The 57,671-nt window shown below is 67.5% G+C and carries 21 protein-coding genes and 2 pseudogenes (1 of these 23 running past the window's edge); 18 read left to right on the top strand and 5 right to left on the bottom strand.

Features of this window, described 5'->3' with window-relative positions:
- The 5 genes in view from eccCa to AB0I53_RS22295 are tightly spaced (at most 6 nt apart) and all read left to right on the top strand, a layout consistent with a single transcriptional unit that may run on beyond the window.
- Positions 1–2,496, top strand: partial view of a type VII secretion protein EccCa gene (eccCa, locus tag AB0I53_RS22315; RefSeq protein ID WP_358606009.1) — the 3' portion only. It extends 1,551 nt beyond the left edge of the window; 2,496 of the gene's 4,047 nt are visible here — the last part of the coding sequence; the start codon falls outside the window, past its left edge; the stop codon is at positions 2,494–2,496.
- Positions 2,493–3,896, top strand: a complete 1,404-nt coding sequence (gene eccD / locus AB0I53_RS22310; protein ID WP_358503320.1) for a type VII secretion integral membrane protein EccD — start codon at positions 2,493–2,495, stop codon at positions 3,894–3,896. Before eccCa ends, eccD begins: the two co-directional genes overlap by 4 nt.
- A 6-nt stretch (positions 3,897–3,902) precedes the next feature.
- Positions 3,903–5,276, top strand: coding sequence for a type VII secretion protein EccB (eccB, locus tag AB0I53_RS22305; RefSeq protein WP_358606007.1), 1,374 nt, complete (start codon positions 3,903–3,905; stop codon positions 5,274–5,276).
- Positions 5,277–7,967, top strand: a complete 2,691-nt coding sequence (locus AB0I53_RS22300; RefSeq protein ID WP_358606005.1) for a hypothetical protein — start codon at positions 5,277–5,279, stop codon at positions 7,965–7,967.
- A complete protein-coding gene (locus AB0I53_RS22295) occupies positions 7,964–11,332 on the top strand; it encodes a right-handed parallel beta-helix repeat-containing protein (protein ID WP_358606003.1) in 3,369 nt (1,122 codons plus the stop codon). Before AB0I53_RS22300 ends, AB0I53_RS22295 begins: the two co-directional genes overlap by 4 nt.
- 603 nt (positions 11,333–11,935) lie before the next feature.
- On the opposite strand, the gene AB0I53_RS22290 is transcribed toward AB0I53_RS22295, so the two are convergent.
- Entirely contained in the window at positions 11,936–12,742 is an 807-nt protein-coding gene (locus AB0I53_RS22290; RefSeq protein WP_358606000.1) for a class I SAM-dependent methyltransferase, read from the bottom strand.
- 252 nt (positions 12,743–12,994) lie between these two features.
- Positions 12,995–13,252, bottom strand: coding sequence for a hypothetical protein (locus tag AB0I53_RS22285; RefSeq protein ID WP_358503307.1), 258 nt, complete (start codon positions 13,250–13,252; stop codon positions 12,995–12,997).
- Positions 13,253–13,679: 427 nt separating this feature from the next.
- Here AB0I53_RS22285 and AB0I53_RS22280 point away from each other — a divergent pair, with 427 nt between their 5' ends.
- From AB0I53_RS22280 to AB0I53_RS22255, 6 genes are all read left to right on the top strand, one after another.
- Complete coding sequence (locus AB0I53_RS22280) at positions 13,680–15,299, top strand: phenylalanine aminomutase (D-beta-phenylalanine forming) (protein ID WP_358605997.1); 1,620 nt, start codon at positions 13,680–13,682, stop codon at positions 15,297–15,299.
- On the top strand, positions 15,296–15,727 hold the full coding sequence (locus tag AB0I53_RS22275) for a lipocalin-like domain-containing protein (RefSeq protein WP_358605995.1): 432 nt from the start codon (positions 15,296–15,298) through the stop codon (positions 15,725–15,727). Before AB0I53_RS22280 ends, AB0I53_RS22275 begins: the two co-directional genes overlap by 4 nt.
- 23 nt (positions 15,728–15,750) lie before the next feature.
- The gene (locus AB0I53_RS22270) at positions 15,751–17,109 is read left to right on the top strand and encodes an aminotransferase class III-fold pyridoxal phosphate-dependent enzyme (RefSeq protein ID WP_358605992.1); all 1,359 of its coding nucleotides are present in this window, start codon (positions 15,751–15,753) and stop codon (positions 17,107–17,109) included.
- Positions 17,110–17,330: 221 nt separating this feature from the next.
- A complete protein-coding gene (locus AB0I53_RS22265) occupies positions 17,331–17,645 on the top strand; it encodes a chorismate mutase (RefSeq protein ID WP_358605989.1) in 315 nt (104 codons plus the stop codon).
- On the top strand, positions 17,642–18,811 hold the full coding sequence (locus tag AB0I53_RS22260; RefSeq protein WP_358605986.1) for a 3-deoxy-7-phosphoheptulonate synthase class II: 1,170 nt from the start codon (positions 17,642–17,644) through the stop codon (positions 18,809–18,811). The genes AB0I53_RS22265 and AB0I53_RS22260 overlap by 4 nt, the downstream gene beginning before the upstream one ends.
- Positions 18,812–18,846: 35 nt before the next feature.
- Complete coding sequence (locus tag AB0I53_RS22255; RefSeq protein WP_358606071.1) at positions 18,847–18,990, top strand: hypothetical protein; 144 nt, start codon at positions 18,847–18,849, stop codon at positions 18,988–18,990.
- A 162-nt stretch (positions 18,991–19,152) separates the two neighbouring features.
- On the opposite strand, the pseudogene AB0I53_RS22250 reads toward AB0I53_RS22255, so the two are convergent.
- A pseudogene (locus tag AB0I53_RS22250) lies at positions 19,153–19,309 on the bottom strand (transposase); the annotation flags it as partial.
- Positions 19,310–20,483: 1,174 nt separating this feature from the next.
- Between AB0I53_RS22250 and AB0I53_RS22245 the strand changes: the two are divergent.
- The 7 genes from AB0I53_RS22245 to AB0I53_RS22215 all read left to right on the top strand — a co-directional run bounded on the left by AB0I53_RS22245 (position 20,484) and on the right by AB0I53_RS22215 (position 56,977).
- Positions 20,484–20,897 carry a YbaB/EbfC family nucleoid-associated protein gene (locus tag AB0I53_RS22245; protein WP_358605983.1) on the top strand — a complete coding sequence of 138 codons (414 nt, stop codon included), beginning with the start codon at positions 20,484–20,486 and terminating at the stop codon, positions 20,895–20,897.
- Positions 20,898–20,902: 5 nt separating this feature from the next.
- Positions 20,903–21,469, top strand: coding sequence for a hypothetical protein (locus tag AB0I53_RS22240; protein ID WP_358605980.1), 567 nt, complete (start codon positions 20,903–20,905; stop codon positions 21,467–21,469).
- Positions 21,470–23,914: 2,445 nt separating this feature from the next.
- Positions 23,915–54,847 carry a protein-glutamine glutaminase family protein gene (locus AB0I53_RS22235; protein ID WP_358605977.1) on the top strand — a complete coding sequence of 10,311 codons (30,933 nt, stop codon included), beginning with the start codon at positions 23,915–23,917 and terminating at the stop codon, positions 54,845–54,847.
- Positions 54,848–54,925: 78 nt separating this feature from the next.
- Positions 54,926–55,618: a type VII secretion system-associated protein gene (locus AB0I53_RS22230; RefSeq protein WP_358605975.1), complete on the top strand. Its 693-nt coding sequence runs from the start codon at positions 54,926–54,928 to the stop codon at positions 55,616–55,618.
- Positions 55,619–55,906: 288 nt separating this feature from the next.
- Positions 55,907–56,404: a DUF2975 domain-containing protein gene (locus AB0I53_RS22225; RefSeq protein ID WP_358502804.1), complete on the top strand. Its 498-nt coding sequence runs from the start codon at positions 55,907–55,909 to the stop codon at positions 56,402–56,404.
- Positions 56,404–56,622: a helix-turn-helix transcriptional regulator gene (locus AB0I53_RS22220; protein WP_358502806.1), complete on the top strand. Its 219-nt coding sequence runs from the start codon at positions 56,404–56,406 to the stop codon at positions 56,620–56,622. The genes AB0I53_RS22225 and AB0I53_RS22220 overlap by 1 nt, the downstream gene beginning before the upstream one ends.
- A 64-nt stretch (positions 56,623–56,686) precedes the next feature.
- The gene (locus AB0I53_RS22215) at positions 56,687–56,977 is read left to right on the top strand and encodes a PLD nuclease N-terminal domain-containing protein (protein WP_358605972.1); all 291 of its coding nucleotides are present in this window, start codon (positions 56,687–56,689) and stop codon (positions 56,975–56,977) included.
- Positions 56,978–56,995: 18 nt separating this feature from the next.
- On the opposite strand, the pseudogene AB0I53_RS22210 reads toward AB0I53_RS22215, so the two are convergent.
- Positions 56,996–57,124: pseudogene (locus AB0I53_RS22210) on the bottom strand (IS110 family transposase); the annotation flags it as partial.
- 275 nt (positions 57,125–57,399) lie between these two features.
- The coding region (locus AB0I53_RS22205) for a hypothetical protein (protein WP_358605969.1) at positions 57,400–57,671 on the bottom strand (272 nt) is incomplete at its 5' end.

Genomic DNA, 57,671 nt, shown 5'->3' with positions numbered 1-57,671 from the left:
CTGGGCATGGACAAGCTGCCGCACACCTCGGCGGTGATCACGAACTTGGCCGATGAGCTGCCGCTGGTCGACCGCATGCAGGACGCGCTCAACGGTGAGATGACGCGACGCCAGGAGATCCTGCGCGAGAGCGGCTACTCCTCGCTGTTCGAGTACGAGAAGGCCCGCACCACCGCCGGCCAGCTCCGGCCGCTGCCGACGCTACTCGTCATCGTCGACGAGTTCTCCGAGCTGCTCAGCGCCAAGCCGCAGTTCATGGAGCTGTTCGTCAGCATCGGCCGCCTCGGCCGAAGCCTGGGCGTGCACCTGCTGCTCGCGTCGCAGCGTCTCGACGAGGGCCGGATTCACCGGGTCGAGGGCCACCTGTCCTACCGCATCGCGCTGCGGACGTTCTCCTCGATGGAGTCCCGCAGCGTCATCGGTGTCGCAGATGCCTACGAGCTGCCTTCCGGGCCTGGAAACGGTTATCTCAAGATCGACACCTCGACGCTGGTCCGCTTCAAGGGCGCCTATGTCTCCGGCCCATGCCTGACGACCGCCCCCGTGGACGGGCCGATCAGCGAGGAAGACATCGCGGCGGGCGAGGTCGTCCCCTTCTACACCCAGCCGAACCCCCGGATGCATGAGATGCGCCAGATCGAGGCCATGGAAGCGGAGGAAAAACCGCAAGAAGAAGAGGAGAAGTCCAAGGGATCCGCCAACGACGACGCGCCGAGCCTCGCCGAGGTCCTCATTGGACGGCTTGAGGGAGCCGGCCCCGCCGCCCGCCAGGTGTGGCTGCCGCCGCTCGCGGCGTCGCCGAGCCTCGACTCGCTCCTGCCGAGCGTCCTGCCGAACCCTCAGCTCGGAATGATCGTCGATGACCCGGTCGCGCGTGGCCGCATGCGCGTCCCCGTCGGCCTCGTCGACCTGCCGTACGAGCAGATGCGGGAGCTGCTGATCGCCGACCTGTCTGGCGCGGACGGCCACGTAGGCGTCGTCGGCGCCCCGATGACTGGGAAGTCGACGCTGCTGCGCACTCTGATGCTCGGCCTCGCGCTGACCCACACCCCGGAAGAGGTTCAGTTCTACGGCCTGGATTTCGGCGGCGGTGGCATCATGTCCGTCAGCGGTCTGCCGCACGTGGGCTCTGTCGCGACCCGCATGGAGCGCGACCGCGTTGTCCGTACGCTGGAAGAAGTCGTGCAGGTCCTGGAGATGCGCGAGGCGGCATTCGCCGAGCACAGCTTCGAGTCCATGGCCGATTACCGCGCCGCGCGACGTGAGGGCCGGATCGAGGATCCGCACGGTGAGGTGTTCCTGATCATCGACGGCTGGTTCACCCTCCGCCAGGACTTCGGCGACCTCGAGACGAAGTTGACCGAAATCGCCGCTCGTGGCCTCTCCTTCGGCATCCACCTCGTGGTGTCGTCGACGCGCTGGTCGGAGATCCGGCCGTGGCTTCGGGACGTTCTCGGCACCCGGTTCGAGCTGCGGCTCGGCGACACAATGGAGTCTGAGGTGCAGAGCCGCAAGGCGGCCACTGTGCCGAATCAGCCGGGCCGCGGTCTCACCAGCTCCGGCTTCCACTTCCTGGCCGCGCTGCCCCGGCTCGACGGCTCGTCGGCGACCGAGGACCTGGCCGTCGCGACCAAGTCGATCGTCGAGGAGATCCGCACGTTCTGGCCGGGCCGTAGCGCTCCTGGCGTCCGGTTGCTGCCGACCAAGCTCCCGGTGGTCGACTTGCCGCGCCCCGAGGGCGACCTGCGGATCTGCCTCGGCCAGGACGAGCAGCGCCTCAAGCCGGTGTGGCACGACTTCAACGTGGTGCCGCACCTGTTCATGATGGGTGACGCGCAGACCGGCAAGACCAACGCGCTGCGGCTGGTGCTGCGGTCGATCGTCGCTGCGTACCGGCCGGGCGAGGCGAAGATACTGGTCGCCGACTCCCGCCGCGACCTCGACGGCATGGTGCCGGATGAGTACCGCATCGGCCAGGTGGTCGGGGCGGACGCGCTGACCGACCTCGCCACCAAGGCGGCGGTCTCACTGCACAAGCGGGTCCCCGGCGTGGACATCTCTTCGGAGCGCCTGCGCCGCCGCGACTGGTGGGAAGGTCCGCAGCTGTTCGTCGTCGTCGACGATTACGAACTGTTCTCCAGTGGCATGGCGATGGGCACGCCACTGGACACGCTGCTGCCGTTGCTGGCGCAGGGCGTCCACATCGGATTCCACCTGATCCTCGCGCGCAGCAGTGCAAACGCGTTGCGGGGCATGATGGACCCGGTCATGCGGCGGCTGTGGGAGCTCGGCTCCCCGGCACTGCTGTTCTCCTACCCCAAGGAGGAGGGCAAGTTCCTCGGTGAGGCCGCACCCCGCACCCTGCCTCCCGGCCGCGCCCAGCTGGTGACCCGGCGCGGCGTGAAATTGATCCAGACCGGCTTCGTACCGGTGGAAAGCTCGCAGAACGAGGACGCGATGATCCGCGGAGCGTTCTCGAGGAACGAGGACATGTGACCGCGACCCCCGAACTGTGCCGCATCACGGTGCTCGGCCCCAGCGGGCGGGCCGACCTCGCCGTGCCCGTCTCGACCACTGTGGCGGTGCTCCTGCCGACACTCGTGCGCCACGTCGTGCGCGACCAGGACCGGCCGCGCGACCAGGAGGAGTACGGCTCCTGGGTGTTGCAGCGCCTCGGCGACGCGCCGTTCGACCTGGGTGGCACGCCGGAGACGCTCGATTGGCTCGACGGCGAGCAGTTTCACCTGTCTCGCGCCGAGAGCCCTTTGCCCGAGCTGGATTTCGACGATGTCGCCGAGGGCATGGCGACTGCGGTCAACCGCCAGGGCAACCGGTGGAACGAGGCGGTCAACCGCCAGCTGTTCCTCAGTCTGACCGGTGTCGCGTTCGCCGCGATCGCAGTGTCGCTGTTCGGCAACTCGAGCGCGCTCGTCGCCTTGGTCACCGCTAGTGTGCTGGCCCTGGTCCTCTGCGTCGCCTCAGTGCTGGTCGCGCGGACGCTCGCGGACCGCGGTCTCGCCGCGGTCGTCGGTGTCGCCGGCTGCGTGTTCGCCGGGCTCGCCGGCGCGATCGGCGCGGCGGGTGTGGCGGGCGCGCTGGAATCGGCGCCGGTCGCCGTCCTGATCGGTGGCCTGTCGATGGGGGTCACGTCGGGCGCGCTGCTCGTGGTGCAGCGCCTGCTCGCAGGGGATCTGCCGATCGTGCCTTTCGGGTGCACAGCCGTCACCGGCTTCGGCGCCGTGATCGCGATGTGGCTGCACCTCGGCTTGGAGCTGACCGCACTGCAGACCTCCACTGTCGTGATGGTCGTTTTCTTCCTGCTGTTGTTGTTCGGGCCCAAGCTCGCGACGCGCGCAGCCCGGCTGCGCGGCCCGCAGCTACCACGCACCGCCGACGAAATGAAGATCGACATCGAGCCGATGCCCGCAGCGCAGGTGGTCGAGCAGACCGGCAACGCCGACCGTTACCTCAGCGTGCTCACCATCGGCTCCTCGGTCGTCTTCGTGCCCGCCTTCTGGTATTTGGTCCAGCGGCCCGAATGGCTCAACTACACGCTCACCGGCCTGTTGGCGGCAGTGATACTGCTGCGGTCACGGGAGTTTCTGAACATCGGCCAGCGGACGTCGCTCGCGCTGGTCGGCGCCTGGGGCGTGCTGCTCTTGGTGATCAGCCTGCTCGCCGGGTTGAGCGACGTTTGGCGCGCGGTCGGCACGCTGGTGCTGTTGCTCGGCGCGTTGCTGCTGGTGGCGGCGGCGCTGCGGCCCGCTCACCGCCGGGTGCTGCCGATCTGGCCACACATGGCCGATGTGCTGGAGAACCTCGGCTGTCTCGCGCTGGTGCCGTTCGTGTTGCACGCGCTCGGTGTCTTCGCCTGGGCTCGTGGCCTGGCCGGGTGATGCCAGATGCAGACCAAGAAAGACCATGTCCACGCGTACCAGACGCTTGTCGGCAGGATGAGCGCCGCATTGCTGCTGGGTGACACCAACTACAGCGAGACCCCGGCGCGCCGCGCGCTGATGGGCCTGGTGTTCGGGTTGGTGCTCGGCCTGCTGGTGGGAGTGGGGTTCTGGGTTTACGGGTTGATCAACCCCGGCGGCAACATGGCGTGGCAGAAGCCGAACGTCATCCTGGTGGAAAAGGAGAGCGGCGCACGATTCGTCTACCAGCGCGGCCTGCTGGTTCCGGTCATCAATCACGCTTCGGCGCTGCTGCTGCAGGGCGCGGGCGCGAAGGTCGAGACCATTTCGCGCGCGTCGCTGAGCGAGCTGGAGCGCGGCGCCCCGATCGGTATCCAGAACGCGCCCGACCCAGTTCCTGCGGCGGGTGCGCTGGTCAACACCCCGTGGCTGCTCTGCCTGCCGCGCACCGCCGGCGTCGACGTGCAGGGCGCGGGTCTGATGAGCATGAACCTCAACCCCGACGCCAAGAGCGTCCCGATCGGTGCACACGAGTACATGTGGGTCGGCTCGACCTCCGGCGAACAGTACTTGGTTTGGTCGCATCGCAAGCTGAAGCTCGCGGGCCCCACGGTCGCCGTTGCGCTTGGTCTCGGCACCGCGGCGCCGCCGACGGCGCTTCCCGCGTGGCTGGCCGCGCTGCCGGACGGGCCCGAGCTGGCGCCGGCCGTGATTCCTGACGCGGGCAGGAAGAGCATCGAGATCGCCGGGTCGCAGCAGCCGGTTGGGACGGTGTTTCGCCAGTCGGCGGGCAACGGCACGCATAACTACACCGTGCTGCGCACCGACGGACTGGCCCCGATCTCGCGCACCGAGGCAGCGCTGCTCGAGACCTCCAGCGGGCGGCCCGCGGTCGACATCGGCGCTTCGGCGGTCGCCGGTGCGCCACGCTCCGCGGACACCTCGCTCATGCAGCGGATCCCCGACCTGCTGACCGCGACGTCCGTGCCGACGGGCGAGAAAGCGTTCTGCCTCCGGCAGGAGACCAACAACACGAACATCATCAGTGTGCCGGTCCTGGCGGAGCGCGATGACGCCTGGATCGGGATGAACGCCCAAGTCGGCGCGTACCTGAAACCAGGAACGGGGATGCTCGCCGCCTCCGTTCCAGCGCCCCCTGGTGCGGGAGCCAAGCCGGACCGGTTCCTGATCACCGACCGCGGATTCAAGTACCAGCTCACTGATGACCAGACCATCTCGGCACTCGGTTTCGGCGGCGTGCAACCCCGTCCGGTGTCGGCCGAGGTGCTGGCGCAGATCCCGAGTGGCCCGACGCTGAGCCGGGCTGCGGTGGGCGTTTTCGAGAAAGGACGTGGCTGAATGAGCCCGCTGACCAAGCGCCGTGACGACGCCGGTGATCGGAGCATGATCGGCCACACGATCGGCAACGCGCTCGTCGTGCGCCCGCGCCACGTGCTGAGCGACGAGATCCGCGATCTGGCGCTGGGCCTCGCGGCGGATCCCGACCACGAGCTCGTGGTGGTCGACCTGCCGGCGGACAGCTCGTTCGCGGTGTGGGAGTCGGCGGCGAAGCTGCTGCCCCGCAAGCGGCGCGGTGTACGGCTGGTCATCGGCGGTCGGTCCCGAGAGACCACCGCGCTCGCCGGGCAGTGGCTGTCCGAGCGCCTGAACAGTCCCGTCATCGCCCCGGACGGCTCCGTTATGCGCAGCGTCGGCGGCTCGCTGTTCGTCGACGCGGGCTGGGGCACCGGCTGGGTACGCTTCCAGCCGGGCAAGCCGCCGAAACCGGACGGCAAGCGGTTTCCCCGCCCTGCCTGGGAGACGGCGGCCTGTCTGGTCGAGATGATGCCGACCAGCGCGGGCTGCGTCGCCGAACCACTGCCTGGAGGTGTGTGGCTGCGCCCGCGAGGCCCGGAGAGCGCGCTGCGCCCCCACCGCAAGCGGCTGATCGAGACTTTGCCGTGCCAACCCGACGTGTGCGCCGTCGTGCTCGGATGCCCCGGAGCGCCGCCGATCACCATCCACGACATCACCCGCTTCTGGAGCTGGTTGCCCGACGAGCTGCGACCGCAGTTGCGCCTGGTGAGGTTCGGCCCGCTCACAGTGCCCGGCAACATGTCCTACTACCAGAGCATCGCCGACGCGCTGGGCGCGCAGATCACCTGTTACACCGGCATTCCGGTCGGCTCGCGCACCGAACCGGAGGTCTACACGCTGCGAATGGACGGCACGCTCGGCTGGCGGGCGTGCGCGGAGGAGATGACCTACACCCCGGCTGTGGCGGGCGGGCCCGCGATGCCGCCGGTGTTGAGGAGCTACCGCGCCCCCGTGTTCGGCGTGCAGGAGATCGCACCGGCCGTCTACCAGTACGCGCCCGATGTCGTGCTGGAGGTCGTGCAGTCCGGTCTGTGGCTGCGCCCGCCCTACGAGCTGCCACATGCACCGGCGATCCGTTCGGTCGAACCGGACACCGAGCGACATCTGGTGCTGTTCGAGGACGACCACGGCGGTGCCTCCGCCCGGCTGCGCGAGCTTGCCGAGGACGTGCTCGGGTGCCTCGCTCCCGCGACCCGCCACCTGAGCGGTCTCGTCCGGGCCGAGTCGGTGGTGCAGCAGCGGATTGAGATCGTCGGCCAGGCGCTGGGCGCGATCGAGGCGTCGCCTACCGCCGTGGCCGTCATCTCTGGCCCCGCACAGCAGGGCACCGCCGCCCCGGGGGAGCCGCCGGCACGCGACACCGGCCAGGAGACCGATGCGCGGCCGGGTAAGGCTCCGCTCGCGCTCGACACGCCGCTGCGGGTGGACGCGGTGACGACGCGGCTGGAGAGCGTCGCGCCGGAGGCGCTGTCCCCGATGGGGCCTTTGGAGGTGACGTCGACGTGGACCGAGGCGGCCACCCACGTCGCGCCGTCCGTCGTCCCAGTGACGTCGGCCGACCCGCCCGCAGCGTCGTCCGCCGTGCAGTCCCCGGTCGCCAACCTGCCCGTGGTCGACGTCCCCGGCGCGGAGCGGCCGCCGGTCCAGATCACCGAAGCGACCGCGCTGCCTGCACCACACACCGGGCCGCCGCTGTCCGAGGAGGCGAGTGCGTCAATGCCGCCGGATGGCATCGCGGCCGCCGACGCCCCGGCAGTGGCCGAGCCGGTGACCGAGACACCGGCCGTGCAGCCCCCGGCCCAATCCGACGCGCGGCAGCAAACCTCTGCCTTCGTCACGATCGTGCAGCCCACGCCGTCGACCGCGGCCGCCGCCCTGGTGCCCAAGCGCGGCCTGGACGAGGAACGCGCCTGGCTGCGCCGCACCCTCAGCCGCGAGTACGCCGCGGAGTCCAACTCGGTCAGTCGCGTGCTGTCCGAGCACCCCGGTTTCCAGGGCGCGCTCGAGCGGTCCTCCGGCGGTGTGCTGAGCGACGCCGTGGCGATCCGGCTCTACCTGTCCGGTGAAGGTGACGGTCTCGACCTGCCGCTGCGGATGGGCGCGGTCGGTCCCCATGTGCCATTCGCGCGCTGCGTCGTCTCCGGTCTGAGCAGGCTGCCCTCTCACCGCGGTGCCACGGTGTTCGCCACGTCGCCGACCCCGCAGGAGTGGGAGCTCTATCGCAGCCGCAAGTTCTTCACCGAGTGGGGTTTCATCAACGCGCTGAGCGCGCCCTGCGCGAAGCAGCGGCAGACCAACGATGTGGACGTGCTGGTGTGGTCCATGACGGCGCGCCGCACGAAGCTGCTCGAACCCGAGCTGAACCCGACCGCGGACCGAGTGCTCTTCGTGCCCGGCACCAGCTTCAAGGTCCTCGACCTCACTGAGCCGGAGGAGGGCGTGCGCGGCCAGGTGCTGTTGCGCGAGCTGGCCGCCAATGAGATCGATTCGGCCGGCCGGGTGGACGACAACCGGGCGTCGCTCGACGAGCTGGCGCTCAACTCGCTACGCCGCTGCCTCGACAAGTGGGCCGAGGCCAAGGGCGAGGTGCGCGTCGCTGACGCCGCGGCGCCGCGGTTCAGCCTGCTGCCGGGCCTCGTCCGCACGACATCCGCGCCGGAGGAGGAACGATGAACCGCCAGTTGCTCGTGGTCGCCGCTGACCGGCCCGGCTCATACCCGACGATCAGCGCTGCGCTCAGGGAAGCCAGGGACGGTGCGACGATCAGCGTGCTGCCCGGACGCTACGAGGAGAACCTCGTGGTCAACCGGATGGTCACCGTCACCGCCGAGGAGGGGCCGGGCACGGTCGAGTTGGTCGCCCGCACGGGCAGCGTCGCCATGATCGCTGCAGGCGCCGCACAGTTCTCCGGCCTCGTGCTGACGGGTGCGGACACGAGCGCCGTGGCGCTGGACATCCGCAAGGGCGAGGTCGCACTGGATGACTGCCAAGTGTCGGGCGCCTCCTGGGCGGCCGTGCTCGCCCACGGCCAGGGCTGCGCGGTGCTGCGCGGCTGCGCCGTCACCAGCAGTGGCGGCGTCGGCATCGTCGTGACGTCCTCGATGCCGAGCATGGCGGAGAACACCGAGATCGTCGACGCGATGTCCTCGGGCATCGTGGTGACCGAGCAGGGTTCCCTCGAGCTGCGCCGGGTAGCCGTGCGCAAGCCCGGGGGCAACGGCATCTGCGTTAACGGCCGCGGCCGCGTGGTGATCGAGGACTGCCAGATCGTCGAGGCGGCGAAGCCCGCGCTCGTGGTCGAGGGGGAGGCGAGCGCGGAGGTCCGTGACGTCACAGTCAGCCAGAGCGCGAGCCTCGACCTGTACGTGCGCAGCACGAGCGAGGTCGTGGTCGCCGATTCTGAATTCACCGGAGCGCGCATGCAGTCGGCGCATATCGCTGGCGGGGCCTCACCTCGGCTGCGGGGCTGCCGGTTCGACTCGGCGGGCAGCAACGCCGTCTACGTCACCGGCGGCTCGTCGCCGCGGTTCGACGACTGCAGGGTCACCGGCAGTCCGATCGGCGTCCTGGTGGACGCGGCGTCCCATCCGGTGTTCGGGACGTTGCTGGTCGAAGGCACGTCGCGCGGCGCGGTGCTGGTCGACGCCGAGTCCTCGGTGGGAGTGAAGGGGCTGCGGGCGGTACCCGAGTCCGGCCCCGCTGTCCTGGTGAAGGGCAGGTCGCGGCTGACGCTCGGCGACGCGGTGATCGAGGTCTCCGACGCTGCCGGCCTGTCGCTCTCGGAGAACTCCCGGGGCGAGCTGACCGATTTGCGCGTCACCGGCCCGGCGGCACACCTGGTGAGGCTGGAGAGCGGGGCACGCGGTGAGTTCGCGTCCACCCTGCTGCGGGGCGGCGGCTTGCGCGCCGAGGAGGCCAGTCTCTCCATTCGGGACAGCGAGGTTGTCGATGCGCGGGAGGACGGCATCAGCGCGGGCACAGGCAGCGACGTGCACGTGATCCGCTGCCGGCTGCGTTCGGCGAAGCGGCACGGCGTGCACCTGCTCAGTGGGTCGCGCGGCGACGTCCGCGGCTGCGAGGTGACCGGGAGCGCGGGCGACGGCGTCCTTCTTGACACCGAGGAGGCCGTCACCGTCGCGGAGTGCACGGTCACCGGCAGCGGCGGCAGCCCGGTGCGCAAGGCGATCGAGCACGAACGGCTGTCGGTGGCAAGCATCGTCACCGACGAGCCGCAGCCGCAGCAGCGGTCCTCGCAGCCGGCGGACGCCACTTCCCAGCCCGGGCCCGTCTCGGGCGAGGAGCACTGGGAAGGCGGTTTCGTCCTCGCAGGCGAGGACCAGCATCCGACGCTCGGTGGCGCGATGGGCGCCGAGCTGGAGGGACCACTCGCCGAGCTGGACTCGCTGATCGGTCTCGACGGTGTGAAGCACGAGGTGCTCGGCCTGATCAACCTGATCAAGATGACCCAGCGCCGCCAGCAGATGGGTCTGCCGATGCCACCGATGAGCAGGCACTTGGTGTTCGCGGGTCCTCCTGGCACCGGTAAGACAACGGTCGCCCGGCTCTACGGCTCGGTGCTGGCGGAGCTCGGCATTCTCGCCCGTGGTCACATGGTCGAGGTCGCGCGGGCAGACCTGGTCGCCCAGTACATCGGTGCCACGGCCATCAAGACCGCCGAGGTCGTGAACAAGGCCATGGGCGGCGTGCTGTTCATCGACGAGGCGTACACCCTGTCGAGCCAGTCCGGTGGCAACGGTCCCGACTTCGGCCAGGAGGCCATCGACACGCTCATGAAGATGATGGAGGACCACCGTGACGAGATCGTGGTGATCGTCGCGGGCTACTCCGAGCTGATGGAGCAGTTCCTGGCCTCCAATCCCGGTCTGGCATCCCGGTTCTCGAAGACCGTCGAGTTCCCCAACTACAGCGTCGAGGAGCTGGTCACGATCACGACCAACCTCTGCCGCAAGCACTACTACGAGCTGACCGACGATGCGGTCGACGCGCTGACCGACTATTTCGAGCGCGTCCCGAAGAACGACACCTTCGGAAACGGCCGCGTGGCCCGCAAGTTGTTCGAGGCGATGGTCAGCAACCAGGCATCACGTCTCGCGATGCAGCCGCCGTCCAAAGACACCGAGCTGAGCAGGCTGACTGCCCAGGACCTGGCGAGCGAGCTCGTGGCGCTCGGCGAGGTCGCGCCCCGCGCGGCCCTCCCCGACGTAAGCACCGACCCGTCCGCCGCGGTGCAGGCGACGCTGGGCTGGCAGCGGTTCGCGGGGCTGTGCGGACTGGAGAGCGTGCGCGAGGCCGCCGGGCGCATCCTCGTGCGGCTGTGTGGGCTCAAGGCACGCAACAAAGGGCTGGGCAGACAGGCGAACGTCGTGCTGTCCGGCCGGCCGGGCATGGGGCGGCGCGCGGTCGCGTCGCTCTACGCGCAGAGTCTCACCGAGCTCAGGCTGATCAGCAGCGGACATGTGACGCGGCTGTCGATCGGCCGCGATCTGTGTCCGCGCTGGCCGGGGCAGGCGGTGAGCCTGGTGTCGACGGCGTTCGACGAGGCGAGCGGCGGCGTGCTGCTGCTCGATGCGGACGGCGACTGGGCGACCGACTCGGCCGAGCGGCGGACCGAGACGATCGACGCGCTCGGCGAGGCGGTGCGGCGCAACCCGGCAGGCCCGGTCGTGCTGCTGTCCGGCGAGGCTATGTCGTTAACCCGGCTCTTCGAGTCCTCCACCGCCTTTGGCGAGTGCTTCGCCGAGCGGTGGGACTTCGCAGAGTACGACGTGGACCAGTTGACTGCGCTCGCGGTGCGGCAGCTCACGCGCTGCGGCCACAAGGTGCCGGAGAACGTGGCGGACGCGTTGCGCGGCCTGCTCTCCGACGGCGGGCACACGGCATGGGACACCCACCGGCTCGCGCAGCGGCTCGCCACCACCGCGGCCTCACGCACGCTGGCGGAGGCCGACTTGCACGCCATCACCATGTCCGCGCTGCCGTCGTTGGCGCTGGACGAAGGACTCGCGTCGGTCGGCTGACCGGCGGCCGCTCGCGGCCTTGTGGGTGCGATGCCGCGGGTACCTGACCTCAGGGCCCGTCGCGGCTCCATTGCACCTGGTCGGCGTTCGGGAGTTGGCGCAACCGCGGCATTCCCATCATTCTCGGCGGCGCGCGTGCCGTCGAGAACACCTGGTTCGTTCAGCAGCGCGAACTGGGCTGGGGCAACCACTTGATCACACATCCCGGCTCAGACATGGTCGCTGATAGACGGCGGGTGCATGGCGGCCAAGAAAAAGCTGCGCCAACATCGGCGGCTGGCTCGGGCCGCGAGACGACGCCTTGGCCGGGCGGGCTCGCAACCTCGTCACCGAAGGCATGCACGCCCACGGCGCCATGCACATAGGCAGCCCGATCAGCCACTCGGTGCGCATTGGGGGAGCTGGTGGTGCGCAACTGCCGCAGCGGCTGGGCATCACGGCGACGGTGAAGACGTTCGGGTGCCGTCCGCCGGCGGCCGCGTCGACCAGGTATCACCGCTTTACGCGGCGGCACGACACACGGTCCGGGCGGGCCGGGTACACACCGGCCCGCCCGGACCGTCGCCACTTGCCGATTTCGGTGCCCGGCGGCCGGTCCAGCGGTCACACCGCCGTGCGAACCGCTTTCAGCTGCCAGATCGGTAGCAGCACGCGGCCCTCGCCGTCGGTCGGGAACGCGGTGAGCCCGTCGATGTTGGCCGCATCGCCCAGGACCGCACGCGCGCTCACTTGAAGCTCCTCCAAGGTGCAAGCGGTCGTGTAGTTAGCGGCTTCGAGCTGCTCGATCGTCCAGTGCGCTCCGAGCGTCTCCCGCAGGCTGGCCTCGCTGACCAGGTGCCGGTCGGGGTAGATGCCCCGCAGCGCGGTCGAGAAGGCGAGTAGGTGCAGCGGTGCGTCCGGCCGGGTCGCCTTCGTGAGCGCGGCGGCGTACTGATGACGCTCGTGCTCTGTCAAGACGTGGTAGAGAGCGCAGTCCAGCACCGTGTCGAAGCATGCCTCGTACCCTTCGAGTTCGAGCGCGTCGGCAAGGTCGAACGTGACATCGACGCCTTTCGCGGCTGCTCTGGCCCGTGCCTGCTCGACCGCTGACGGCGCGCAATCGAGCCCGGTGACGCGCAGCCCGCGCGATGCGAGGAACACGGAGTTGTCGCCGAGCCCGCAACCGATGTCGAGTACGTCGCCGGTGAACTCGTCTGCCTCGGCCAGCTCGACGACCAGGGGTTGCGGTGCGCCGAGGTCCCACGGCATCTTCGGGGCTTTCGGGGTATCGCCGCTGTACAGCTTCTCGAATGAGGCACTGTCGACGCCTGCGGCCGGATTTGACATTTTCGCTCCTCGATGAGGATGTGGCTTGACCAGCACACAAGCCCACCGGGCGATACGACGCCCGTCAACAGGGTTGGTGAACATAGGTGCAGAGGGGAAACCGATTCTGCCCTGGAGCGGCTGCTCTCGGTGGATTCGGCACCGAACGTGCCTGATACCGGTCGCGCCCCTGTCTGATGAGGACTTTTCGGCGAGTTGGCGCTCTGGCGCGAGTGTCGTGTCCGGACGCTCCGTGCGAAACGCCGGGAACCACCCGCCGGGCTTGGGCTTTCGCACGCGGTTCAGCGTGAAAGCCATGTGCGCGATCGACCACAAGGGCGAGCTGTACTTCACCGCCTACACCGGCGCCGTCGACTTGTTCATCCCCAGGTAACCCGGCGCCAGCAACGCGCCGATCTCCTCCCGTACGGACTCGAGCAACGATCCGCCACCACCCATCGGCGTCGGCGTGCGGAGTGACACGACCTCGCGCCCCAGCACGGCCGCTGCGGCGCCGAGGATGAACGACAGCTGGCCGGCCGCTTGGGGCGGACGTTGATGGGAGGCGTGGGCAGCACCGGCGAGCGTGTCCTTCGAGGGCAGTCCACTCTGCACGAAGGTCCATCCCGCTATCCATTGTGTGCTGAGCGTCATAGCCTTACCGGTGTCGGTTAACGGACTGCCGGACTTGCTATTCCGCAGCCGCGCGAAACTGTTCGGTAAACGAGAGGTTGCGGTTCTTGTCCCGGCTGATGATCTCCCAGAATATCTGGGTGATCTATGGTTTGTATTTGGAGGCCGGTATGGTCGAGAAAGAGGTAGCTGGTCTGCGCACGCGGGCCTGCTTGCCCGCCGGCTTCGAAGACCTCGACACCTCACGCTCATCGCACAGCGCGACACGAATCAAGCATAACGACACGCCCTATGGCCGGAAGATCATTAATGTCCGATATTCCCCCATTGTCGATCGTCAAAGGTGTGCGGATCGTCCGCCGTAATGATGCGAGCAAGACCGAAGTTCCGTTGCTCTTGTGTGCAGGTAATGCCGCTGACGCGCCGTTTGAACGATCGGCTGAAAGGTCTCAACGAAATGCATGTCATGTTTGCCGGCGACGATCGAGTTTCCCTGGGGAGTATCGTCGAAGCTGCCGGAGATGGTGTTGAGGTATCCGTCGACAGCACCATCCGCGACCGCGTCGAGGTCGCACGCTCCACGCTGGTGCGGTTCGTTGACGAGGAGCGGGTCATCTACGGAGTGAACACCAGCATGGGAGGGTTCGTCGACTGGCTGGTCCCCACCACGTTGGCCTCCACGTTGCAAGAGAACCTGATCAATGCGGTGGCGACCAATGTCGGGTCCTATGTGGATGACCACACCACCCGCTCGATCATGCTGTCGCGGATCGTGTCGCTGTCCAGGGGACACTCGGCGATCTCGATCGAGAACTTCGACAAACTCGTCGCGATCTACAACGCGGGCGTCATTCCCTGCATCCCTGAGAAAGGCTCGTTGGGCACCAGCGGTGACCTCGGACCGCTGGCGGCGATAGCGCTGGTGTGCATCGGCCAGGGCAAGGCACGGTTGCACGGCAAGGTCATGGCGGGCGCGGATGTCCTCGCCCAAGTGAGCATCGAGCCTATGCACTTGTCCTACAAGGAAGGCTTGGCGCTGATCAACGGGACTTCGGGCATGGTCGGCATGGGTGCCATAGCGGTCGAACGTGCCAGGTACCTGCTGGACACCTACCTGACAGTGTCCGCGCTGTCCATCGAGGGTCTCGCGGGAATGACCAAACCATTCGACCCGCGCGTGCATCGACTCAAGCCCCATATTGGGCAACAGGAGATCGCCGAGCGTATTTGGTCGTTGCTTGGGGACTCCACGCTGGCCGTCGTCGAGGAGCAGACCGCGCGGACCCTGGCGGGCGAGATGGGCGATGCGGCGAAAGCGGGTTCCCAACCGATCGAGGACGCCTACTCCATCCGGTGCACACCGCAGATCTTGGGTCCAGTGCTGGAAACTCTGCGCTCCGTGACGAGCACCGTGGAGAACGAGCTCAACTCGTCCAACGACAACCCGTTGATCATTCCCAACGAGGACGACGTGTTCCACAACGGACACTTTCACGGGCAGTACGTCGCGATGGCGATGGACCACCTGACGATCGCGATGACGACCTTGACCAACCTGGCTAACCGCCGGGTCGACCGGTTCCTCGACAAGGGCAACAGCAACGGGCTGCCTTCGTTCCTGTGCAGCGTGGATCCCGGGCTGCGGCTGGGGCTCATGGGCGGTCAGTTCATGACCGCGTCGCTCACCGCGGAGAACCGGTCACTCGCGATGCCGGTCTCGATCCAGTCGCTCACCAGCACCGGCGACTTCCAGGACATCGTGTCATTCGGCTTCGTCGCGGCGCGGCGGGCTACTGAGGTGCTCCGCAACGCAATGTACGTCGTCGCGTTCGAGCTGATCTGTGCTTGTCAGGCGATCGACATCCGAGGTGCTGAGGGTCTCTCGTCCTCAACCCGTCCGCTCTACGAACAGGTTCGCAAGATCGTGCCGTTCCTCGACCAGGACATATCGATCACCGACTACGTCGAATCCGTCGTCGAAGAAGTCCTGTCGCCTGACTGGGCTCGATCAGGCCAGGTCGACCGGTGACCGCGGTCAGTGAGCTGGTGGGGACGTGGCGGTTGGAGTCCTATCAGGAGTTGGACTCGGCTGGGGAGATCGTCGACGAGCCTTTTGGGCACGCTCCCGTCGGCAAGCTCGTCTACACCGGCGACGGGCACATGTCAGTGATCCTGATGCGCGCTGAGCAGGCCGCGCTGCGAGTTCCCTTTCCCCGGTATGCCACGATTAAACAGAAAACGTCGACTGTAGACGGTTGCCTCGGGTACAGCGGCACGTACCGCATCAAGGATAAAGTAATCGTACATCACGTCGAAGTCAGCTCGTTTCCCGATTGGGTGGGGCTGGAGCAGCGCCGAGTGATGGAACTCGACCACGGCAAACTGGTTCTGAGGTCGACGCCGTACGTGTGGTGTGGGGAAGTCAGGACACCGGTGCTGACGTGGTTTCGTTACTAATGACGTGAGGAGCGGACGCCGCCATGGCGAGCACCGTTGGATCAACTATTGATTACAAGGCCTCATACGCAAGCCTGCTGGATGACTACCGTGCCCGGACATCGTTGTCCGCGGCTGCGTGGCAGCGTGGAAGGCTGGTACTACCGGGCGGTGAGACCAGGACCGTCACCACGTACTCCCCGTATCCGACCTTGATCAGAAAGGGGCAAGGGGCGCACTTGACCGATCTCGACGGCAACCGCTACGTCGATCTCGTCAACAACTACACCTCTCTCGTCCACGGGAGTGCGTACGGCCCCGCGACTGAGGCCGCCGTAGCGGTTCTGAGGGGAGGCGCGATTTTCGCCAGTCCGCACGAGTCGCAGTTGCGCCTCGCGGAAATGCTGACCAACCGAATCGACACGGTGGAGCTGGTTCGGTTCACGAACTCGGGAACTGAGGCAGCACTGCTAGCCGAGAGGCTGGCGGCAAGAGCGACCGGTCGACACAAGGTACTCGTCTTCGACGGGAGCTACCACGGCAGCGCTCCTGAGCTGATGCAAGGCCATCCCCAGGTGGTGACGGCGCCGTACAACGACCTCGACGCGGTCGACCGGGCAATGACGAACGAGATCGCTGCGGTGTTCGCCGAGCCGTTCCTCGGAGCAGGTGGTGTGATCCCGTCCGCGCCGGGCTTCCTTCGCGGAGTCCAAGACCTGGCGCACGCGCGCGGAGCGTTGTTCGTCCTGGACGAGGTGCAGTCACTCCGCAACGACGTGGGAGGGGAACAGGCGAAGCTTGGCCTGACACCAGATCTCACGCTCCTCGGCAAGATCATCGGCGGCGGCTTGCCCATCGGCGCTGTCGGAGGAGAGCGGGATCTGCTGCTGTTGACCGCTCCCGGCACCCCCGACCGTCTCACGCACTCGGGGACCTTCAACGGCCACCCGGCTGCGGCAGCGGCAGGCGCGATCACGTTGGCACACCTGAATGCAGGGGCGATCGATCGACTGGAGCGGGCGGCGACGACCTTGGCCGCAAGCATCACCAGCAGTGCCGCGCAAGCCGGCATGCCGATCGTGGTAACCCGCGCGGGTTCCATCCTCAACGTGCACTTCACCGACACGCCTCCGACGTCGGCCGCCCATGTGCGGGAAACGAACACCGACCTGCTGTCCGCCCTGCACCTGGCATTGCTCAACCAGGGCGTCTACACCACCCCGCGCGGCCTCATTAATCTCTCGACAGCTCTCCGTGCCGAAGACTTGGCCAAGGTCGAGGAGGCATACGCGAAGGCGTTCGAGCGGATTGCCCGCATCAGCGTGAAGCCCGGCCATCCGTCAGGCCAGTGGCCGGTGCCGGCGCCACGTGTCGCGGCCGAACGCGTCAGTGTGACTAAGTAGTGGCTTTGTTAATAGCTCGTGGTCGAGGCGGAGCAGGGCGCAGAAGGCTTGGGTGAGGCAGGGGAGGGTGATGCGGCGGTGCTAGCCGGACTCCATCAGCCGAGGACGAATCCGCTCGATCTCATTCGGAGTCGCGACCAAAGTTAGTCACAATCCACACTGGACTATCCAATAGACACATCAAGGCATAACAAAGCACTGCTATGAGCCATGGAGGAAATGTGAAAACGTCCCCAGCCATCGTGATCGAGGAACCTGTCAATGACAAAGCTGACGTGTCGGTGGTTCGCCAGCGCATTGACGAAATCGACCAGAGAATCATCGGTTTGATCCACACTCGCAAGGTGATGTCCCAACAAGTGCAGCGCACTCGCATCGACGCGGGCGGGCAGCGGGTCGAACCCATCAGGGAAGCCGCGATCACGAAAACCTACTGCGCGCCGTTCGGCGAGGCCGGTAGCGCGCTCGCGGCCGCACTGCTGCGGATCTGCCGGGGACAACACGCAACTCAATTGCCGGACGAGGGAGGAAGATGATGAGATCGCACGCCGTGCTCGATTCGCCGGCAGCGCAACAACCAGAATGGCCGGACCCGTGTGCACTACGGGACGTGGTGGATGAGCTCGCTGGGCAGCCGCCACTCGTCTCGCCTCGTGAGTGCGATCGGTTGCTGGCCAAGCTCGCCTCGGTGGCCGCTGGCGAGGCATTCCTCATCCAAGGCGGGGACTGCGCGGAAACCTTCGCTGAGGCGGTCCCAGCAACCTACGGAGGGAAGGTACGCGTGCTCCGCCAGATGGCGGGGGTGCTCGGCGCCAGCATGAGACTGCCGGTGGTGACCGTCGGCCGCATCGCGGGTCAGTACGGGAAGCCGCGCTCCTCTGCAACGGAAACCAGGGGCGGGACGGTCCTGCCGAGCTACCGAGGCGACGCCGTGAACGGGATGGACTTCTCGGCCCAGGAACGTACACCGGACCCCCGTAGACTCCTTCAGGCGTACCGGGCCGCGTCTGACACCCTGATGTGGCTTCGGGATTTCGCGGGCGAGGAGTTCTTCACCAGCCACGAGGCGCTGCTGCTTCCGTACGAAATGGGACTCAGCCGCACTGACTTCCTGACTGGTCGACGGTTCGGCTCGTCGGGCCACATGCTTTGGATAGGGGAGCGGACGAGGAGCCTCGACGGTGCGCATGTCGAGTTCGCCGCTGGGGTTTGCAATCCGATCGGTGTGAAACTCGGCCCGACTGCCTCCCCAGCCGACGTGTTGGCGCTGATCGAAAGGCTGGACCCGGACCGTCAACCGGGACGAATCACGCTGATCACTCGAATGAGCGCTGGTAAGATCCGCGATGTTCTCCCGCCGCTTGTGGAAGAGGTCACAGCGAACGCGCCCGCGGTGACCTGGGTGTGCGATCCCATGCACGGAAACACGTTCTCTTCGCCGAGCGGGTACAAAACCCGTCGTTTCGATGACGTGCTTGACGAGGTCGTGGGCTTTTTCGAAGTCCACCGGGCCCTTGGGACTCATCCAGGAGGCCTGCACCTGGAGCTCTCCGGTGAGGCCGTCACCGAATGCGTCGGCGGGAGTCTCCCGGTGACCATGGAAAGTCTGGGCCAGCGGTACGAGACGGCTTGTGACCCGCGTCTGAACCGCGATCAAGCCCTCGAGCTCGCGGTAGCGGTGGGCAAGCTGACGCGGTCGTGAGCCGCTTGGAGCAAGTCGCGGCCACAGCCCGGGCCGTGGCCGAATTCGCGCGGCTGTTGCGCCAACACCGCGACAACGAACTCGAAGTCTGGGCCGATCAAGCAGAAAACAGTGGCGTTCGCAAGAACTGCTCCTTCGCCACCACCCTGTACTGCGACTGGGACGTCGTCGTCGCTTGACTGTCCCTGCTGCACAGCAATGGTCCTACCGAGGGCAACGTGAACAGGTTGAAGCTGATCAAGCACGCCATGTTCGGTGAACGTGCCCGGCCCCAGCGTCATCGAATGTGTGCCAGAACCAGAACGGAGTAGCGCCGACATAGGTGGTCTTGGCGACCTCGGCAGCCACAACAGCTTGATCACCGCATTGTCGGACGGGAAGTGCCCGGGTGTTCTTGGTGATCTCGCGGAGCTGGTAGTTCAACGACTCGATCGCATTCGTGAAACAGATGATCTCGCGGACCTCCGGTGGGAACTCCAGAACCGGAATGAACCGCTCCGGGTGACAGGAGGTCGCACCAGGTAAGCGAACGGCCAAGGGAGGTCGGTGGTTGCCGATGGTGTAGTCCCAGGTCAGCGCTCGATGACCTTTCTGCCCTCCGCGGATCGAGCTACCTGCCACAGAGATCACGGCCTCTTTTGCGCGAGCTTGCTCGGCCCTACGCCGCCAGCCGCCCCGAGAAACCGGACAACCCTGAGGCTCTGACTCACGACTTTTGACCAGCTTCTGTTGGAGTCGGCCGGCGTGGTTGGCCTCGGCGAGGCGGCGAACCAACCGGCGGCGGTGGCGAAGGAGACGCGGTGTCCTGCCAGGAAGGCGCGGATGCCCAGTCCGATGGACAGGTCGGTCTCGCCGGCACCGGAGGGCCGAGGAGGACCGCATCTTCCTTGGCTGCGACGAAATCCAGTGTTCCAGGATACGTGTCTCGTCTCAGGGAGCGTTGCCGAAATCGAACTCTTCCAAGGACTTCCTACTCGGTGATCGGGCGGCGAGGATGCGTCCCTCGCCGCCGTGAGCGGACTGGCAAGCGCCCAGAATAGACGCGCTGAGAGCCATGTCGGAGAGTTGCTCGATGGCGGTTCGATGTTGTCGTGGCGCCGGGGGTGGAGCCACCAGGCGCCCCATTGCACATGCCGAGCACTTCCAGCGCGTCGCCGCGCGAGTCGACCGTCCGGATTTGGCCGGCGCACACGCTTGCCTCGTTGATGTCGGCGATCGTCTTGAGGGCGACTTGGCGGCTGTTGTCGTAGGTGGCGGCGAGTTCCACGGGCGGCCCGGTCTCGGAGTGCATCAGCAGCCGGGGACCCGGGCAGGCTAGGTCGCGCGCGGCGTCACGGTGATTTCGATGACGCCGCGTAATTTCGCGGCAGGGTCGAGCTTCGTCTGCGTCGTCTGCTCATTCGTGTCGGATCGCGCCAGCGGTGATCCCGCCGCGCGTGTCCAGGTCGGTGCAAGGTGGTGGTGGCGTCTTGGTGGTCGGTAGACCTCGACGTCATAGGCGTCTCAGTGGGTCGCGTGCAAACCTTGGGTGTGGCCGGGCAGTTTTGGTTGTACGTGGGGACTGTATTGGGCCGATCGTGTTGAGCGACGCAACCGCACCTGGTTTTACTGCTGTCGATGTGTCCGGCCGGGAGCTGTCGGCCGAATTTCACTCGGTGAGGAAGGGTGCGGGGTGTCGGGTTCGCATGCTGAGGAGCTTGAGCAGTTGTTGGCGCAGTATCGTAGGCAATTCGCCGAGGTGAAGGAAACTCAGCGGCGTTTGCGGGAGATTTCTTGCACGGTGACGGCGCCGAGGCGGACTGTGGCGGTGACGGTGGGGCATGGCGGTGTGGTGAAGAACGTCGAGTTCCCGACCGGTGCTTATAAGCGTATGGCGCCTGCCGATCTGGCAGGCGTGGTGCTGAAGGCTATCGCTGATGCCCAGCAGCAGGCTAGGGGCGAAGCGGCTGAGGTGATGGCGCCGTCGTTGCCGCCTGGGGTGGACGCTCTGAAACTGTTCTCCGGTGACGTTGATATCCAGTCGTTGCTGAAGCCGGAGCCGGAGTTGCACGAGGTAACCCGTGACGTGATGAACATCAGGGACTGATGCAGATGACCACGAAGCCTGAGCCCGGTGACGACAGCGACCGCGACAGCGGCTACGGCAGCGGTGACGACAGCTCTCCGCCCAGGAGCCACCGCCCGGAGAACTTCGAGCCGGGCTCCCGGCACATCAGCGTGGACACAGACAGCATGTTGCGCAGTGCCGGGCAATTCCGCGGTGCTGGTGACAACTTCCGCGTCTTCGCCGGAAACCAGCAGCGGTTGATCAGCTACCGGCCGCTGGTCAATGGTGAGTCGGACGACAGTTGGGACCAGTTCTCGCCGTCCTACACCGAGGCCACTCAGGTTTTCGTGGATGGTGTGTCTGGTCTGGCGGGGGCTGTGCAGCAGATGTGTGAGAGTCTTCGTCAGTTCGCGGCTTTTTGTGTCGCGACTGAGGACAATGCCGAGTATCTCGGTAAGAACGCGTTGGGCCTGAACGAATCACCGGACCCGGCCGGCGTTCCCGGTCCCACACGCGAGGGTTATCAGCCGCTGACACCTATGCGTAGTGTCACGGGTGAGGAGTTGCCGCCGGGTCCGTCCGGGCGCCACGTCCCGGGTAAAAGGCCGTAGGGTCGGGGTTTTGGTCGGTGTGTGCCACTGGAATGTTCTCGGTCTGTGTCCTGCGTCTGTGTCTGTGATCGCGCCGGCGTGTGGTTGCGGGCGGGTCGAGTGTGGGATGGGGGTTGAGTGGTGGATATCGAGTTTGATCCGGCGTTTGACTGGTTGTGGGTTTTGGTGGCGGGGCAGAAGGCTCCGCGGGTTGATGTGGCGGCGGCGCGTGCGTTGGCGGAGAGCTGGCGTGATAGTGGTGTGACGCTGGAGGAGTTGGGGCGGTCTCTGGGGTCGTTGGCGGTGGTGGCGGAGCGGAGTATCGGTGGTGGTGCCGGTCGTGCGTTCCGTAATCGTGTTGATGAGTTGGTCGCTGCGGTGCCGCAGCTGGTGGGTCTGGCGAGGCAGCAGTCGGCGGGTTTGCTTGATCTTGCGTTGAACGTGGAGTTGGGCGTTTATTCGATGATGATCGAGATCGCGTTTTTCGCGGCGTCGATCGTCTGGGCGTTGGTCAGCCCGTTCACGGCGCCGTTGGTTCCCGCGTTTTTTACCGCTGCCCGCATCGCTGTCACTCGCATCCTGGAGAAGCTGCATTGGGTGGTGCGGCTGCTGGTGGAAGCCCTCCAGGAGGGTGTCGAGGAAGTCGCGCAGGGCGCGTTGGCTCAGATCATCCAGTTCGTTGAGGGAAACCGTCACGGGTGGGACGGGCAGAATTCGCTGATCGAGTTCACCGCGGGTGCCGCGGCGGGCGGCCTGATGGGTGCCATGTTCATGGGCATGAAGAAGTTGGGGCCGCAGGTTGCGGGCTCGATGTTGTTCCATGGGTTCACCGAGGCGGCGGCGGAGACGGTGGTCGGAGCGGGTGCGGCGGGGATCCTGGGCGGCAGTATGGATGATCTGTGGACCGGTGCGGTGGGTGGCGCGTTCACCGGCATGGTTGATAAGGGTGCTGCTGATGCCGGTGAGAAGATCGGTGAGCTGGTCAATGGTGTGGGCATTGTGGATGGTCCGGGCATCCCCACGATCGACATGCCGGATGCTGTCGGTGTTCCGGTTGTGCAGACGGGAGTCGAGCCCGGGCACAGTCTCACCACCGGGAGCGGGTTCAACGACGCGGATTCCGGCTACGGCAGAGAATCCGGTGACGCCAGCACCGAATCCGGTGACACCAGAAGCGAATCCGGTGATGCAGACGCGGGTTATGGCAGCGACACCGACTCCGGGCCTGCCGGCAGCGGCGTTTCCGCCCACGGCCCCACCAGAATCGGCCCGTTGACCACCACACCCGCGGCCGCGGGTGTGGGGGTTGGTGGCGTGCCCGGTCAGGGTGGTGGGCCGAGCACCACTCCTGGTACGGCAGCGGACATCCCGTCGCCGGGAACGCATCTGCCCACACCGGGTGCGATGGATCCAGCCACCGGTGCTCCCGTGTCGGATGTGCCGAATCGGGGTTCGGGTGTTCCTGCGGCAGGTGCCGCCAATCCGGTCGCCGGGGCTCCTGCGCCTGGCGCGTGGTCGCCTGGTGTCGGCGTGCCTCCCGCGGTCGACGGGCTGCCTGCCGCGGATGCTCCGGCTCCGGCCGAGGGACGAGCGCTCGTCGAGGAAACGCCCACGCCGACCGCGAATCCTTCCGTGCCAACCGCCGGCGTGCAGGACCCCGCTGTGAACACCCCCGCGCCGGGGACCGCGGTGCGTTCGGATTTGGGGGCGCCGGTGGCGGGTACCGGGACGCCCAGTTCGAGCGTTGGGGCGTCGGTGCCGATTACGGGGGCGCCTGGATCGGACTTGGGGAAGTCGGTTCTCGGTGCGGTTGTGCCCGGTTCGGACGTGGGTGAGCCTGCTCCCGGTACTGCGGCACCTGGGCTGGCCGCAGCAGGGAAGCCCGTGCCGGGTACTGCGACGCCTGGTTCGGGTGTGGGGACGTCGGTGCCCGGTACCGCGAGGCCCGGCCCAGACGGGCGGACGCCTGCGGACACCGCGGTCACCCCGCCGTTGCGCGACGGTTCGTCCGTGCCGAAGGCTCCGCCCCCGGTTGCGGCCTCTCATGGTGTTGTGGGCTGGGACGCCGGGTATGACTCGGCGCCCGCGTTGCCGTCGATTGATGCGCAGCCTCCAGCGCAGATCGGTCCAGCGGGAGGCACGGCTCAACAGTCCGCATCGGAGACTGGCGCCGCGCAGCGGCAGGTTCCGGCGACGAACCAGCAGCGAGGCACTCAGGCGGGCTCGTCTTCGAAGGGGGCAATTCGCCCCGGTGACCTCCTCTTCATTCTGAACCCAGACGGTCAGTCCGATATGGACGAACTTGCGGACAACAAGGTTGACGCAACTGAAGTTGCCACACCGCGGGTCGATGTGTCCTGGACGTTCGGTGGTCCTGGGTCGGGCCGGGCTGTCGACTTCATTAAAGATGTGTTGGCGCAGTCCGTGGTGGATGCGGAGGTCTTGTTTGGGCAGTTGCACCGGGCGATGGGTGTGGCTGGTGCGGACCGGTTGGCGACGGAGATCGCTGCCCCGTTGGTTGCGGCGTTGGAGGAGGGGCGGCTGCGGCAGGCTGACTTTGAGCATGCGCTGCAGATCACGGGGCGGATGTCCACGTTCATGGCTGACCCGTCCGCGGAGGTCACCGTGGGCTCGACGGCGGTGCGGCCGCCGGTCCGGCCCGCGGACCTGCCGTCGGTGCGGCAGCTGGCGCAGGCGATCGGGGACCGGGTTCGCGGTGGTGACTTCGACGGGGCGATGACGCTGGTCGGGGGGATGAACCGCGAGCCGCAGGTGGTGTGGGCGACGTCGACGGCGTACCAGGAGATGTTCGGTGGGGAGCTCGCGGCTGATCTGCGGGCGATGCGGGCGGACGAGTCGCCTTATGTCGACTATCTGTTGAGCTACTCGATCGCGCGGCCGGTGTCGTCGGACCAGGCGCGTGAGTGGTACCTGCGGATGACGGAGCTGACCTTCGACCATCCTGAGGCGGGGCGGTTGCGGGTGCCGTTCGATCATCCTGAGGATGGTTGTTACATGCGGGCGCATCTGATGGCGGTCGCGTTGCAGCGGCTCGGGGCGCAGCCGCACAAGATCTTCGTGGCCCGGCGAGACCCTCTGCTCGAGATTGTCTCCGAGACCGCGCACGGTGCCACCGCCGACAGCCCGGTGGTCGTCCGTTGGCAGTTCCACGTTGCGCCGGCCATCCGGGTCGAGGGCGGGGATGGGCCGTGGTGGGCGGTGTTCGACCCGTCGCTGTCGCCTGACAGCATCATGAGTGTCGATGACTGGCTCTCACGCATCAACCTCGACCTGTCCACCACGCGTAACTTCGAGGGCACGGCCTCGTACATCAGCCGGATGCTCACGGAATTGCGGACTGAGGAGCCGGACGCGTGGAGAGACGACTTCCCGTCGCACTACGCGGTGGTGGCGATCACCGAGCCCTGGGTCTACGGCTACCTTGACCTCGTCTCCGGCTATTCGGGAACGTTCGCACGCACGGACACGCGATCGCGCCGGTACATCGACAAGTTCGAAGAGCAGACGTTGATCGTCGCCGACCGGCGGGCGGACCGGGCGCTGGCGGATGTCGTCGCGCACGCGAGGCTCAATGGCGGGGTCGACGCCGACGCCGTGCTCGCGTCGCTTGCCGACATCGTGAAGCGCGAGCCACTCGGTGCGCGAGGCGTGCTCGAGCGCAACCCATCCGCCGCGAAGCTACTGGCGGAACTGCTTCCCGGTCGCAGCGCCGACATCTGGGAAGCGGTCAACGAGGCGCCCCCCGTCGATCCCGACGAGGACTACGCCCCGACAGAACCTGCGACGGACATCGACTGGAAGGAGATCTCCCGCGACCTCAATAATTGGGACGCGGATGCTGAGCCTTCCGATTCCGGCCGTGCGAGCCTGTATCGGGAGATTGAGGCCGCCGGCCCGGACCAGTTCGTCCGCACCTTCCCCTCGGTCGACCGGTCCGTGACCGGTCCGGCGTCGGCCGGGCAGCCGCAGGCCTCGCGCCTGCAGGACGACCGGGCAGTCGAGTCCGCCGAGCTGCCGCCGACGGCGCTGAATTCGCCTGTGCCGGGCTCGCCGACGTGGTCGGACACGCCGCTGCTGGAGCGCGACTCGCCGCTGCTCGGTCCAGCGGTGACACCGCCTGTCTCTCAGTCGCCGGAACAGACCGGTTCGACGGCGAGCGGTGGGCATTCGGAGCCGTCCACATCGGACATTCGAACTGCGTCGCGGCAGAACCGGGTGCCGACGACGACTCACGCAGGCTTGCCCGACGAGGATCTGCGGATTCCCGACGATGCGGACGCGACGATCCGGCAGGAAGCCACCCGAGTCAAGGCCAACATCAAGAGCAACTTCGGCATAGGCCTGGACTCCGCCTTCGCGAACAAACAGCCCAACGATATCGACAACGACGGGTTCGCCGACGATACCGGCCTGACGTCGGACGACGCTCCACTCGATGTGGACGCGAAGCCGGGGCCGGAGTCCGCTGAGCCTGTCTTCCCGGCGCCGCACGGCTATCGGAGGGAAAATCTCGCGCACGCCGTGCCACACCAGCGTGGTCGCATCCGAGCGGTACCGGGCCGATCGGAGGTCGTGCGGTCTGCGTTCGAGGTGCGCCGGGCCAAGGAGGTCACCGAGGACGGCGTTGAGTCCATCACCGAGATCACGGTGTACGTCGATCTCGATCCCGGCCGTCGTCACGGTGACGGGGTCCGGCAGCGGATGATGACGGACGCGCAGCTGGCCGTGGACGAGTTCTTCAACAAGCCGAACTTGCGTGCGTTCAACGGTGACCTGTTCCGCTTCCGGATCATGCCGAAGACACCGGAGACGGTGCTGCACCACAGCGTGGAGCTTGATGTCGACCCGGCACGGGTGATCGATCAGAACCACTGGCGGCCAGGCCAGTTCGCGGTGCAGACCGCGCACGAGTACGGCCACATGATCGGGCTCGTCGAGGAGTATTCCGACGTGCCCGGTCAGCTGAACCTCCGCGGCACCGTGATGGGACGCCATCTGGAGACGGGGCCGGACGGCGAGCTGCGTCAGATGGCCGACATCCAGACGTTTGCCCGCTATGGCTGGGTGCTGGAGCAGTTCGTCGGCGACGTGCCCATCTACGGCGAGCCTGGTGACCACGCGGGCGAGGGGCCGATCACCCAGGCTGCCGTGCAGGGTGCGATCCTGCCAAAGGCCCCCGAATCCGTGGGGGAGCGGTGGCAGGAGAGGGCCACGCCGCGGCCGCAGGTGCCGGCGGAGGTGCGGGAGCGCATCACCCAGTGGCACCCAGCACTGGAAGGGCCGCAGACACCGCGAGATTTGCCGAGTGACCTCCAGCGGGACGGCCAGAACCTGCCCGTTATGGGTGGTGCGCCGGACGCCGGACCGATTACCGAGCGGACGCACCAGGTCCGGGTGTTGCTGCCACACAACGTCGTCCGGGCGGAGAACATCGACGGCCAGGGGATTCGGCAGACCGCGCAGGAGGCGCTGGAACGGGCCGGGGTCTCCGAGCAACGGATCGAGCAGGTGCTGCACGGCCTGTCCGACGCCGCGTTGAAGGACAATTTCACCGTCCTCAACGGCGAGGGGCTGACCGTGAGCGTCGGCGTCGGCGCGGACGCAGTGGAGATCTCTGTGCACGCGCGGCTCACCGACGACACGGTTTCCGGAGGGGCTCCGGATACGGCGGCTCAAAAGCCCGGCAAGCCTGGGAAGCCGGGGAAGGGCGGCAAGAAGTCCAAAGAGAACAAGATCGAGAACGCTTCGGGCGGCTACGGCGAGGTCAAGCACGAGGTGTCCTCCCCAGGCCGCTGGGACGACGGGTACGGCTACCGCGCCAGCATCCCCGTGCCCGGGGTCTCTGTGCAGATCGCGACCAGCCTCAAGGGGCTCACCCCGCAATCGTCTTGGAAGGCCACCGACAGCTCGGAACTCCGGCACGGCTCGTCGTTCAAGCCGCTGGGCTCCCGCACCACGAGTTCGCACGACCTGACGCACGCCGTCACCGTGCGCCGCAACAGCCAGGAACCCGTTCAACTCAGCGGGCAACGCGCCGGTGCGGCGACCGTGAGCACGCCGAACGTCCTGCACGGCCTGCGGCGCGTGGACACTGCGGAGCTCGGCAGCGAGTCCGCCACCGGGTTTGAAGCCTGGCTGAACTCCGAGCGTGCATCCACGCGGCCCGGCGAGTCGGTCTACCTGTGCGGCAGCCAGGCGCTGTTCGACAGCGCCAGGTCTCTCGTGCACCGGCACGATGACTGGGCTGGCAAGGCCGACGAGATCGGTTCGTCGCTGCGCAACACCCTGCGGGGAATGGTCGGCAGCGCCAATCTCAGCCAACGCGGGCCGGAACTGCTGTCCGGCGGCACCATTACCGAGAAGCTGGAGATCCGGGACGCGACCGGGAAGACCCGCACCGCGACCTTCGAGCTCAAGGTCCGCCAGGGTCAGTCGCACGCCTTGCTCACCGATGAGGAAGTCCCGGCGGGTGACACGAAGTTCAGCACCAAGTTCGGCCGCAAGGACGGCCGCGAGATGCAGGCCACAGTGGAACAGCCGGTTGGTCTCGGCGGCCGGTTGCGTCTCGCCAAGAGCATCTACGACGACGGCGCCAATAGCCTCGACGTGCGTGTCTCGGCGCAGGGCAAGCTGACCTCGCAGGAAGAGCACAGCGAGACCCTCGTCGACGACCTGCGCACCGAACTCGAGTGGGAGCACCAGGGTGAATTGCGCGGTGTCAGCGCGGACCTGACCTACGACCTGCGGGTAAAGTTCGACGACGGCCGGGTGTGGGACACCTCGCACGACATGGCGGACGGCGTCACCAAGTGGCGCGCGCTCGCCCCGGAACCCACGGACTCGGACGCGACCTCGCCGACGCGGCTCGATGGGGAGCCGTTCCCAGCGCAGAAGGTCCTCGGCGCGGCCGAAACCCGATTCCCCAACGTTGCCGCGGTCAACGCGGCACTGCGTCAGATGCTGCCCCAAGAGGTGCTGCCGACTGCGGGTACGACTGCCGAATCGCACATGGCGGACAACGAGGAGATGCTGAACGACTTCGTGTCGGACCGGGGGTTCAGCAGCCATTCCCCGGATCTCAACGGGCCGGGTCTGCCGCTGGTGTTCACCAAGGCCACCTACGCCGACACGTCCCGCCCAGACGAGCTCGTCGGCGTGGTCATCCAAGCCGTTCCGCGTGGCTCCCAACCGCGCGGAGGGTACGGCACCGTCGACTCCGGGACGGCCGTGGCCGAGGCTGCTGCCGGGCGTGTGCCTGGCGCCGGGCTGAAGGGCGCGCTGACCGGCAGCACGAAGGTGGAGCACAGCAGCTCGGTCAAGACTGGCACGACCCTCGGCGGTGGTGCCGGCCTGCGCGGGCGCGCCGAAGCATGGGGGCAGTTGGACCTCAACGTCCAACGCGCGGACAAGTACAACACCGTGGAGTCCACACTGGACTTCTCCGGTGGAGTCGGGCGCGGCCAGGGCTGGAAGTCCTCCGACGTCGGCGTGCACCTGAAGCAGGTCGACTACCTGATCACCGTGCTGGACAACGATGGCGTGCTCGGGCAGCGGACCATCCGAGGCGGCCCGGCGACCACCTTCGTCGGTGGGGCACTCCCCGTCGGCGACCGGCCCGCGGACGCGAACAGCGCGGGTGCCAACGCCGCCGGCGGGGTCGACGCTTCCGCCTTCCACGAGGTCGAGCACGACACACCGCGTCGGCCGGAGGGCTGGACGCCAGCCGCGCTGCCCGACTACTACGTGGTGCACGGCCTGGACCTGCCCGTCGTCAGCGGCCGCGAGCTCACCAGCCGGCTGCTCGGTGACTTCGGCGACAACAACGTCATCGCCGCGCACCAGGTGCATTCCTTCGCTGGTCCGGAAGAGGTCGCCACCCACTTCGACAGCGTCACCACCGGCACCTACGAGGGCGTGGTGCACCGCTACGCCAAGGGCAAGTTCCTGTCCGTTGAGGAGCGGCTCGGCGACATCAAGCAGCACACGGTGCTGAGCAACGCGCGCCTGAACGGGCCACCGCAGAACGTCGAGCTGAACTTCATCAGCACGGTCAGCGGCGCCACCGGACACGGCACCACCAAGTTCAGCGGCGGCGGCTGGACCCAGCGCGTCCGGGTGGGCGGACAGAGCAACGGCGACGGCGCCAAGGGCATGTTGATGGGCAGCCACTCGTCCACGCCATCGGCATCGAAGGGGCGGTCGTTCAGCCAGGAGTTCGAGCACACCACGACCACGACTTACAAGGGCCTCGCCTACCTGGTCACCTACGACAGCAGCACGCTGTACAGCGGCAGCGAGGCCGAACACGGCGCGAACCCGTTGAGCGACGTCGCCGGGAACACGCGGCACCTCGAAGCCCATAAGAAGGGCTCGGTCCAGCTCTGGGTGCCGGCTGGCGAGATCGGCCGGCTCGGGCTGGGACCGGACGCGAAGATCACCCCGGCCACGGGCGACGGTTCGGGCTGGGAGCCGACCGCGTTCGTCGACGACGGGCACGCCTCGGCGACTGTCCGGCCCGAAGTCACGGGGGACCTGGTCAGCGACATCAAGAAGCTCCTTGGCGGCGTCCCGCAGCAGGTCGTTCCGCGCACCGCCGGCCAGCAGTTCACCGGCTACCTGACCAAGTTCGCGCTCGGAACGGCCGAGCTGCGCGCCAGCCGGGATCTGTGGAGGCAGAGCGTCCGTGACGTCGCCCCGCGCGGCTTGCAGGCGCTGTTGAAGGACTTGCGCGGACCAGGCAAGCGGTGGTCCACCACGATGTTGGGGCCGCTCGGCACGATCGACGTCACGCTGACCTTGAAGGGCCGGCAAGGCCCCGGCCGGTTCGCCGGGGTCGAATCCGGGTGGAGTGAGAAGCACGAGATCAAGACGATCTCCGAGGACGCCGTCACCACGAAGAGCGGTCAACAGCGCCGGATCCAGTCGATGCTCGGCGCACGGCAGTCGGGGGATGGTTCGCGGCAACCGGTGGCGTTCATCGGGCAGGGGGCCGCCGCCCAGAAGTCGTCCGCCAAGCTCGTCGAGACCGCCAGTGAGGAAAGCACCCGGACGTACTCGTTCGAGAGCGACTTCGTGATTTTCGAGCACGACCTGGACCTCGTACTTACGGTGGCCAAGACCGCGCACGCCAACCGCGCGCCGCAGGCCCTGACCCTGGGCTTCGCCGACCTGGCGGCCCCGGCGAGCACCAGCAGGACGCTCCCGCTGCCGTCGTTGCCCGGCGTGGTGCGGTCCCGCGTACCCATCGGCGAGCTCGCGCCCACCGAGTACCAGCCGCAGTGGATCGACACGCTGCCCGAGATGAGCCACGCGGAGGCGAACTCGGACGAGGTGCAGAAGGCCCTCCAGCATTTCCTTGCACCCCCGGCCGAGCAGACAGAGCAGACCGCAGACACCGCGCCGCCGGTGCCGCTGGGCGCGACATGGACCCGGCACGCCATCATGACCGGCACCACCACGAGCGCGCTATCGGCGCACCTGCAGGAGGCTATGAGTGAAGGCGGGTACCCCCTCGACGGCCTCGACCACGACAGCCACGCCGCCGACGTCACGCGGAACCCGTTGGAGTCCCTGGTCTTTCATGCCTACCTGGACGATGCGCACGTCACATCGACCGCGGACTCGGCAGGTCTGACGACCAAGGGGTCCACGACATCCAGCATCAAGGAGGAGCACAAGGACGGGCCGGTCTTCAAACCCAGCGCCCGCTTCCGCCAGGTCCCGCAGGCCACTATCGGCGCACCGGAATACTCCTGGCAGCAGACTTCGGCCGCGAAGCAAAAGTTCAAGGACGCCAAACCGGAGCAGAAGTCCAGCGGCGAGACCTACCTGGTGAGCGCCATGGCGAACTGGACGATCGAGCCCCGCCACCGGGAGGGGGCGCCTGCGGGCTGGAACAAACCGCTACACGTCAGGGACAAGGTCTTCGTGCACACCGACGAGGCCGGTCTGCGCAAGATGGGACTGCGGCCGCCGCGTCCTGAGAATCTCGCCTGGCGGCGTACCCCGGTACGGGAGGCGTCGTGGTTCACCCCGCTGCCGAACCCGCTGAAGCCCACCGACTGGGAGCACCTGCGGAACGCGCTCCCGGATGGCTCGGCGGACTTCGAGATCAGCGGTGCCAAGATGTCCAGCCGCCCCAGGAATGTCGTGGACCGCGCCGTCTTGGGCAACTACGACTGGCGTCGTTTCGAGGTCAACGGGCGCGGGGTTCAGGAGTTCACGTTCAAGGCGCACCTGAAGAAAGATGAATTCCTGGCGCCGTGGCGGGAGAGCGCGGAGCGTGAGCTGCGGCTCGCCGAGGAGGCCGACGCCGATGCCGCCGTCGCCGATGCCACCGTCGCGGTCCGGCGTCTCCAACTGCAACTGGATTCGTCGCCTGATAACGCCGACGCGCTGGCCCGCGCACATGCCGACGTCGATGCTGCTCGGCGCCGGGCCGATGAGCAGCGGGAGAAGGCCAATGCGGCTAGCGTGGAGCTGGATCAGCGGCGGCAGCTGGTCGACGATGTCAAGCGGCGTGCCGCCGGTGCGGTGGACGAGGTGTTCAACCAGGGCTACCGGATGCCGCGTTCCGGCGACCAGTTCCACTTCCGGCTCGAGTTCGTCGATGACCCGGCGCAGGCCCACCGATCCATCCGTCTCCACACCGATCCCGGTGCGCGTTCAGACCAGCTCAACTGGAACCCGTACACCGCCGACGACTCTGTGTTTGTTCACGAGCCCGGACACTGGCTCGGCCTTCCCGATGAGTACCGCCAGTTGGGGGCCTACCAGCTGGGCCGGCGGCAGGCCGCGGACGGTGTGTGGCTGCCGGAGTACACGGTCAGGATGCACCTGAACACCGATTCGCGCCTGGCCCCACTGCGAGAAGAAGCGCGCACCCACGAGCGGTGGGCCGTCGAAGCGGAGGCGGAAGCTGGGCGCGAACCGCATGATGCGAGGCTGCAGGAGGAGGCGCAGGCGTTGCGGACGAAGGCGGTCGAGTCGCAACAGCGGCTCGCGGAAGCCGAGCGGGAGATTGATGAGCTGAAGGAACGCGCGACCAGCGCGGCCTCGGAGTTGTTCGATCCCGAGCGGATGCACCCGAGTTCGGGGTTCTTCGTCAACCTGCAATTCACCGACATCTCGTCGGACTCGCATTTCCGCGTCGATCTCATGGAGAAGGCGCCCGGCGGGCCGAGGGCCTGGGATACCCGGATCGGCGCGTTCAACCTCGCCGACGCGGTTGGTCGCCACCTCGGGTTGGAACCCGACTTCCTCCAGGCGCTGCGCCAACACCAGGCCCGCAACATCCAGGCGCGCCCGAAGGCCGACGACCGGCTGGTGTTCAACCGGGCCGACCCGCCGATGCCCACCGACACCACGACAGGCCGGCCGCATCGCCCGCAGAACTCCTACATCGACGATGACGGGCTGATGGGCACCCACCAGCGGACGTTCCTGCCACGCCACCTGTGGCGGATCGAGGAGTTTGCGATCTCGCAGGGGCTGCGCCCGGACGTGGCGGTGCCGGGCCCGGAACGCCGGGCGCGGACGCTGGATCACTTGTTGTCGCGAGAATCGGTCAACAAGGACGCGGTGCTGAACGAGCTGGCGGCACTGCGCGGGGACCCTGCGGCGGTCCAAGAGGTGCGGGCGGCGTTCCTGGCGAACGCCGGGGACACGCTGGAGACAGTCCTGCGCATGGTGCTCGGCGAGGACGGTTATCAGGAGGCTGTGCAGCAGCTGGAGCCGCGAGACAACTCGGCTGCCGACTCGGACACCGGGAACCACCGCGAAGTCGCGCAGGCGGACTCGCGCCCGTCCGAGCGGGTGGACGTGCCCGCGTCCGACCAGTTGGCGGAGACCGATTCCGAGCCGAATCAGTCCGAAGAGCGGGCCGATGCACCGCAGGACGCTTCGGCGCTCGCCTCCTCCGAGCCCCCACTCTCGCCGTCGGTAATCGCCGAGGTGGGGTTCGAACTGGAGCTGCCGGGTGTAAGGGTCCCGTTCTCTTCCCGGGGTGAGGTTCTGATCGAGGGCGTCGGGTGGCGGCTGGAAACCGACGATGTCGCGGGTTCCGATCGTTCCGATCTCGAGTTCGTGTTGTCCCCCATGTCAAGCATGCGCGAGATCGAGGATGCGATCCGGGATATCGTTGGCGTGATCGGCGCGATGCGAGGACTCGCGTTGGCCGGCCAGCCGTTCTCACTATCGCAGGTGGCGAGTGGATCTGCGCGAGAGGCGCATCTCCGCAGGGACACACCCGTCATCGTCGAGGACATCCGGTTCCAAGCCCGTATGCAGGCGACCTACGGCATCGGTCTGAAAGACCTCCACGAGGTCATCGACGAACTCTTGACGGCCAGACAAGCGACGACGATTCATCAGTCCGCGGGCCGGATCCGGCGGTTCTACGAGCAGAAATCCCCTGACTCACTGTCGGAGGATTCCCGTGGTTTCGTGGAGCTGCTTGCCATGTATCTCGAACGTGCCGGAGCGGAAACGTTCGGTAGCGGCGATGTAAAATTCAGATTCCGATTGAACAGCCGAAGCGACTTCGTGTCCGTCTACGAGAAGTTGCTCACCGACGCCGACCGGGAGCAGGTGCGCAGGCTGCTCCTTGCGGAGCCGGATCAGGATGTTCCGGATTTCATGGCGGCACTGGGCCGCCGGGCATCGGATCTGGTCTTCGCAAAGCCGTACGACACCGAGGAGGAGAATACGAAATCGGCCGGGCCGCGGATTGTCGACTGGCTGGGTTCGATCGTGAAAGGCCGGAACGAGGGAGCGTTCAAGAAGGACCTGCTGTCGCCTCCCTCGGGTTACCCGCTGCACAGCGGCAACCTGGACGTCGACTACGGCATGGGCGCGATGGGTGTGGACGAGGTGAACAGGTTGATCCTGTTCGAGGTCCGCGGCGCTCCTTACCGCCCGACCGACCTGCCGTTGAACGGGAGGGCGTTCCACGCCGTAGCCGAGGAGTACAGGAGGGCCGCGCAGCGCAACGGTTCCCTGGCGCCCGTACGGTCGACCAACTCGCCGGCGGCGCACGCTGTCCAAATCACTGACCGGCTCAACAACGTGTGGCAGGACCTTTCCAACGTTCACGGCAATGTCACCAGGCTGGACGAGAGCCTGACGGACAGGGCCTGGCGGTTGTTCTCCAACTCCACCATGTCCTCGATGAAGGAGATCGACCAGATCGAGAAAGGGGCGTTGCCCGAAGGAACGGAAGGCCTCCGTCCCCGGCTCGGCGAGATGGGGAACGTTCTTCGGGCGCTGCGGGACATTCACGACGCCGCTCAGGTCGCGTCGCACATGCCGGCCTTCGAAGTGGCCCTTCGGGAATTCGAAATGGCGCTGTGGGACGCCGAGAACCGCCTGGGACCGTACTTCGACCACGCCGGCCGGTCCGGCGCCGTAAAGCAGCTGGAGTCGCGCGACAACTCGGCAACCTCGGCAGCCGACACGGACACCGAGAACCTCCGCGAAATCGCGCAGGCGGAGCGGAGCACGGAAGCAGAGCCAACCGCGAGAGTCGACAGCGCTGCCCGCGAGGGCACGGAGTTGTCTCAAGTGGACACCCTGGTCCGGGCAGAGGAGTCCGCGCGGCGCGACGGCGCCGCGACCGCCGAGCTGAGCGAGGCCGCCGCGGCTGTGCAGGACGACGGCGGAGCCGAGAGGGACGGGGACCGCGACAGTGAGTCCCCGGAGAACAGCGCTGGCACGGAGGTGACCGAGCAACCCGAAACCACCGAGCTGACCGGGAACGAGGCTCTCGCCCGGCGCCGGTGGCGGGCCCTGCCGCGCTACCTGCTCGGCAACCGCGGGCTCGGTGCCGCGAGGCAGCTCACCGCCACTCAGGGCGCCGACCGGATCGTTTCCGCTGCCCAGAGCCTGCTGACCAAGACACCGTCCGCCGACGACATTCACGACCTGCGGCACGCTGTGGCGAACGAGTTCGAGTCGTTCCTCGGCGGCGGCCGGGAGCTGAATGTGGGTGGGAAACGCCTACTGGTCAGGGCCGAGCTGGACTGGGCGGAGGTCACTTCCATCGAAGCGGACATCTCGGCACCCTCCGGGGCGACCGCGCACGCGAGCGGTGACAGTGCCGCCACGTCCAGCGGCCGTACCCCGATGTCGAGGTGGTTCTTCTTCGTCCCGGCAGTTCCGGGCCTGTTCCTGATGGGCGGAGTCAACGCGCCGACCGCCGCCGCGGCGTCTCGCAGCAGCTCCCGGAAGCACGCGCACAACGAGCAGAACCGGGTCGCGCTTCCGGACAGCACCGACAGCGAGGCCGGCTACCGGGGGATGCGCGCGGTGCGTGCGCCGGCCACGTTCTACATCTCGCGGCTTGACAGCGAGGGGAATCCGACTCTGCCGGAGGTACGGGTCGGCCGGGCCTTGGGCGACCAGACTCCGGTCACGGTCGAACTCGGTGTGCCCGTCGGCATGGCAGGGGCGGGACGCCGGGTGCCGGTGCCCGCGCAGCTGCCCCACTGGGCACCGGAGCACGCCGAAGTCCGCACCGACGTGCAGGGCCGGTACAAGAACAAGCCGCTGCCCGTACCCAGCCGCCGCGCGCTGCCCTGGAGCAAGAGGCCGGGCGGCATCCGGCGGAACACCATGTTCGACCAGGTCGCCACCTACGTCGGCAAGCTGAGTGAGGACGCTCTCGCCGCGATCCGGAAGTTCGTCAGCCCCGGCAACATCGAGCAGCATCTGCCGGAGATGGCGGTGACCCCGGGCCAGGCCGCAGCGGGCCTGGGCTGGGTGTCCTCGGACGCGTTGCTGCCGGGTGGCAACCCGATCAAGCGGATCGTGCGCAGCAGGGGCCAGCGGCTCCAGATGCGCGTCGTCGTCCGACAGGTCGCCTACGACCAGACCATCGACGGCGCGACGTTCGAGAAGACCACTTCGGACACGGCCACCGCAAGCGACTCCAACTCGACGAGCATCAGTGGAGATGGTTCGCTCGCCGGCGGGCCCGGCTTCGACGTCGGCATGGTCGCGGCGGGTGGCGCCCTTTCCGCGGGTGGTGGGTACGGGACCAGCCACGAACAGGACTACGAGCGTCGCACCGGGACAGAGACGACCCGAACCCACACTGGCCGGGCGACGCGCTTCCACACCGTTGGTGACCTGGAGATCCGCAAGCCGGGGCATCCACCGATCATTTTCCGCGGGGCGGTGGACGGCTACCACCTGGCGGAGGCGGCCGAGGCCTCGCGGTACGGCATCGACGCTGCCGCGGCGGCGGACGGGGCACCCACCCGAGGAGCGGTGGAGGACACGGCGGCCCGCGCGGCGATGCAGCTCAGCGAGGCGAGCGGGCGGCTGGCGAAGATCATGGAAGACTCGGCGGCGGAGCTGCCCGGCCACAAGCGGTGGAAGTGGCGGGACGCCAGGTTCGTCACCGAGTTCGACGATCCGTCCCTGGACAAGGGCATTTCCGCTAAGGACGAGCGGAAGCTGGGCCGGGGCGACGAGCTCCGCGGCGGGATCTCTCCCGCGGAGCTGGCCCGCCGCGCGCCGGACATGCTCACCGACCGGCCCCTGGTGCTGGACCTCGAACCGGAACCCGGGCGGGGCCACGATTACCATGCCTCGTTCGAGGTGACGGCGAGCCTGGAGGGCGGCCTGGTCGACCTCGGGCCGACCGACGGCACCATCACGGTTGAGAAGATCTCCGAGTCGGAGGGCGGCACGTTCGCCAAGGGGCGGAACTGGACGCTCAGCGGCGGCTTCGTCGCCCGCGTGTATGCGGCCCTGCACGGCACAGGCATGCTGACCGCCTACAGCAAGTTCACCTACAACCGGTCCGAGTCGTCCGGGATGGGGCAGGAGACCGAGCTCTCCGGCGGCGGCGTCCGCGGATCGAAACTGGACGCCGATGGCAAGGTCCGACCCGAGCCGATGCGGCGGTACCGGGCGACGATCAAGCTCACCGTGTCCGGGCACCACTGGAACCAGCATAACGAGCTGGTCCGCGGCATCAGCGTCGGCAAGCCCGGCAAGCACGCGCCGGAGCGGCCTCCGCTGGACATCGTGGACTCCGCGGCCGCCGCCGAGGGGCGTGAGCCGGGAACGGTCACCGTGGACGTGGTCCTCGAACTGCCCGCCTCGCACGGAGAGCTGCGCCCGGACGTGCAGCTGATCAACCACACCGAGCTGGCAGACGTCTCGATCAACCGCAGCGATGAGCTCCGCCGCGGCGCGTCCCGCGAGCTCGACTGGGCGCAAGCCGTGTCGTTCCATGGGCTGGAGCACGTGCGGGAGGCGATGAGGCGGGTGCTGGTGCGGGCATCCGGCGATCCGATCTGGAAGTTCGAGGACGGGAAAAACTCCGGACTGATCGACCGTGCGATCTCGCAGGACTCCATGCGCGGCGACCCTCGTGCGTTCAACCGCCCGACCCGGATCAGTGGGCTCTTCTGGCATCGCAGGCGGGCCGACGCGCACGCCGAGGGCGCGGTGTCCTACATGCTGCGCAACCCGGAGATCCTCCAGACCGTCTGGCAGCAGCCGGAGCAGTCGATCACCGGCGGCAGCACTACCAGTACGGAGAAGGGCGCGACCTGGACCTGGGCCAACGCCATCGAACCGGCGTACCTGCCGACCAGCGCCAACGAGATTCACACCCCGGGCACGGTCACCCACGGGTTGGGGCTGCTCCTGCACGAGTTGAGCCTCTGGGTGAGCAGCTGGGGACACAAGAAGGGGCACCGCACCGCCGTTTCCAACACCGTCTCGTTGGCCCCCGAGCCCCGCAAGATGTATTTGATCTCCGCCTCGGTGGAGGCCACGGTGGCGGGGGAGACGTGGAGCCGGGGCAAGCTGGACCGCTGGAATGTGTTCAAGCCGGAGGAGGTCAACCGGGCCGCCGAGCGCTTCGAGCTGCCGCGCGCGGCGAAGGTCTTGGTCACACCCGAGCAGCTGGACGAGATCCGGAGTAGGCAAGCGGAAGAGGACGCGCGGCGCGCGGGCGAGGCCGGCGGAGAAGTACCGCCTGCTGTGCCCGAGGCGGAATTCGCGCACGATGCCGATGCGCTCAGCCCGGTGCCGGAGGGGCACGACATCGGCGCCCCGAAGTGGGCCGACGCCGTCATCGAGCCGATCGACCTCACCAACCGCCTCGCGCCGCTACGGGAACAACTGGTGCAGCGCCTCGGCGAGGAGCGGGCCAACCGACTGCTGCCACCCTCGCCGTTGGGGACCGAGCACAGCACGCACGACAACTACCGCGAGGCGGAGCGCTACCTGTCGCAGTTCCAGGCATCGCTGGGCGACCTGGAGGGCGGCGGCACCAGCACCCCGCTGCGGTTGCAGGACCGGTTGACCGGCGAGACCTACGAACTGCGGGTCAGCGCGGAGAAACTGGGCGGCCCGAAGCCGGAGGGCATCAAGCACGCCGAGATGGCGAAGGTCTCCAGGACCACGCGGACCGCCAGCACCGCCAGCAAGTTCTCCAGAGTGGTGGCCGAGGCGTTCACCCTCCTCGCGCCGGCCGCCATGTTCCAGAACGACTCCGCCGCCGCGCACGCCGAGACGACGCCCGGCAAGCACGGCGCGCCCTACGGCAACTTCGGCTTCGGGTTGGGGCACATCTTCGAGTGGCTCAAGCAGACCCGGGAGACCACGGGCGAGCGGACGGCCGAGCACGTGCACACCGAGACGGTGAAGGGCGCGCTCGCCCAGCACCGCGCCGAGATGCTCTTCGACGTGCGCATCGAGCGACACGGCGAGCGCATCGCGGCGGCGCCGGACATCCGCGAGGTCACCACGATCACCCCGATCGAGGACACCACGGCCGTCGACATCCGGGGCGGCACCGGTGAGGGTCACGTTACCGAGCGCTCCGCGGAGGACGCGACTGAGCAGGCGCTTCTGAAGTGGCATGCCGCGGAGCCCACGGAGACGCTGCCGGACGACCCGGCCAAGTTCCGGGTGATCGATTTCAGGGGCGACGTCGAAGACTTGGTCCGCCAGGCGGAGCAGGGCATCAGGGACGCGGGCGGCATAGTCGACTCGCACACCAGCCGGATGTTGCGCGCCGAGCTCACCCGGAGCCGGGTGGCCGCGCTGCGGAACGCGCCCGGCTCGGAGGGGGCGACGCTGGAGTTGCCGCCGGGCCTCGGGCTGAAGGTGACCGCGCACTCCAAGCTCACCGGCCACGGTGAACTCGAGGGCGTGAGCACGCGAATTCGGATGGACGGGTCGAAGACAACGGCTGGCAGTAAGGCGACCGAGGTCACCTCGGGCAGCGGCAACACCCTGGCCGCGCTGCCCTACATTGCCGGTGGTGTCCCGCAGAACCCGGAACACGCCCAATACCCCAACCGGCAGCCCTTCGGATCAGCGGGCGACTGGGCGCTGCCGATGGAGCCGCTCGGCTCCCAGGAGGCCGAGCACGAGCACCACGCCAGCAACGAGTCCGGTGGGCCCGAACTGCTGGAGGCGGGCAAGAAGTCCAACACGGATGGCGTCACCAGCACGTGGTCGCACGGCGCCGGGTTCCGGTTCGTTATCGAGCCGACCTCCCGGGTCACTCTCAAGGACACCGTCGTGGTGGACGTGGACTTCGGGGCGGGAGGCGGGTTCGTGGTCCGCCGGTCGGACCGGTCCGACCGGTTGCCCGAGCCGCTGGTCGACGCGGCCCGTGACTTCGCCAAGCGGGACGCGGAGTGGTCGGCCGCCCGCGGCCGGCGCCGCGCCGCCGACCCGCACGGGCTGGGTGACCACTCCGCCGACCTGGGTGGCTCGCGGATGGAGGAGGAATTCGCCTTCCGCAACGCCACCGAGGCCGAGCACGCCGCGGCGTCGGCCTGGTGGCAGGCGAAGCGGGTCTACGAGCAGGAACTCGCGCACGCGCGGCAGGACCCGGGCCTGTCGGGCGCCGAACCCGCCGCGCGGGTGGTGTTCCCTGCCGACGCCGACCGGCTCCCGTTGGCAGAGCGCCTCAAGCTGTACCCGTTCGTGCGGGAGATGCTGGCGGCGCTCGAGTCCGGTGAGTCGCCGAAGGTGCGGTATCGGGTCCACGGCGACGTCGGTTCCCGTCGGGCGGGCAGCGATTTCGCCGCCACGGCCCGCGAACTCGATGTTGTGATCAGACTTCTCCAGCCGACGACGCGAGACAACCAGCGGTTCGGCAGGGACGCATTCGGCCTCGACCCCGAGAGGTCGCCCGCGCCGCACTACGTGCGCTCCGAAGGTTCGACCGAGGTGGAGATCTGGCTCGAGCCCGCCGAGCCCACCCAAGGCGACACGGCGCAGAACTCCGGAGTCCGGTCGGGCAACGCAGCACCGCCGCAGCGGCGGGCATCCGAGGACAGCCGGCTCGGCGAGGACAACGAGCCGGTGGTGCGCTCCAGCGCCGGAGATCCCGTGGCCGGTCGGGAACGGCAGGAATCGCCGAGGCACTCGACGGGAGCTGAGGATGCCGCCCGGCAGCTGCGCAACACCACCGACGGCTCCGCGCGCCTGGACACCGAAGCGGAGTCGACGAACCTCGAGGCCGGTGGAGCACCGCGGTCCGAACGCCGTAATGACGATGGGAAGCAGCAGGATTCCACCCGGTTGTCCCCCCGTGAACCGGCCGACGCGGGCACCGTGCGGTCGGACTCGGCCGAAAAGGTCCAGCCGAACCGCACCGGTCAGTCCACAACGGATTCTTCGGACTCCGGGCCGCGCCGGGGCGGGGCCCAGCAGCCTCGGGAAGACCAGATTCTCAGCGAGCCGGAACAGTCCGAGCAGTCAAACTCCGCCGACGTGCAGCGCGACCCGGCGACGGTTGCCGAGGACTTGGTCGAGTCCGACCGCGTTCTGCTTCCGTCGGAGTTGGTGCGGGGCGGGGTGATCTCGCAGGCGTCCCGGCTGTTGCCCAGTGAAGGTGTGTGGGCGGGCGCCGACATCGGCGTCGACGAGAGCCTGATCAGCAATATCGTCGACAAGATGCCGCTGAACGACGGGCAGCGCGACGAGCTGCGGCAGCAGCTGACCGACTATGCGAGCCTGCGCGGTGAGGCCGGCCTGCTGCAGACGCTTTCCGGTGGCAGGACGTTCCGGGTCACGACCGACGACGGACCCAAGGCCGTGTTTCTGCGGCTGGACCGGGACGTGATCCGGCCGGTGAACCTGACCGCGGAGGCATTCCAGGCCCTGCCGGTGCAGCGGAGCAAGCAGGAGACGGCCCCGAAGCTGATTGCTGGCAGCACCATTTCCCGTCGGCTCAAGACCACGCCTGTGGTGGGTTTCTTCGACGCGGCGGTCGATGCGGTGTCGACGTTGAACCTGCGGATCCTGCCGTTTGTCAGTTGGGGCGGGGATCGCTCGCGCACGACGTCGGGGAAGCACTGGACGGTGCGGGAGCGCACGGCGAAGCTGGGGGCGTTCCGCCGGATCTTCGACGTGAACTTCAACTTGCACTGGGAGATCGACGGACAGTCGCCGGGAGGCGACCGCTTCGACCCGACGGTTCGGCTGGTGTATCCGGACTCGATGCTGGAGGATTCACCATCCACATCGGACCTTGTTGCGATCGCCTCCCGGGACGTTGGGGAGTCGGCGGCGAATGCCGCGCCGCGGAATGCGGTCGCGATGCCGTTGGAAGTGCAGCAGTTGATCGCGCACATCGATACCTATGCCAACATCGGCGGTCTGCACCGCAACGTCCTGTCCGGGCTGCCGGACTGGGTGCGCCGGGATGCCACGCTGAACAACAACGTTTCCGCGAGCCTCGATTCCGCGTTGCTGGTGGAGGAAACCGCCGAGGGCCTGGTGCATGGCGTGGACATCACCCACCGCGCGGTCTATCCGGAGGCGCTGTCGCGGCCATCCAGGGACTGGTCGAAGCATCCCGAGGTCACCGTGCAGATCGAGCCGAAGCTGGTGGGCTTCGAGCGGATCGGCGGGATTCGCAAGGACGTCGGCAGCGGCGAGATCTGGCGGCGCACGAAGGACAGCCAGCTGGCCAAGAGCGTGCGCTCCACCGGCGAGGGCGGGCTGCGGCTGCGTATTCTTCCGCAGCTGGGCAAGGTCGAGGTGGATGGGCACAAGAGCCCGTTGCGGATCGGACCGCTGGCGCAGATGTCGGTGTCGTCCACGCGCCAGGAGTCCTACACAGGCAGGTCGGGCGGCAAGTCCAAGGACAAGTCCATCGAGCGGGACGGCATGCAACGGTACCGCATCGACCTGTCCCTCGGCGGGCAGTTCACGGCGCGCCCGGGTGGGAAGGGTACGCCTGCGCCGACGACGGTCGACGACAGTCCCGGTTCCGTGTACGTGTGGGTCCGCGCGGACGACGTGGCCGAGTTCGAGGACGTGCTCAACCACGCGCTGAACCCGCATGTCGAGGCACCGGTTCAGGGTGGGTCGAGGGACACCGACCTAGCCGACCTGGTGGAGCGTGAGCGGGTCCGCGCTGTTCTCGACGGCGACGGCATGTTCAAGGATCCGGTCACGTTGCGCGACGGCGGGCGGCTCCGTGAGGCTGCCATGCAGCACATGCAGAAACGCTTGGCCGCTGACGGGGTCGAGCTGAGCGATGCGCAGTGGACGGGCGTGTCTAAGCAGCTGGGCGGGCTTGGCCCGCACAAGCTGCTGGCCAAGTTCGACGGCATCACCGGCGAGAGCGCCCGCCTGCACCGCGTCGAGGTCACCGCCGGCGACCGGAAGTTCACCTTCTCCATCACGGGCGATCTCGGCGAGGTCACCGGCCGTCGCGGGCTGGCAGAGGATGCGAACTTCAGCGCGACCCGTTCGCGGGGCGCGGGCTGGCAGACCAAGGTGAAGGGCTCGTTCGGCTGGGGCACGTTCTTCAGCGTCTGGGCCCGCACGACGGTCCGACCCGACGCCTACGGTGCATCCGCCTACCTGGGCGGGGTCGTCGGCGCGGGCGGCAAGGGAGACCGGGGAGTCGGCGGCGGACACGGCAGCAGCACCGAATCGGAACTGCGGGTGAAGTACACCGGCAAGGCCGACCGGGTCTCCCGTGCGGTCGACCTCCGTATGAGCGTCCACGAAACCCGGCAGCGGCAGCGGGCCCGGGGTCTGTGGAGCACGCTGGAAGGCAGCGAGCAGACGCAGTTCACGGTTCCGGCGGAGGTGGACTACCGGGTCGCACGGTTTCTGCTGGATGCCGACCGGGGCCGCACCGCTGCAGACCAGGTGGGTGAGCTCACGGAAGCCACCCGGGCCGACATGCGCGACGCGGCGGTCGTGTTGGTCGACGACCTCTACAACAGGGCCAACCAGGCGTTCCGGGACGCGCAGATCGCGGCGGCGCGGGCGGCGAAGGACGGTAAGTACGAGCGGGCGCGGTTGCGGCTGGCCGAATCGTGGGACACGGCGAGCGCGGCGGTCGTCGACTTCTACCATCGCGCCGGTGACAAGGTCCATGCGATGTGGCAGGAGGCCACGTGCCGGGAGAGCGAGCCCGCGAAGCCCCGGCAGCGGGAAGCGCGCGACCACGGCCCGCAGTACGTGATGGACCTCGACCGGGATTGGTGGCAGACCCGGCTGGCGGGGATGTTCCACGGCACGCAGGTGCGCGACGAGGGCGGCCGTCAGGGGCTGTTGTTCGACCGGATGCAGCGCGGTGGCGTTGAGCTGCAGGTGCACAACGAGCGTTCGCTCGGGCCGGTGGCGGGCGCCGCGCAGTGGGAGAACGTCACCAGGTCTGAGCTGTCGGTCTCGCACGAGCACAGCAAGGGCGTCGCCGCCGAGGCATCGGCCCAGTTCATCTGGGGTGTCGGTGACGCGACGGCCGGTTTCGGGGTGCGCGCCTCCGGAGGCCACGAGGAGTCCCTGACCGGCACGACGAAGACGAGTTCGGCCCGCAAGACGCGGTTGGAGCTGTTCACCGGGGACCTGGTGCTCAAGGTCCGGGCGGACGCGTGGCAGGAGCTGTTCGGCCAGCCCAACCGCAAGTGGGACCCGATAAGCCCCTTCCCCACCGGTGCGAGCACCGAGACCGTGGATGTGGTCATCCCGGGCGGGCTGCTCTACGTCAAGCCGGAATCCGTGGCGGGCGTCCCGGGCGGGGAACCGCCGCCGGGCGTGCCGTTGCCCGATGACCTGCCGTTGCTGCGCGATCTGGGGCAGGGGCTCGACAAGGGCGTCGCGGTCACCAACTTCACCGTGGACCAGGGCAGGACGCCGGGCCCGGAGAAGCTGTCGGAGCGGGCGATCCGGGCGTTCGCGCACGCCGCCCCAGAGTTGTTCCCCAAGTGGGATCCCGATTCGGGCACGCCGGCACCACTATTCGATGTGACGCAGGCGCTGCGACAGCTCGACGAGGAGGCGGGCGTTCGCCAGCTGCTCAACGGCAAGTGGGAGCGGACCCTGTTCCGCTCCCAGTGGTTCGGTACGAACTACTACACGTTCACCGCATGCGCCAAGCAGGCGCCGGGCGGCGCCGAGCGCGTTTTCCAGGGCGACGGGGAGACTTCCGGTTACTCGGAGGTCAAGGGCATGCGGGGACTCGGCGAGAGCAGTTCCCGTGGTGTCAGCGGGGGCGTGGGCTTCGGCCTGAGCGTGGAGACGCCGGGCGAGCTCACGGCTCTGCCGGACAGCACCACGCTGCTGCCGGGCGCGCCGCTGGGGAGGTCCGCCGAGAGCGGCAGCGACCAGTCCACCGGGGTCGACGGCTTCCGGCAGGACCGCGTGGGGACCGACGATCAGGCGGCAGTGCGGGCGCCGGTAGAGGTGGAGTTCACGGTCCACAAGTTCAAGGCACCGCCGCTGCTGCTATCGACCATCACCGAGGGCAAAGCGGGCCCGTCCAGCTACAAGCACGAGGAGCGGCGGCAAGTCGAATTGCCGCGCGACATGAAGACGGTGCGGGGCACCGTGGACCTGTCCGCGCCGGAATTCCTCTTGCACGAACGACAGGGCTCCGAGACCGGCGGAGTGCAGAGCGACATCACCGAGGAAGCGCGCTGCGCGTCGTCGTTCCAGCTCGCCAAGGCGCTCGAGGACGACCAGCTCGCCGAGAAGGTGGTGGAGCGCATGGCCAAATCCTCGGGCCATGCCGACCTCATCCGCCGTTGGTTCGGCCCCGGCACCCCGCATCGGTCCAAGCTCGACGCGTTGTTCTCGCCGTCGATGGTGGTCCCGAACCTCGGCAACGAGAAGCAGTTCCTCGCCGAGGAGGGCTACAGCACCGAATTCCGAATCCAGGACAAGGCCTTGGCGGAGTCCTGGCGGATCCAGTTGCGTCCGCGGCTGGTCGACCCGGGCTTCAAGTACGAGTGGGTGGAGAAGGAGCACAGGACCAAGCACGGCGAGGCCCACTCCGAGAGCAACGCCGACACCCACGACAGAAGCGGCAACGCCGGGATGGGCTTTGCGGTGTTTGGCAGCACCGCCGCTACGTACGGAGGCCCCGAACTCGGAAGTTGGCGCAGCCACTCCAGCTCCGAGGGCATGTCCAACGCCACCCAGCTGGAACACATCGCCAGGTCCAGAAACCTCGCGTGGCGCCGCTACGGCGCGATTCCGCGGTACGACGTCGTCATCAGCTCAAAGCGGCACTTCGCATCGGAGTGGACCGAACGCGGCCGCCTGGAGGGCGGCGAGGCCCTGGCCGGCCGGAGGGTCGACTTCGACGTCAAGAAGTCCGAAGCCGCCCCCTTCGACCACGCCGCCGTGCCGCAGGACACCGACGGCACGCGGCAGACGCTGCCGACGACCCCGGAGAAGACGGAGAGTTCAGTCAGGCAGCGGGATTCGCGGGAGCCCGAGACCCCGAACACCCGTGAGGTCGCTGCGGTGTCGTTGGCGAACGACCGTGGCGAGCAGGTCGGTGTGTCGTTTTCCGTGCCGTCGCCGGTGGCAGTGGGCCCGGAGACCATGCTCGCCTCGGCATCGAACGGTTCGGTGTGGCCGTTGTTCGGCAGGCTCGGCGCCCGGATCGGCGTGCTGTTCTCGTCTGGACCACGCACTAATCCGGAGCCGAATGGCTGGCCGCTCGTCGGCAGCAACGGTAAGCGGGCAGGGTTCGCGTTCTCAGCGAACACTCCGCCATCGCCTGCTGAGGGGCCGCTGCCTGGCAAGGTCGGTGAGGCGTGGCCGCTGGCCGCCGGCGAGCAGCCAGCCGAGCCCTCCGCTGTCGAACAGGCGGCAAATGTTCCTGGTCCGTTGGCGGATGTGATCGACGCCGAGCCGGTAGCACCGTCTGATGTGGATGTCGTGCCCTTCGTGCGCGGTTCGGTTCGGGTGGGTGCAGGTTTTCCCGACCAGGGTGCGGCCGGGGTGACGGATCCGGTGTTGATGAATCGGCTCGGCGGTGCCGGTGAACTGGCGCGAATCAAAGGTTTTTGGGACCGTGTGCGGGGTTCGGTTCGGCGGGCCGAGCTCCGGGCGGATGGCAATGTCCGGTTGCCGAATGATGGTTCGATCACGACGGCCGACCCCGGCTCGCGGTCTGTTTCCGCGGTCGTGTCCGGTCCGGACAGTCCCACCTCTCCCGCTGATGCGAACACGTCCAGTGCATGGCCTGGGCGCGTCGACCTGCGCGATCCCAAAGCGTCCACAGCGGATATGCATCGGATCGAGCCGGCAGGTGCTGGCCTGTTCGAGGCGCCGCAACCGTCTGTGGCGGATCGGTCGTTTGCGAGCTACGACCAGGTCGCGCACGGGCTGCCCGCGCTGGAGCTGTCTGAGACGGTGGTACGGGCGAAGGTGGCACAGTATGCCGCGCTGGCCTCTGGTGGCGCGCTTGAACACCGGGCAATCCCACCGGCTACGCGCACGCAGTTCGTGGCGTTGAACGACGTGCTTGCCGAGTGCTATGACCAGGCCGTCAAGCAGCGAGTGCGCGCGTTCGTCACTGAGGCGTTGCTGGCCGCGAGCCTGGTGCCGACGCGTGAGGAGTCCAGGCGCTCGAGGCGTTCCGGCCTTGGCGTCGAGGTGGATCGTCGGATGATCCAGCCGATCTCGCCGGCCCGGCTTACCCAATTGCTCGACGAGATGCGCAGCATCGTCGCTGCTGGCGTTGATCCATTTACGCTGTCCTCTTCGCCCTTGTACGGTCTGGTGATCCCGGCGGGCGCGGCGTTGCCGGTGCGCTTGGCCATGCTCGGGCTCGTGAACCTCGGCACCGAGAGCAGGGCGGCTGTGCTCGCCGGGCCGCTGTTCACCGCGCTGCTGGCGAACCCGGCGGCGCTCACCGAGTCGCTCTTTGCGGCCACCGGCCATGAGGAGCAGTACTTTCTGAACACCTGCGTGGCCGCGGCTGTCGATGTGAGTGTTCGCAGCCGAGTGCCGACTATCGCAGCGCTGCTTGACCTCGGCCGTGCGGTGGCGGACATGACCAACGACGAGTTGCTCAGTACGCCGCCCGACGTCAGGGCCCAGGCCGACCGGCTCTTCGGTCGATCACGGGAAGACATGGTCCGCACACGGGTCGCGAACGCGAGAAGCGAGTTCGCCGCCATCGAACGACGCGCCATGGAACTAGTCGGCTCGGACCAGACCGCGCCGTCAGTGCGCACGGAATGGCGTGACCTCAGCGAGCGCTGGGGCCGGTCTATGCAGAAACTCGCGGGTGCCAGCCTTGAGAGCGATACGGCACCGGTACTCACCCGCAAGGTGCTCAAAGACCACTGGCGCGCGAGTGCGGTGCTGATGTCGCCACTCGCCCTGGACCGCAGCAGCCGCAGGCTCCTCGGCGTCGACGGGCCGGCCTATGTCGCCAAGTTCCAAGAGAGGCTGGCATCCGATCCAGACGGGAACCCGTTCGGAGACAACGACATTTTCGCTAAATGGGACTTCGGTGTCGCGCTGGCACCGAGACTGGCGTCACGTGTTCAGCGCGCGAGCTTCTGGCAACGGCTCGCACATCGTGGCGGAGTCGCGGTCGCCACCCCGGATCACATGGTCTACCTGCACGCGGCCACTGTAGACGAACTTCCTATGTTCGTGATGAACGATGCGATGAAGTCGTACCCGACGATGCTGACGCCCGAACAGTTCGCCGCCTGGGCGACGAAGATGGGCGCCCACGCGAGCTTGGCATCCTTGCCCGTGCCCGCTGACGACAAGCATGCCACCGCCGGGCAGCCGCGACTCAACACGCAAGACCGGTTCGTGCGAATGCCCCTCCAGTACGGGGCCGGTCAGTACGCCGGGACGTCCTTCCCGACGGAGGCGAGTCCGCAGGAGCGGCGTCTGAGTGACATGTCTTCAAGCGGCGTTTCGTCGGTGTTCGATTCCGTGCTGAACGGCGAGCCGCGTGAGTCGGACACGACGGTTGGAACCGGTCCCGACCCTGTTGCGGACATTGAGGGCCGGACCACCAGCAGACTTAACAGGTTCGGTGTTGATCCGCGTGAACTGGACGCGGTGGCACTGGTCCCGGTCGACGTGGGCGAGGTCGACCTCTACGACCCGGCCTGGCGGACGTCGCGCGAGCCGCTGTACCGGTACGACGACCGCCACCCGGAGAAGTTGTTCGCTGAGGGTTTCCGGCCGCGCGGCCTGGGCAATTACGACCTGATGAGCAGGATCGTCGCGGACGAGCCCAGCATGTACGTGTCGTCGACCAGTGATCCGAAGCTGCATGTCAATCCGTTGAGCGGTGGGGTGTACGCAGGCCGGTTCCGCTATGTGATCGATGCTCCCGGCGGCATCGTCGTCAACGACACCATGCTCGCGTACTCGGCGGCCTATCAGCATGAGAAAGAGGTCGCGTTCGCGGGCGGTATCAAGCCGCGGTTCATCAAGGGAGCGCATGCGATCAACGCTGATGGCAGTCTCGGCGCCTACTATCCCAACCCCGCCTTCCAGCCTGAGACTGGCGTCGACGCGAGATCGAACCCAGATCGGACCCTGGCGAGGACCAAGTCGGCGCCCGCGCAGGCCATCTCTACCGCGCGTGATGGTGGTCGCCAGGCGCAGCGGCGCCCTCGCCGTGACGACGACGGCCCGGGACCACAGCGTCCGGCGCGGCGGCGGCGTCTCGCGCCGGACGGAGAGGTGGCAGAGTCCTTTTCGCACTCCTCCGGAAGCGTCTTCGTCTCCTCCGACGACGCACAGGTGCGCCGAAAGGTGGAGATCACGTTCCCCGGCGGGGTGCGCGCGGAGTACGTGACGGGGTTCGAGCACCTCGAGGGAGACCACCCGCAGGGGGAGGTTCTGCCGATGCCGGCGGCGCCTGTCACCGTGTCGGTTCTGGGGGCGCCGACCGACCAACCTGAGCCCGATCGCAGGCGCGCACGCGCCGACGCGGACGACCCGGACGCTGGGGAACCGGTGGCGAAGCGACTTCGGACGTCGGGTGTGGAGGGTGACCCGCTGAGGCAGCTCGCCGACGAGCTTGCGCTCATCCACCGGCACCTCGCAGCGTTGCCGGACGGGTTCCGCCCCGACCTGCGGATTCAGGCGGCGGTTTTCGACCAGGCGCGAGCGAACCTGACCGAGACCCCAGGCCGGCTGGCGGCGGTTCGCGAGCTGGTCGCTCAACTGCGGGAAGTCCGGCTTGAGCAGATGGCGCAGATCCACGACATCGCGCTGCGTGAGTCCACCGGCGGCGGCAATCCGCTGACCTTCTTCGAGGACGGTGTGCCTGGCGGCGTCACGAGCAAGCCGGATGCTTGGTTCGGCTTCGAGATCGAGTTCCAGATGTTCGGCCAGGAGTATCCCGAGGTGGTCAAAACACTGGGTCGACGGCTTGGGGCCAAGGGCTACGTCGACTTCGATTTTCTCCTCACCGAGCTCAATCGCAGTGAGGGCGAGGAAGGCCAGGACGTTCCGGCGGTCAGCGGCACCGACGGGCGGAGCTGGTACTATCCGACGCGCGGAGAGAGCATGCGCGACGCGGTCGCAGCGGCCGGGAGGATGCCGCGCTACGACGGCGCGGAGATCGTCGTCGCCACGCTGACGCCCGACGCGGACACCGTCGAAATGTGGCTCGGTGATCCCGTTCAGTTCGCCCATTTCGCGAAGGCGTTGAGGAAGCGCCAGGTGACGGCGGACGCGGCCGAAACCGTCGAGCTGGACGAGACTCCCCGACTGGTGCTCGCGGTGTCCGGTGGCACGCGCGGACTCGACCTCGACGAGGTCGACATCGTCGACGAGGACAGTGAGCACGACGATGAGGACGACGCGGACGGCGAGCTCAGCGCGGAAGACCTCCAGCTGCCCTTCGGTAAGTCGGTGCTCACCTACCTCGATAGCCCAGTGCTGGTGACCGGGGGACAGGTGTGGCTCACCGATGACAACCGCATCGAGTCGGACTCCGAATGGATCGAGCTGCGTCCTGGGGCGCTGCCGTTCCGGACGGGGGCTACCGAGGTCGGGGAAGCGTTGCGCCGCGCTCGTGCCGAGGCGTTCGCCGGTCCGAACGAGCGATCATCGTCGGACAAGTGGATGATCGTCGTGGAAAAGGCGCACAAGTGGGGCGTCGAGGTGGTTTCACCGGTCATGCCCGGCGACCCCGCGACGTGGGCGGAACTGAAGAGGGTACTCAAGGCGATCCGGGCGCACCGCGCCGCCAACGGCGAGCGGCCTGACGCGTCCACCACTGGTGGGCACGTGAATTTCAGTTTCACTGACCAGCTCGAACTCTCCGACTACGGCTGGCTGGCGCGGTTGAACAAGGCGTTCGAGACGGTGCTCTACCGGCTGGGCAACCACTACGGCGCGGGCGCGCCGCACCGAAACCTGTGGGCGGTCGGCCCGAACCCCGTGCCGCTCCACCCAGCCGAGATCGATTCGGTCGACGACGTACGAGAGTTGAACGAGAGCAGGAACGACGCCATCAACTTCCTGCACGTCGAGGGCGAGGCCGATGACCGGGTGGAGTTCCGGTTCTGGGCGGGCAGCTTGGACCCGGCGGTGTGGCAGGTGCACGCCGAGCTGTCGGCCGCAATGGCGCTCGCAGCCAAGGATCCGTCGATCCATCGACGGCTTGACGCGCTCATGGCTGAGCCCCGGCTGCTGGGGCCGCTGCCGTCGCCCGCCGATCGGGACGGCGCGTTGAATGAGTTGCTGGACTTCCTTGAACTACTGCCCCTCAGTCCGGCCGCGCACGAGCAGGCCGTCCGGCTTTTCGCCTGGACCGGCTGGTGGTCGCCGCAGCGAAACGACACGCACCTGCGCACACAGATGCTCAGCGGCCCCGGTGGGCGGAACTGGTATTACCCGACGCTCGGAGAGGGTGTGTCCGACGCGATCGCAACGGTCGGGAAAATGCCCCGGTACGACGGCGTGGAAATCGTCGCCGCCACGCTGACCGTCGGTGTGGACACAGTCGAGATGTGGTACGGAGAACCTGTCGCGTTCACCGCGTTCGCGACGATGTTGGACGAGCGCGGCGTCATGGTGAACGCGAGCCGCGACCTCGCGGATCCCGCCGGGGACACACATCTAGTGCTGGCGGTTTCTGAAGGCACTCGCGGACTCGACCTCGACGCGGTCGTCGAAGTGAGGGACGAGGAGATCACCGAGGCTCGGCACGGCGAGGCAGGTCAGCAGGGGACGGACGCACCGGCCACATTCGTGAAGCTGGTGCTCGAGGCGGTCGACAGCCCGGTGCTGGCGACCGGGGGACAGGTGCGGATCACCGACAACGGCCGCATTGAGTCGGATTCCGAGTGGATCGAGCTGCGGCCGGGAGCGGCACCGTTTCGCACCGGGGCGACCGAGGTCGGCGAGGCGCTGGGGCGGGCCCGAGCCGCCAGTCCGGTCGACCACGAGGATCATGAGGCGGACGAGGCCGCCGCGCAGCCGGCTCTGCCGGAGCGGGACCATTTCCCACCGGCAGTCGTGCCCGGTCAAGTGGGTCAGACGGGCCGGGCGGTCTTGCCCGCTCTGGTGCAGGCGCCCGCGCAGCAGGCGACCGCAGACGCTATCAACTGGTTGCTGCCCGCCAACTTGTACAGCAACGACAACGTGCTGACCGTGGCACACGGCCCGTCCGACGCTGCGGAGAGGACTGATGTCTTCAGCTTGTACAGCGACTACTCCGAACGGATGCACGCGCGGAGCATCAAGATGAATGACGGCACGGTCGAGGTCGTCGAAACCCCCGCGCCTTGGGCCGATGACACGAGAGTCGTGCACATCGTGCTATCGCTGGAAGGGAACCTGTTCCGCGTGCCGCTGCGTGACGGCCGCTTCGCGCTGCTCACGCCCTGGCAGATGGCGGAGAGCGTCGCCGATTCCGGGTTATTCGAATACCTGATGGCGGGGGTGGTGCGGCCGACGGTGGCCCTGTACAGCGAGATGGCCAACGGGCAGCCGGGTGACGACCAGGCCAGCATGGCTTTCCTGGAGAAGCTGTTTGAGTTGAGCGGGCCGTTTAAGTCCTTCCACCTCGCCGGCCCGACCCGTCACCCCTATCGGGGCGTCCGGGGGATCGATCGCCCGTTCGTTCCCGGCCCCGCGCTCACACTTAAGGACGTCCGATACGACGCGCGCGGCAAAGTCATCACCTTCGACCCGGGTCGTCCCGCCGACGAGAGCGTCGCCACTTCAGAGGAGACGCTCGTCGTGCGGCTGACCGGTGGGGAGCGCGCCGCCAGGGTCATGCTGTCCAACGGTCTGCACGCCGACCTTGGAGGTGCCGAGTTAGCGGCCCTGGTGCTGAGCAATCCCGTCGTCCGGACGGCGCTCGAGAACAAGTGGCGGGTGCTACTCGACACGGATGTGACCGAGGTGCGAGTCAACTACGGCGGCGTGGGTTTCGATTTCGCGGGTGAATTGCGGAAAGAAAAGTTCTTCAACGAGGTGCGTCTCCGCGCCGCCAACGGCGAGGAGACAACCGTGTCGGTCCCGCGGGCCGAGGATCTGCGCGCGGAGACGATCTACGACGAAAATGGCGAGGCTTTCGGACTGTTCCCGCACTACCCCGGTGACACGTCGACGCTGAATCGGGTGCGGCGCTGGGGGTGCGAAACCGATCCCGCGTTCCTCACCTACTTGTCAGCTGACGGGTCGTGGAAGGATGTGCCGTGGGGACTGGAAAACCGCCCCTGGATGATCTTCGCTCGGCTCGCCCCCGATGGCGCAGGATACGTCGTAGAGCTGGCCGACCGCACACAGCGTCACTTGAGCCCTTACGACTTCGGCCGGTATCTGTGCGACCTTCCCGAACTCCGTGACGCAATGGTCGCTGACAGGTCGTTCCTCGTGCTGACCATCGGGGGTCCTGTTGTCGGGCTCAAGGAGATCGCCGCCGGTGCCCTTTCCTCGGGATTCTCGCGAACATGGTACGGGTCGAAGGGCAGGACGACCTTCAAGCCGGACGGCATCCTCTCAGTGGCCGCCGCGGGCTTCGAGCGAATCGACCCGATCACGCCCGGTCCCGAGCACTTGGCGAGTTACGAGCTGGCGAACGCCAGACTGGGCGTACGAGGCCGGTTCTTCCCGTCCAACCCCTTCGACCGCGCGATGATGCATCGGCATGCCGTCCGCTCCCGGCCGCTGAACAATCGGATCCACTTCAGCATCCCGGTAGATTTTGTCGGGGGGCAGCCGGCTGACCCGACCGCGCTGTTCCGCGCTGTCCCGTACCTCTCTCCCGGCCGGGCGGACCCCCTCCGCACGTTTATTGCCAACATGCACGGCGAGGTGAACCACGGGTTTGCGTTCCAGATGACCACCAATCGCCCGCACCACCTAGGAGACACCGTAAGGCTGTCGGGGGCCCCGAGCGCAAAGGCGATCACCGCCAGCCAGTTGTTCCTCACGGCATCGGCCCAGGTGGAGGAGCTGATCCTGATAAGCTGCAGCGCGGACGCCGTCTCCGAGGAGGACGGGATCAGCTCGGTGTCCCGGATGCTGGCGGGCTGGGACCGCAGGCTGCACCGACCGAGAGTGATCGCCGCGGACGGCGTCGTGGGCGTAGACGTACAGAGCGGTGCCAGATGGGTGTACAGCGGAGGCAACTTCCGGGAGGTGCTCCCTCCAGGTGCGGCTCAGCCCGAGCCTATTCCGCTGAGTGACCTCGCGACCAACCACATCCCCGGAGCGTGGTTGCTCGGCAACGACGACACCGACCTGCGCCGCCTCGCCCGTCGGGTCGCGCGGTCCGCGGCGTGGCGGCTGTGCAACGGAGCGCCGTTGCCCGAGGTAACGATCCTCGGCTACGGCGTCGACTCTGCGGCAGGGCAGGCACAGGCAGAGCGGGCGGCCACGATCTACTACCGTGAGCTGCGGAACGAGTTCCAGCGGCTAGACGGTATGGACCTGCCGGTGACATCTGAGATCCTACTGTGGACGTTCCCGTTGACCTACGCCGAACGGCTGGCCGGCGAGCCCCTGGCCGAGGCATGGGTGTGTGTTCACCTGGACGCCTGTGAGCTGGGTGGGTCGACACTGACCCGGGGCGTGGCCGGCGAGGAAGAGATCTTGCGCGCGTTTGCCCGGCTTGACCCTCGACAGCGCCCCTAGCGCCACACACGCACGCCCCATCGCGGCGGAGACATCCCCAACCAGACGAAGAAGCGATCAGCCGAGTGAGGAACCATCATGGATTTTGTGACTGAAACGGGCGAAGAGACCCAGGCCGAAGGGCGGCTGGAGAACTGGTTGATGCTTATGGACCCGTCCTGGGCTCCGGCGTCTGAGAACGAGGCGCCGCCGCTCGAAGCCGTGGTCGGGCTGTGGCCGGCGGAGGAGGGGGGCAAGCTCGGCAAGTTCCGGCCGAACCCGGAGTACGCGCCGAGCGATGAGAACTCGCCGTCGGATCCGTTGGACGCGGTGTTGCGGCTGGTGTTGCAGGGGCGTGCGGAGGTCGAGCACATCCAGCTGATGTTGCGGGACTCGCTGTTCGATATCGCGATGAACGGTGATGGGCGTCCGCTGGTCACCAAGTCTCCTGACGACGTGCCGTGCGTGGTGGTCGCGACCGGCGAGCCGCACCGGCAGCGGATCAGCTCGCCCGACTGGCTGCGGATCGATCTCGACGAGCTGGTCGTGCTGCTCGCGGACGGGGTGGACGTGTTGTTCAATCCCGCGGGGCCGGCATCGGTGCGGCTCACCGGGGACTTCATGCGTGAGACGTTGATGCTGGACGACGAGCAGGTGGCCGAGCTGTATGCGAACCATCAGGACGTGACCGGCCTGCGCGTGATGTCGTGGACGCTCGAGGAAAGCACGCCCGGTGAGAGCGAGTCCAGCGAGAAACCCGTGTCGGACGAGGGCGCCGAGACCGCGCGGTGATGCGGGACACTTCGCCCGCCGATTCGTCCATAATGGACTAGTGCCGGTGGGCGCCTAGGTGCTTCACTCGGGCGAACCTCGTCCGGGTGCGGTAGAAGGGACGCGGTCTTCATCGTTGACACCGCGGCAGAAGTAGCCGGATGCGCTCGCTCGAACCGGTCAGATCTTTCTCCTGGCGCGGGGACGTGGAAGCGGTGCGCGGCTGGCGTTCGGGTCCTGACCTCGCCAACGGTCGAGCGTTGATCCCTATCGATTGACAATCGATAGGGATCAATCGATAATCAATGCATGTCTCGGTCGATTGTCATCGTTCTCCAGGTCCTCATCGCCGGAGCATTCGCCGCTGGGTTGTTCGCCCAGTTTGTCGTGATACCGGCGACCGCTGCCGGCGAAGTCGCGCTGTTCCCTCCCTACGAGTCCGTGCGGGTGCCCCTGGTCACGGCGGCGATCGTCTTCATCGCATGCCTTCAGGTCGCGCTGGTGACGGTGTGGGCATTGCTGCACCGGGCGGGCAAGGGGGCCGTTTTCGAGCACGGCGCGCTCGCCTGGGCGAATGTGACGATCGGCGCCCTCTTTGCCGCTGCTGTCGTGCTCGCTGGCCTGTTCGTGTATGTAACGTTCGCGGACATCCCCTCTCCTTCGGATGGGATGGAGCTCATCGGTTTGTGGCTGGGCTCTGCGGTGGCCACACTCGCCGCGACCGGGGCAGTCCTGCTGCTGTTCGTGGGACGGCACTTGTTGCGCAAGGCGATTGTGCTGCGCAGTGAGATGGACGAGGTCGTCTGATGGCGATCGTCGTCGATCTCGATGTCCAGCTCGCCAGGCGGAAGATGTCGGTGGGTGAGTTCGTTGAGGCCGTGGGCATCAGCGCGGCGAACGTGGCCGTGCTGAAGAACGGCCGTGCGAAAGCCGTCCGCTTCACCACGCTCGACGCGATCTGCCGAGTGCTCGAATGTCAGCCAGGTGACCTGCTGCGCTGGGTTCCCGACGAGTCCACCGCGTGAAAACGCGGGACCGGCTCCATCAACAGCTATGTACACAATGGATTGGTTGAAAGGAAGCACCTCGATGATGCTCGCGGCGGCCGCCCAGGCTGCCCAAGGATCTGGGCCGCTCTGGGGTGGCGCCAGTGTGCTGCTGATCGGAGCGATCGTGCTCGTGTATCTGCTGCTCGTCGTTGGCGCGCTGTTCGGTGTTTTCCGCAGCGACAAGGGTTTGGGGACGAAGCTCGCGTGGTTGTTGCTCGTCGCCTGCGTGCCGTTGTTCGGTCCGCTGTTGTGGTTCCTGATGGGGTGGAAGCCGCGGCTCGGCCACCACGGTGCCAGGGCTGGGCTCCCTGTGAATGTGGAATCTCAATGACCGTGTCAAGTCGCAGTGCTAGCGGGATTGAGGCGAGGTGGAGGTGAACAGCCGTCCGTCGCGCAGCAGGGCCCAGAGCACGTCGACCAGTCGGCGGGCCAGGACGAACAAGGCCCGGGTGTGGATCAGCCGTTCGCCGCGTTCTTGGGGCTCTTCTGCCATATCCGTGGGGTGAGATTAGGGCAGGGGACGGGGCATTGCGCCGGGCGATCGGGGGATATGCCGGATGCCACCGCGGCAACAATAGTGATACCAGACGGGCACACCGAGCCCGTCCTGCACCGAACCGGGATTACGATCGCGCGACTGATCGGCACTGCGGTGGTGGCTTCGCCGGCAGTCGTACGGTCTGGGCTGTGTGGGCACCGGTTTCTTCGTCCTTAATGGATGGTTTGCTGTCTGTGCTCGCCCGTGAAATTCGCTCAGTCGGCGGGTTCCTCTTTTACATTGTTGTGTGTCTTTTTGAAGAGGTCGACATAGTCGTCGCCGTAGTCTGCGATGATGGTTCCGTATGGGTTGGCGAGGATGTCGAATGCGTTATCTAGGACTATGAATACCATGATGGACTGAGAGCGCAAGCGTCCGGTGTTGGTGGGCATACTTAGTACGACAACGACAGGTTGTGATGTTGATGTCTTTTGTTGTGACTGGCCCGAGCACGGGCCTGACTCGCTAACCGCCACCTTGACCAATG

Origin of the sequence: Saccharopolyspora sp. NPDC050389 (assembly GCF_040655595.1) — a bacterium.
GTDB lineage: Bacteria > Actinomycetota > Actinomycetes > Mycobacteriales > Pseudonocardiaceae > Saccharopolyspora.
Note: the sequence above shows the minus strand (reverse complement) of the source record. Positions and strands in the feature narration are given on the sequence as shown.

Bases quoted from the DNA above. Each gene is read 5' to 3' on its own strand.
- eccB (WP_358606007.1), top strand. From the start codon at position 3,903: ATGCAGACCAAGAAAGACCATGTCCACGCGTACCAGACGCTTGTCGGC.
- AB0I53_RS22300 (WP_358606005.1), top strand. From the start codon at position 5,277: ATGAGCCCGCTGACCAAGCGCCGTGACGACGCCGGTGATCGGAGCATG.
- AB0I53_RS22295 (WP_358606003.1), top strand. From the start codon at position 7,964: ATGAACCGCCAGTTGCTCGTGGTCGCCGCTGACCGGCCCGGCTCATAC.
- AB0I53_RS22290 (WP_358606000.1), bottom strand. From the start codon at position 12,742: ATGTTCACCAACCCTGTTGACGGGCGTCGTATCGCCCGGTGGGCTTGT.
- AB0I53_RS22280 (WP_358605997.1), top strand. From the start codon at position 13,680: ATGCCGCTGACGCGCCGTTTGAACGATCGGCTGAAAGGTCTCAACGAA.
- AB0I53_RS22270 (WP_358605992.1), top strand. From the start codon at position 15,751: ATGGCGAGCACCGTTGGATCAACTATTGATTACAAGGCCTCATACGCA.
- AB0I53_RS22260 (WP_358605986.1), top strand. From the start codon at position 17,642: ATGATGAGATCGCACGCCGTGCTCGATTCGCCGGCAGCGCAACAACCA.
- AB0I53_RS22240 (WP_358605980.1), top strand. From the start codon at position 20,903: ATGACCACGAAGCCTGAGCCCGGTGACGACAGCGACCGCGACAGCGGC.
- AB0I53_RS22235 (WP_358605977.1), top strand. From the start codon at position 23,915: ATGGGTGTGGCTGGTGCGGACCGGTTGGCGACGGAGATCGCTGCCCCG.
- AB0I53_RS22230 (WP_358605975.1), top strand. From the start codon at position 54,926: ATGGATTTTGTGACTGAAACGGGCGAAGAGACCCAGGCCGAAGGGCGG.
- AB0I53_RS22225 (WP_358502804.1), top strand. From the start codon at position 55,907: ATGTCTCGGTCGATTGTCATCGTTCTCCAGGTCCTCATCGCCGGAGCA.
- AB0I53_RS22220 (WP_358502806.1), top strand. From the start codon at position 56,404: ATGGCGATCGTCGTCGATCTCGATGTCCAGCTCGCCAGGCGGAAGATG.
- AB0I53_RS22215 (WP_358605972.1), top strand. From the start codon at position 56,687: ATGATGCTCGCGGCGGCCGCCCAGGCTGCCCAAGGATCTGGGCCGCTC.